Source organism: Vibrio splendidus, assembly GCF_001557875.1.
GTDB classification, from domain to species: Bacteria; Pseudomonadota; Gammaproteobacteria; order Enterobacterales; family Vibrionaceae; genus Vibrio; species Vibrio splendidus_F.
Genome location: NZ_LNRF01000001.1, coordinates 1038087 through 1095757, shown reverse-complemented (window position 1 = coordinate 1095757; position 57671 = coordinate 1038087). Strand labels below are relative to the sequence as shown.

General features: G+C 43.0%; 53 protein-coding genes (2 of these 53 cut by a window edge). 28 read left to right on the top strand and 25 right to left on the bottom strand.

Annotated elements, in window-relative coordinates; genetic code table 11:
• The 4 genes from ATB74_RS04650 to ATB74_RS04630 all read left to right on the top strand — a co-directional run.
• Positions 1–1441: the 3' portion of a fimbria/pilus outer membrane usher protein gene (locus ATB74_RS04650; RefSeq protein WP_244270902.1), read on the top strand. 1052 nt of this gene lie to the left of the window's left edge; only the last 1441 of its 2493 coding nucleotides appear in the window; its start codon lies off the left edge, out of view; its stop codon occupies positions 1439–1441.
• On the top strand, positions 1431–2312 hold the full coding sequence (locus tag ATB74_RS04645; protein WP_061016871.1) for a hypothetical protein: 882 nt from the start codon (positions 1431–1433) through the stop codon (positions 2310–2312). Before ATB74_RS04650 ends, ATB74_RS04645 begins: the two co-directional genes overlap by 11 nt.
• A gap of 95 nt (positions 2313–2407) precedes the next feature.
• Complete coding sequence (locus ATB74_RS04640) at positions 2408–3097, top strand: helix-turn-helix domain-containing protein (protein ID WP_061016869.1); 690 nt, start codon at positions 2408–2410, stop codon at positions 3095–3097.
• A gap of 536 nt (positions 3098–3633) precedes the next feature.
• Complete coding sequence (locus ATB74_RS04630; RefSeq protein WP_060981246.1) at positions 3634–3954, top strand: c-type cytochrome; 321 nt, start codon at positions 3634–3636, stop codon at positions 3952–3954.
• 36 nt (positions 3955–3990) lie between these two features.
• Here the strand turns inward: ATB74_RS04630 and ATB74_RS04625 are convergent, their stop codons facing one another.
• The 4 genes from ATB74_RS04625 to ATB74_RS04610 form a co-directional block, all read right to left on the bottom strand.
• On the bottom strand, positions 3991–4554 hold the full coding sequence (locus ATB74_RS04625; RefSeq protein ID WP_061016865.1) for a hypothetical protein: 564 nt from the start codon (positions 4552–4554) through the stop codon (positions 3991–3993).
• A gap of 120 nt (positions 4555–4674) precedes the next feature.
• Positions 4675–6120 carry a pyridoxal phosphate-dependent decarboxylase family protein gene (locus ATB74_RS04620; RefSeq protein ID WP_061016861.1) on the bottom strand — a complete coding sequence of 482 codons (1446 nt, stop codon included), beginning with the start codon at positions 6118–6120 and terminating at the stop codon, positions 4675–4677.
• A 188-nt stretch (positions 6121–6308) separates the two neighbouring features.
• Positions 6309–7313, bottom strand: a complete 1005-nt coding sequence (locus tag ATB74_RS04615; protein WP_061016859.1) for a helix-turn-helix domain-containing protein — start codon at positions 7311–7313, stop codon at positions 6309–6311.
• A 209-nt stretch (positions 7314–7522) separates the two neighbouring features.
• Positions 7523–7735, bottom strand: coding sequence for a hypothetical protein (locus ATB74_RS04610; protein ID WP_244270901.1), 213 nt, complete (start codon positions 7733–7735; stop codon positions 7523–7525).
• A gap of 357 nt (positions 7736–8092) precedes the next feature.
• Between ATB74_RS04610 and ATB74_RS04605 the strand changes: the two genes are divergently transcribed.
• From ATB74_RS04605 to ATB74_RS04590, 4 genes are all read left to right on the top strand, one after another.
• Positions 8093–9199 (top strand): HlyD family secretion protein, encoded by a 1107-nt coding sequence (locus ATB74_RS04605; RefSeq protein WP_061016858.1) that lies wholly within the window; start codon positions 8093–8095, stop codon positions 9197–9199.
• On the top strand, positions 9189–10184 hold the full coding sequence (locus tag ATB74_RS04600) for a DUF2955 domain-containing protein (RefSeq protein ID WP_061016856.1): 996 nt from the start codon (positions 9189–9191) through the stop codon (positions 10182–10184). Before ATB74_RS04605 ends, ATB74_RS04600 begins: the two co-directional genes overlap by 11 nt.
• A gap of 216 nt (positions 10185–10400) precedes the next feature.
• Positions 10401–11336, top strand: coding sequence for a ribosome biogenesis GTPase YlqF (gene ylqF, locus ATB74_RS04595; RefSeq protein WP_029405588.1), 936 nt, complete (start codon positions 10401–10403; stop codon positions 11334–11336).
• Between the two features lie 284 nt (positions 11337–11620).
• Positions 11621–12646 (top strand): GGDEF domain-containing protein, encoded by a 1026-nt coding sequence (locus ATB74_RS04590; protein ID WP_081090084.1) that lies wholly within the window; start codon positions 11621–11623, stop codon positions 12644–12646.
• Between the two features lie 169 nt (positions 12647–12815).
• Here ATB74_RS04590 and ATB74_RS04585 read toward each other — a convergent pair whose 3' ends face one another.
• The gene (locus ATB74_RS04585; protein ID WP_060981238.1) at positions 12816–13361 is read right to left on the bottom strand and encodes a GNAT family N-acetyltransferase; all 546 of its coding nucleotides are present in this window, start codon (positions 13359–13361) and stop codon (positions 12816–12818) included.
• 166 nt (positions 13362–13527) lie between these two features.
• Between ATB74_RS04585 and ATB74_RS04580 the strand changes: the two genes are divergently transcribed.
• From ATB74_RS04580 to ATB74_RS04565, 5 genes are all read left to right on the top strand, one after another.
• Positions 13528–14670, top strand: a complete 1143-nt coding sequence (locus ATB74_RS04580; RefSeq protein WP_061016851.1) for an acyl-CoA desaturase — start codon at positions 13528–13530, stop codon at positions 14668–14670.
• A 279-nt stretch (positions 14671–14949) separates the two neighbouring features.
• Positions 14950–16320 (top strand): endonuclease/exonuclease/phosphatase family protein, encoded by a 1371-nt coding sequence (locus ATB74_RS04575; RefSeq protein ID WP_061016849.1) that lies wholly within the window; start codon positions 14950–14952, stop codon positions 16318–16320.
• Between the two features lie 203 nt (positions 16321–16523).
• A complete protein-coding gene (locus ATB74_RS04570; RefSeq protein WP_061016848.1) occupies positions 16524–16814 on the top strand; it encodes a putative quinol monooxygenase in 291 nt (96 codons plus the stop codon).
• Between the two features lie 269 nt (positions 16815–17083).
• On the top strand, positions 17084–17248 hold the full coding sequence (locus ATB74_RS24060; RefSeq protein ID WP_155645121.1) for a hypothetical protein: 165 nt from the start codon (positions 17084–17086) through the stop codon (positions 17246–17248).
• A 162-nt stretch (positions 17249–17410) separates the two neighbouring features.
• Positions 17411–18163, top strand: a complete 753-nt coding sequence (locus tag ATB74_RS04565) for a DUF481 domain-containing protein (protein ID WP_061017738.1) — start codon at positions 17411–17413, stop codon at positions 18161–18163.
• A 97-nt stretch (positions 18164–18260) separates the two neighbouring features.
• Here the strand turns inward: ATB74_RS04565 and ATB74_RS04560 are convergent, their stop codons facing one another.
• The 4 genes from ATB74_RS04560 to ATB74_RS04545 all read right to left on the bottom strand — a co-directional run bounded on the left by ATB74_RS04560 (position 18261) and on the right by ATB74_RS04545 (position 26292).
• Positions 18261–21338 carry an efflux RND transporter permease subunit gene (locus ATB74_RS04560; RefSeq protein WP_061016846.1) on the bottom strand — a complete coding sequence of 1026 codons (3078 nt, stop codon included), beginning with the start codon at positions 21336–21338 and terminating at the stop codon, positions 18261–18263.
• Positions 21325–22662, bottom strand: coding sequence for an efflux RND transporter periplasmic adaptor subunit (locus ATB74_RS04555; protein ID WP_061016844.1), 1338 nt, complete (start codon positions 22660–22662; stop codon positions 21325–21327). Before ATB74_RS04555 ends, ATB74_RS04560 begins: the two co-directional genes overlap by 14 nt.
• Positions 22663–22862: 200 nt before the next feature.
• Entirely contained in the window at positions 22863–24056 is a 1194-nt protein-coding gene (locus tag ATB74_RS04550) for an outer membrane protein transport protein (protein WP_061016842.1), read from the bottom strand.
• A complete protein-coding gene (locus ATB74_RS04545) occupies positions 24046–26292 on the bottom strand; it encodes a lipase (protein WP_061016840.1) in 2247 nt (748 codons plus the stop codon). The genes ATB74_RS04550 and ATB74_RS04545 overlap by 11 nt, the downstream gene beginning before the upstream one ends.
• Before the next feature lie 357 nt (positions 26293–26649).
• Here ATB74_RS04545 and ATB74_RS04540 point away from each other — a divergent pair, with 357 nt between their 5' ends.
• The 3 genes from ATB74_RS04540 (at position 26650) to dcuC (ending at position 29683) form a co-directional block, all read left to right on the top strand.
• Positions 26650–27354, top strand: a complete 705-nt coding sequence (locus ATB74_RS04540) for a winged helix-turn-helix domain-containing protein (RefSeq protein WP_061016838.1) — start codon at positions 26650–26652, stop codon at positions 27352–27354.
• Positions 27347–27853 carry a hypothetical protein gene (locus tag ATB74_RS04535; protein WP_061016837.1) on the top strand — a complete coding sequence of 169 codons (507 nt, stop codon included), beginning with the start codon at positions 27347–27349 and terminating at the stop codon, positions 27851–27853. Before ATB74_RS04540 ends, ATB74_RS04535 begins: the two co-directional genes overlap by 8 nt.
• A 462-nt stretch (positions 27854–28315) precedes the next feature.
• Positions 28316–29683, top strand: a complete 1368-nt coding sequence (dcuC, locus tag ATB74_RS04530; protein ID WP_009845449.1) for an anaerobic C4-dicarboxylate transporter DcuC — start codon at positions 28316–28318, stop codon at positions 29681–29683.
• Between the two features lie 182 nt (positions 29684–29865).
• On the opposite strand, the gene ATB74_RS04525 is transcribed toward dcuC, so the two are convergent.
• Complete coding sequence (locus ATB74_RS04525; protein ID WP_008219279.1) at positions 29866–30498, bottom strand: response regulator; 633 nt, start codon at positions 30496–30498, stop codon at positions 29866–29868.
• Complete coding sequence (gene narQ, locus ATB74_RS04520) at positions 30485–32215, bottom strand: nitrate/nitrite two-component system sensor histidine kinase NarQ (protein ID WP_061016834.1); 1731 nt, start codon at positions 32213–32215, stop codon at positions 30485–30487. The genes ATB74_RS04525 and narQ overlap by 14 nt, the downstream gene beginning before the upstream one ends.
• Positions 32216–32468: 253 nt before the next feature.
• On the opposite strand from narQ, the gene napF reads away from it, so the two are divergent.
• The 6 genes from napF to ATB74_RS23665 all read left to right on the top strand — a co-directional run bounded on the left by napF (position 32469) and on the right by ATB74_RS23665 (position 37104).
• A complete protein-coding gene (napF, locus tag ATB74_RS04515; RefSeq protein ID WP_060981228.1) occupies positions 32469–32948 on the top strand; it encodes a ferredoxin-type protein NapF in 480 nt (159 codons plus the stop codon).
• A 23-nt stretch (positions 32949–32971) separates the two neighbouring features.
• Positions 32972–33277: a chaperone NapD gene (locus ATB74_RS04510; protein ID WP_060981227.1), complete on the top strand. Its 306-nt coding sequence runs from the start codon at positions 32972–32974 to the stop codon at positions 33275–33277.
• A complete protein-coding gene (gene napA, locus ATB74_RS04505; RefSeq protein ID WP_061016831.1) occupies positions 33274–35763 on the top strand; it encodes a periplasmic nitrate reductase subunit alpha in 2490 nt (829 codons plus the stop codon). The genes ATB74_RS04510 and napA overlap by 4 nt, the downstream gene beginning before the upstream one ends.
• A 125-nt stretch (positions 35764–35888) precedes the next feature.
• On the top strand, positions 35889–36344 hold the full coding sequence (locus tag ATB74_RS04500; RefSeq protein WP_010430099.1) for a nitrate reductase cytochrome c-type subunit: 456 nt from the start codon (positions 35889–35891) through the stop codon (positions 36342–36344).
• Between the two features lie 29 nt (positions 36345–36373).
• On the top strand, positions 36374–36955 hold the full coding sequence (locus tag ATB74_RS04495; protein WP_179946890.1) for a NapC/NirT family cytochrome c: 582 nt from the start codon (positions 36374–36376) through the stop codon (positions 36953–36955).
• 11 nt (positions 36956–36966) lie between these two features.
• Positions 36967–37104: a TIGR02808 family protein gene (locus tag ATB74_RS23665; protein WP_081090057.1), complete on the top strand. Its 138-nt coding sequence runs from the start codon at positions 36967–36969 to the stop codon at positions 37102–37104.
• Between the two features lie 127 nt (positions 37105–37231).
• Here ATB74_RS23665 and phaC read toward each other — a convergent pair whose 3' ends face one another.
• The 5 genes from phaC to ATB74_RS04470 all read right to left on the bottom strand — a co-directional run bounded on the left by phaC (position 37232) and on the right by ATB74_RS04470 (position 42804).
• On the bottom strand, positions 37232–39058 hold the full coding sequence (phaC, locus tag ATB74_RS04490; RefSeq protein WP_061016829.1) for a class I poly(R)-hydroxyalkanoic acid synthase: 1827 nt from the start codon (positions 39056–39058) through the stop codon (positions 37232–37234).
• Between the two features lie 75 nt (positions 39059–39133).
• On the bottom strand, positions 39134–39481 hold the full coding sequence (locus tag ATB74_RS04485) for a phasin family protein (RefSeq protein ID WP_048660075.1): 348 nt from the start codon (positions 39479–39481) through the stop codon (positions 39134–39136).
• Positions 39482–39613: 132 nt separating this feature from the next.
• The gene (locus ATB74_RS04480; protein ID WP_061016827.1) at positions 39614–40825 is read right to left on the bottom strand and encodes an acetyl-CoA C-acetyltransferase; all 1212 of its coding nucleotides are present in this window, start codon (positions 40823–40825) and stop codon (positions 39614–39616) included.
• A 26-nt stretch (positions 40826–40851) separates the two neighbouring features.
• On the bottom strand, positions 40852–41592 hold the full coding sequence (locus tag ATB74_RS04475; RefSeq protein ID WP_061016825.1) for an SDR family oxidoreductase: 741 nt from the start codon (positions 41590–41592) through the stop codon (positions 40852–40854).
• A gap of 531 nt (positions 41593–42123) precedes the next feature.
• Positions 42124–42804 (bottom strand): SH3 domain-containing protein, encoded by a 681-nt coding sequence (locus tag ATB74_RS04470; RefSeq protein WP_061016823.1) that lies wholly within the window; start codon positions 42802–42804, stop codon positions 42124–42126.
• 96 nt (positions 42805–42900) lie between these two features.
• Here ATB74_RS04470 and ATB74_RS04465 point away from each other — a divergent pair, with 96 nt between their 5' ends.
• Both ATB74_RS04465 and ATB74_RS04460 read left to right on the top strand, forming a co-directional pair.
• Positions 42901–43476: a hypothetical protein gene (locus tag ATB74_RS04465; protein WP_061016821.1), complete on the top strand. Its 576-nt coding sequence runs from the start codon at positions 42901–42903 to the stop codon at positions 43474–43476.
• A 268-nt stretch (positions 43477–43744) separates the two neighbouring features.
• Positions 43745–43987 (top strand): hypothetical protein, encoded by a 243-nt coding sequence (locus tag ATB74_RS04460; protein WP_061016819.1) that lies wholly within the window; start codon positions 43745–43747, stop codon positions 43985–43987.
• A 169-nt stretch (positions 43988–44156) separates the two neighbouring features.
• Here ATB74_RS04460 and ATB74_RS04455 read toward each other — a convergent pair whose 3' ends face one another.
• A complete protein-coding gene (locus ATB74_RS04455) occupies positions 44157–44615 on the bottom strand; it encodes an Lrp/AsnC family transcriptional regulator (RefSeq protein ID WP_048660071.1) in 459 nt (152 codons plus the stop codon).
• Positions 44616–44764: 149 nt separating this feature from the next.
• Between ATB74_RS04455 and ATB74_RS04450 the strand changes: the two genes are divergently transcribed.
• Both ATB74_RS04450 and ATB74_RS04445 read left to right on the top strand, forming a co-directional pair.
• Positions 44765–45694 carry a DMT family transporter gene (locus ATB74_RS04450; protein WP_061016817.1) on the top strand — a complete coding sequence of 310 codons (930 nt, stop codon included), beginning with the start codon at positions 44765–44767 and terminating at the stop codon, positions 45692–45694.
• Between the two features lie 157 nt (positions 45695–45851).
• Positions 45852–46316 (top strand): hypothetical protein, encoded by a 465-nt coding sequence (locus ATB74_RS04445; RefSeq protein ID WP_061016815.1) that lies wholly within the window; start codon positions 45852–45854, stop codon positions 46314–46316.
• A gap of 49 nt (positions 46317–46365) precedes the next feature.
• On the opposite strand, the gene ATB74_RS04440 is transcribed toward ATB74_RS04445, so the two are convergent.
• From ATB74_RS04440 to ATB74_RS04420, 5 genes are all read right to left on the bottom strand, one after another.
• Positions 46366–47739 (bottom strand): sensor histidine kinase, encoded by a 1374-nt coding sequence (locus tag ATB74_RS04440; protein ID WP_061016813.1) that lies wholly within the window; start codon positions 47737–47739, stop codon positions 46366–46368.
• Between the two features lie 68 nt (positions 47740–47807).
• Positions 47808–48539, bottom strand: coding sequence for a response regulator transcription factor (locus ATB74_RS04435; protein WP_061016812.1), 732 nt, complete (start codon positions 48537–48539; stop codon positions 47808–47810).
• Between the two features lie 81 nt (positions 48540–48620).
• Entirely contained in the window at positions 48621–49301 is a 681-nt protein-coding gene (locus ATB74_RS04430; protein WP_061016809.1) for a spondin domain-containing protein, read from the bottom strand.
• 9 nt (positions 49302–49310) lie between these two features.
• On the bottom strand, positions 49311–49991 hold the full coding sequence (locus tag ATB74_RS04425) for a spondin domain-containing protein (protein WP_061016807.1): 681 nt from the start codon (positions 49989–49991) through the stop codon (positions 49311–49313).
• Positions 49992–50391: 400 nt separating this feature from the next.
• Positions 50392–50733, bottom strand: a complete 342-nt coding sequence (locus ATB74_RS04420) for a YggL family protein (protein ID WP_048606344.1) — start codon at positions 50731–50733, stop codon at positions 50392–50394.
• 254 nt (positions 50734–50987) lie between these two features.
• Here ATB74_RS04420 and ATB74_RS04415 point away from each other — a divergent pair, with 254 nt between their 5' ends.
• A complete protein-coding gene (locus ATB74_RS04415) occupies positions 50988–53015 on the top strand; it encodes a PhoX family protein (RefSeq protein ID WP_061016805.1) in 2028 nt (675 codons plus the stop codon).
• Positions 53016–53270: 255 nt separating this feature from the next.
• Here ATB74_RS04415 and ATB74_RS04410 read toward each other — a convergent pair whose 3' ends face one another.
• The 3 genes from ATB74_RS04410 to ATB74_RS04400 form a co-directional block, all read right to left on the bottom strand.
• Positions 53271–53891 (bottom strand): LysE family translocator, encoded by a 621-nt coding sequence (locus tag ATB74_RS04410; protein ID WP_019821954.1) that lies wholly within the window; start codon positions 53889–53891, stop codon positions 53271–53273.
• Between the two features lie 136 nt (positions 53892–54027).
• Positions 54028–55314, bottom strand: coding sequence for a DEAD/DEAH box helicase (locus tag ATB74_RS04405; RefSeq protein ID WP_019821956.1), 1287 nt, complete (start codon positions 55312–55314; stop codon positions 54028–54030).
• A 182-nt stretch (positions 55315–55496) separates the two neighbouring features.
• Positions 55497–56480, bottom strand: a complete 984-nt coding sequence (locus tag ATB74_RS04400) for a CobW family GTP-binding protein (protein ID WP_061016803.1) — start codon at positions 56478–56480, stop codon at positions 55497–55499.
• Between the two features lie 541 nt (positions 56481–57021).
• On the opposite strand from ATB74_RS04400, the gene clcA reads away from it, so the two are divergent.
• Positions 57022–57671, top strand: the 5' end (the start) of a protein-coding gene (gene clcA / locus ATB74_RS04395; RefSeq protein WP_060981214.1) for a H(+)/Cl(-) exchange transporter ClcA. 757 nt of this gene lie beyond the right edge of the window; 650 of the gene's 1407 nt are visible here — the first part of the coding sequence; its start codon is at positions 57022–57024; its stop codon lies beyond the right edge, outside the window.

The following is a 57671-nucleotide window of genomic DNA, read 5'->3' as shown; positions in this document are numbered from 1 at the left end:
TGGAGCGCCTTCTGAATTACAAAATGGACAACTAGAGTACCTAACCGACGAACGTATTCTCCATGGTTATATCGCTGTGGGTATTAGCCCCTGGTTAACGTTGGGCACTAACCTTCAAAGCCGTGAAGATCTTTATCAATATGGTGCCACCGCGTTATTCGCTTCTACATGGGGCGTCACTGAACTCACTGCCTCTCGTAGCGAACACCCTACATTTGGAACTGGCGACGCTTACAAATTTGCGTTCGATGCGGAGTTTTCCAATACGAACACGCTGTCCCCACAACTGAGTTTCAGTTATGAATATCTGGCCAACAATTTTACTGGGGTTTCAGGGTTTGATGCTTCCGATATCGATATCAACTTAACCACTCATTATGTCTCCGCATTCAGCTCCATTTATCTTGGTCAGTCCTTACGTGCCGCCATTACGCTCAATTATCGTTCAGGAGTAGACAAAGAGAACGATTATTGGGTGATTAGCCCGAGTTTATCGGACGGACTGTTTGATACACCCGCCACCTGGAGCGCACGCGTTAACTATCGGAACAACGCAACCGAAGACGATGATATCAGCACGACAGTCACCGTTAGCTGGCCTCTTAGTCGACAAACTCGTGTCGTCGGTCGATACACCACAGAACTCAATGAAGCCGCCTTAGATTACAGCTATCAAAATAATATTGGTAACACAGGAGGGGTGTCGGCGTTTGCGAGTGTCATTAATAACGAAGAAACGGATGCTGATATGGATGCCGGAATTAACTACACGGCAAACCACTATGAGTTGAATGCGACCCACGCTTCACGGCTTGAAGATATTAGTGGTGAAACACGAAACCACAGTACCGACGTGACTATTAATAGTTCACTTGCTTTTGCTGGTTCATCTGTGGCAATCGGCAGACCAGTACGCGAAGCATTTGCGATTGTCACCAAACATAAGAGCCTTAAAGAGAATGACGTGGCTATCGATCCCACAAAAGATGGTCAGTACGCACGCGTTTATCTTAAAGGAGATGCAAGTGCTTTGGTCCCAGACCTTGTTGCTTATAATGGCCAATTAGTCAGTTACGAGGTCGATAACTTGCCGCCAGGGTATGACTTAGGCGACGGCGCTTTTTGGATTAAGCCGGGTTATAAACGGGGCTTCCAACTCCAGATTGGATCTGATGCTGTATTAACCGTTATTGGTAAGCTATTCGATCGTCAAAGTAGCAACCCTATTTCACTTGTCGCTGGTGTAGCACATTACCTTGGTGAGGCAAAACAGTTGCCAATTGACTTCTTTACCAACCGTAACGGCATATTTGCTATCTCTGGATTAAAGCCAGGTAAATATCAATTGGTACTAGACACTAAAGAGCAAGAGTCAGCCATCATTTCCCTGAGTGAACGCAGTGACAATTTGATAAGACTAGGAGATGTGTATGTTGAATAAGCAAGTACGTTGGGGATCCTTGTTCCTCTTCGCCATAAACCACCTGCCTTATGCATTTGCGTGTGAAGCTAATGCGTTGACTATTCAACCCGTCTCATCGAAATCACAATATGATGTTTTCAGCGCAGGCACATTCGCAACAATAAACACTTACCGAATAGATGCGAACATAATTGGCGAACCATGCGAGTTAACCTTAATTTTGCAGCTTAACGATACAAGTCGCTCGTTAAAAGGGGCAAACCAAGACAAACTCAACTTTGAGTGGAGTGGACAGATTGGCATGCCGGTGGCTAATCAATGGCACTTATCATTAACCGATAGCCGCCCTTCGGCAACGATACAAATGCGCTTCCCAAGTAAACAATGGTTAGCATCAGGAACCTATCGGGGGTTATTGGAAGTCTCGCCTTCTTATACCTCTGATAGTAAACAAGTAGAAATTAGCCCTAGCTCCATCCCGGTATCGGTTAACGTTCCGCCTGCTGCGAAAATTCATTTTTATGGATTAACCCAACAACATTATGACCTTGATCTAGGGACATTATATTCAAACAAGATTATTCGCTCTGCACCTAACCTATGGGTTCAAAGCAATACAACTTATACCATCGTATTCGAATCATCCCATCAAGGAATGCTACGTCATGAATCTAATGAGACTAAGTGGGATATTCCATACCAACTTTCCCTCGATAGCGACAGAATAAATCTTGAGCAACTGGATGCGCGAATTCAACGTCTTTCCGCAACGATTGGTCAACCTATTCCTTTGAATTTTGTCATTGGTGAAACAGAGAACAAACCAGGAGGGAAATATGACGATACATTACAAATTTCTATTGAACCTCGACTTTCACAGCAACCATAATTATGCAATTATGTAAAAACTAAGCCGCAGAGCTCAATTTTATAAAACACAACGTCATAGAATCAAAACTTGATTTACCAGGCTCGGGATAAGTTATGCATAGAAATAATTTAAAGCACATGCTCCTAATTGGTGACAACGGTATTAACAACCAGTTTATTCAGCGCGAAATAGAAAAATACAGTGGCTTTTCTTTTAGCAGAGAATGTTTGGCAAGCATTGGGCGCTCGAGTAACCATAAAACTTTCGATGTCGTCCTTATTAGCTACTTACTCTTGGCAAATATCGAAGATATCAACATCATCTTATCAAGAATAGAATCCAATAAATGGGTAGTCTATGATGTTCCTGCAGACATTACCGGACAGAGTATTACCGTAGTACAGCTATTCAACTTGTTTAATATAAAGGGGATCATCTATCAGGACGCACCTATTGATCATCTTACCCGTTGTTTAAAAACAGTGTGTGATGACGATTTGTGGTTACCGAGAAAGTTAATGTCACATATTTTATCTAATAGACACGATTACACTTTTAAGTCGAAAGTAATACTATCTAGCCTTACAAAAAGAGAAGTTCAAATATTCAAACGGGTGATTAGAGGAGATTCAAATTTAGAAATATCAAACGAACTGTTTATTTCAGAAAGTACGGTAAAAACACACGTATACAACATATATAAAAAAATAAACGTCAGTAACCGAAAAGAAGCAATAAGAAAAGCAAATTTTATCAATAGTTTAGAGAACATTATACAACCAGACATGAAATTCAAAATATGAATATTCATTTCAATACACCTTTTCACGCTATAGGTTTATTTTAGAGTTAGTAGGTATGGATTACTAATTTGCGTTAAGAATATTGATAATGCGGCGGTTTTTGTTCTGAGAGATTTACGTGCTATTCGTTGCTGTGGCTCGTTCTATTGGCCACGACAATCCTGCCCCTAAAATGGCTTTTAGAGTGGCTCGTAGGCACGATGGAGTAGCTGACGCACCTCACCGTCAAAGGCTCAATAAGAACTGGAAACAAATTACAGTACAACTTCATTTCAAAGCTTGGTCCCCGCTCCCCTTAGTAGTTTTCTATACTAAAACTCAACAATAGCCGATCTCAGAAAACCTAGACCTCCCTGCACTCTTCTCGTCGGCGAAAAACTGTTTTCAAAAAGTTTAGGTGCTCCGATTGACTCACGACTTGCCTAAGAAATCACCAATAGCACCATAAACCATATTAAGTGTTCATCTAGAACAAATAATCCTTGAGCTTCCCCTAAGGGGAAGCTTTATTGTCATGCTTTTACTGGAGTAAAACCGTGACTTACCATCCCTTCGCTTTGATCTTGCTTACCCTTTCGCCTAGCCTTCATGCTGCTGATTTTGGCAACTCTGCTCTAGGTAAAATGAAATCTCCAAGCTGTGTGTTTTGCCATAACCCCACCAGCCCATCAACTAATAGCACCTACCCAAACCTTTCAGGTCAAGATCCCCTCTATCTCTTTAATGCAATGAAAGCGTATCAAAACGGAGACAGACAAGGCGACTACGCAGATATGATGCAAGCACAACTAAGTAAGCTCAATGATCAAGATTTGAAAGACATAACCGCATTTTATTCATCTCAAGATAGTGAATAGCTGATGCGTTTAGCATTGCTTAAATGAGACGTCACATCATATTACTTTGATGTGTTTCATTGATATTGTCGAGACAGGAATATCACAAGACTCGAGCTTTCCGACTTTAACATTGCTTCTTCTTTGAGGAAGCTCATAATAGTCAAAACAATAGTTATTAATGTTATCGACTTGTTCTCCCACCGGTAGCAACTTATTTAATTTGGAAATATAACTAGGATGTAGCTTGTATAAATCACTAATGTTTTTTCTGTTAACCATCAACGTATTTCGATTTGTATTCGCGTAGCTTAATATTTTGTTGCCTTTACGGTTTAAATCAAAATCACAGTTACTACAATTCGAAATCTGTGTAAGTATAGTCTCACCACTGTTACTTAAAAACACTTTAACCTTTGTATGATTTGTACTTAACACGCTGTTATTATTACTATTAACCTTAGTATAATCAAAATAGCCAACGGACTCGAAACCTCTATCAATTTCAAATAATCGATGTTCACCATCGGTAGAGATAACGTGCTCATCAACGATCAATGAACCAGAACAACCCACTAATATGAATGAAAACAATAGGTAAACCGTAGCTTTAAATTTCATAATTAACTCCATAATTATTTTTCAAAACCCTATAAGCAGAGGATTCCATAACTCATGTATTAGATGAAAATTAATAAAAAGCCCCAATATTCAATTGGGACTTACTCTCTGAAGGATGAATTAAGATGCTGCATTATCCATCAATTCTTTCTCCGTCAGGTATGCTTCAATGATCTTTTCAGCAGAAAGGTCAATATCTTCCATCGAAGTATGGCAACTCAAAACCGAGAACAGCATCGTCTTTAAGCCTTTGTAGCCCGAAGTTGATGGATATAGTGTTCCTTCTTCCTGCAAACGGTGAACAACTCGATCCGTGAGTTCATTGCGGTAGATATCATCACCTTGACCAAATTGAGCTGAGAAACGATTGGATACAACATCGTTCAGAATCGTGATGCCTTCTACTGCAGAAAGTTTTTTCGCCATACGCTGTGCTAGTTCAGTACAACGATCAATGTGCTCAACAATCCCTTCTTTACCTAATGATTTGAACGCTGCATACACCGGAACGCCACGTGCTCTTCTTGATGCAGAAATACCAAAGTTAATTGCGTTTCGATCTGGTTTTTCCATTGCATCGTTAAGGTAGTCACCCATATTACTTCCACCCATTGCCTTAGATAGCGCAGCGGCGTCTTTTACGATGATCATTCCACTGTCATACGGCATGTTGAACCATTTATGGCCATCCGTATCAATAGAATCTGCTCTCTCAATCCCTTTCAACAGGTATTTTTGTTTATCACTAGCTGCTGCCCATAAACCAATTGCACCATCTACGTGTAGCCATGCATTACCATGCGCTTCTACGGCATCAGCCAGTTCATTAAATGGGTCGAATGCACCTGAATCAATACAGCCAGCCTGTGCGCAAACGAGAGTTGGACCTTCTAGCGCAGAAATAGTCGCTTTGAGGTTGTCTGGAATTATGCGTAAGTTATCGTCTGTTGGCACTTTGACGATTGTTTCTAGACCGATACCAATCATTGACAGTGCGCGCTTTATCGTTGAGTGGATTTGGTCACTGACAACAACGTTAATACGAGGAGCTCCAAACAAGCCTTTGGTGACTACATCCCAACCAGCACGTTCAAGCAGTGTATTGCGGGCGGTTATCAAACCGGTGTATATAGCTTCTTGCGCACCAGAAGTGAAACCTACCGCCGTACCTTGATTTAAACCTAATAGCTCAACCATCCACTCTGCCGCTGTTTCTTCAACAACAGACATAGCAGGGCTAGAAACGTAATAAGGCACATTTTGGTCCCAAGCACTCACTAGCCAATCTGCTGCTAGTGAAGCAGGAAATGAACTGCCAATCGCGTACCCAAAGAAACGTGCACCACCAGAAGCCATTAAACCAGCATCGACATTCTTTACCATTTCATCAATCACTTGTGATGGGTCTGTTGGTCGCAATGGTAAGTCTCCGCCGATAGATTCACGTAAAGCTTGTGAGGTTGTACCTTTCTCTACCGGTCTATCTGCTAAAGATTCTAGGTAAGACACTGCATGTTTCAGAGAGCTTTCAAGTGGTAAGCGATATTCATTAAAACGGTGTGACATGATGATTCCTCTATTTGTTGTCTACCCAATAATGTTATTGGATCTGGGCTTTGAGGAATTGTCATATCACGCCACGCGAATACGATTTACTAAAGTTCTTATGGCAAGAAAAAGAAAGCAAAGTGTCACTTCTAAAAATAAGATATCGAGTATTGAATCAAATATAACGCTTCCCCATAAACACCAACCTATAAGCACTGATGTCTACTGCGGAACTGTGAGGGAGTAAAACCGGTTTTGCGTTTAAAGAAACGAGTGAAGTTAGCAGACTCACCATAGCCGATATTGGTAGCTATTGACGTTATTGAGTCGTCCGAGTGCTTCAGTCGAACCTGAGCCTCATTTAAAATAAGATCATCTAACACTTCGCGATAAGTTAAACTTGCGCCGAGTAAGCGCCTCTGGATAGTCCTAGGACTCATTCCCAATATGTTCGCAGCCGTTGATATAGGTAACTTTCCCATCGACAAGTATGGTTGCATGGCATATTTGAATGAGCACAAAAAATCACTAGGGATACCTTCTCGATCTGTGAGTACTCTTCGTTCTGACTTTTTTAGTGAGTTAACTTTCTGATTCAAAAGTTCGTTATTTAGGCGAATACCTGTGACTGAACGGAGTGTGAAAAACTGAACATGTGCTAACTTTGAACATTCAAAAAAGCACTCCGTATGTGGGCTAACAATTGTCACATACTTTTCTTTGCTGTTTTGTTTTGTCAAAGCTGTTACCAACTCATCCAGAAAAATGATCGAAAATATCTCGGCGTACTTAAACCAGTCTTGTGTAGCGCCCTCTTTTTCACGAACTAACCAGTAACAATCATTATGGAGCTTTAAAGATATTCTAACTCCGCTTGAGTAATATCGAATGATTTCACAGAATTCTTCTAGTGCTTCTTTTACAGTGCCCTCCCTTGCTTTAACCAAATGAGCAATCACGCCAGGTATATAGGTGTTCTTACACATTAACCAAACACGAGTCACAAATGTATCCAGCGAAACACTTTCACCAAACATTCTGATGATGTTCAGTAAAACAGTCTCAGGTATAAACGGGAATTCACATGTTTGTATGTCAACAGGTGCTTTAACACCAGTAATCAAAGAATGGACATTAATATCTTTTTCACTAAAGAGTTCAGCTAGATCATGAATACAATCTGTGCGAACAAGTGGTACTCCTCTATTCATATGCTTTCACCTTCCGACCTTATTCACTTCACGTTGATATGTTGAAAATCCTGCCTAAGAATTAGAAAGCCCCTTATTAGTAAATTGAATAAGGGGCTAAATGCATACTATTTAGTTGTACTGAATATAAAGCATCTTTCTTAGGCTATTGCATCGATTCTTATCCAGAGGATCCCCTAAATACTCGCCTTCTTCTGCTGCCGTTTTCATTAATAACGCTCGTCACTAGGTAGATCTCGATACTTGTCATAGGTTTTGATTTTTAGAATTTTGTATTTCGAATTTTGGCTAGGGTCAGAAAAGTTATCGTAGCAGTAATTCATAGCACCTGAGTTTGCGCCAATCTTACTGGCATCTGTGATTGCATACGCGTTGGCAGTCAACACAATCATAGATAACGCGAGAGTCTTTATCAGTTTCATATCCAGTTCCATTTAACGTTGGTCTTATATTAATTGCAGTTATCAAGCCATTAAATTGACAGCAAATAATATTCAAAAATTGATGCTAATCATTCATCTGACGCCATGCTAGCCATTTGGCGACACATCAAAAATAACTACTTTAATTTATACCGATTGGACTCTGCCCGAGGATACATTTCAATTTCATCACGCCAATAAAAATTTCAATGTCACGATATGGCCATTAAATCAAGATATTTGATCTTATGTTCATCTTAAAAACAGTTCACTATCTCATTAATAACCTGATGGTTCATTGATGGGAGTAGAACACCTAAATCCCTACATATCAGAACCTTAAGTTGAGAGCCTCGCATGTCAGAAATAAAACAAATCGACACCGAAACGCAAAAAAAGAAACCAATCAATAAAGTAAAAATAACAACAAACAGCTTATTGGCATTCACCATCCTTTCCATCGGCATCGCTGTAGTTTCAGACAGAATTATTCCAACTACCGACAACGTTAGGGTTGAAGGCAACGTCATTTCCTTAAAACCACAAGTATCAGGACAAATAGAGAGAATTAATATTACTGCAAACACTAAAGTTGAGAAAAATGACGTGTTACTCAAAATTGTCTCTACCGACTATGAGATAGCCGTTAAACAAGCAGAAGCAAAATTGAAGATAGCCGGACAGCAAGTTGGGGCGCAAATGGCCAGTATTATTTCCGCTCAAGCACAACTCACAACATCGTTAGTTGCACAACAAAATGCTCGGCGTCAGGGTCAACGAGTATTGGCTATGGCAGACAAAGGGGTCGTATCAAAGTCTGATGCCGATACAACACGTGCCACGATTGATAAAGCTAATGCTGAAGTCATGAACGCTCACGCTAATCTAGAAAAAGCCAAAGCTCAAGTGGGTTCTGAGGGAGAGGAAAATGCACAAATACAATCAGCACTACTTGAGTTACAAAAAGCCCAATTGGACTTATCACGCACAACCCTAGCAGCGCCTTCAGATGGTGCGGTAACCAACTTGAGCTTATCAGAAGGTTCTTACGCTTCTTCAGGCTCTCCATTGGTCACCTTCGTCGAAAGCGACAATTTATGGCTTGAAGCTTATTTTAGAGAAAATAGTCTCGGTAACATAAAACCAGGCGATGACGTTGAAATTGCATTAGATCTTGCTCCAGGCACGACATTCAAAGGCACAGTTTCTTCAATCGACTTGGGGGTCACATGGGGTAAAAACGAACAACTTGGCGACCTTGCGAATGTACAAAACCAAAATGGATGGTTAAGAGACACACAACGTATTCCAGTTACGATTAAAATAAACGAGCCATCGGCGATCCATTCAATGCGAATTGGAGGCCAAGCAGATGTCATCGTTTATACTGGCGAAAACACTCTATTTAACCTGCTTGGAAAAACCTGGATTAATGTAGTGAGCTTGTTCTCTTATGTTCGATAAAATAGATCAAGCACAAGAACGTAGGATTTTTCGCTACGTCACGACAGTCGGCTTAGCAACATTCCTTGCACTATGGTTTAGCTGGCCATTAGCTTTTTGTACGCCACTTCTGACCGCAAAATTTATCGCTGATAAGCCTCAATTTCATATTCTCCATGTCAAACAGTTGGCCTACGCGCTTCTATCCACCGCTGCTATTGGATTCGCAGTATCAACAGGGCTACCTGAGTATAAAATTGCCTTTCTTTCTACACTCACACTCGGGATGCTTTGGGCATACTATTTGTTTACCGACCCTAAATGGGTCATGTTCGCAACATTCTTAATGATCGAACTGATATTACTTCCATCTATAACGATAATCGATCAAGCATCCGCGCTTAATGTAGGAATCGGTTTTGCGTTTTCAGGCACTTTGGCCGTCGCTTTGTACGCCCTTTCGCACGTTTATTTTCCAGAAGAAGAGAAGACGGACTTTGAAGGGTTTCCCGCATCCCCACTGACCAAAGAAATGCGGTGGACAGCCGCTGTGCGCGCATGGGTGATTTCGTTTCCGCTCGTATGCTTTTACTTCTATTTTCAACTTTCTCAGATACTACTTACCGTTGCATTTGTAATGTTATTATCGTTAATGGCAAGCAGTGAAACGTCCGGTAAGACCGCGTTATTTTTCACAGCAAGTAACATCCTCGCAGGCCTAATTACATTCGTCGCTTTTCTCATCATATCTTTAGCACCGAATATGTATGTATATATGATGGTTGTACTCAGTATCATTACGCTTTTCGGAATAAAGATTTATACCGAACCACAAAAGGCGCCTATATATATTACGGCCTTTACCGGGTTCAATGTACTTATGGGAACATCAATAAGCAGCGGCGCATTGGATGACAAATTCTACGTTCGTATTTTCCAGCTATTTTTAGTCTTACTATACATGGTATTTATGACCTATTTCTTAGAGTCTCGATCTAGGAAATAACCCGTCAAACCAGAACTGTCAGTCGTTCGTACAATCTCATCCATTGTTACTAAGAGTTGTTAAATGGCAGGGAAACTCCTGCCATATCTAGTCAGGCGACATCCATAGCTCCGAGGTAACACTGTAAAGACATGGCTTCAGGTACAACATAGCGCTTTACACGCCCTAGCGAACCCTTACAATGTGCAGCAAATATATTTATCAAGGTTTGTCTCTATGTCTATTCAATGGTTTCCGGGTCACATGCATAAAGCCCGCAAAGAAATCGAAGAAGTTATCCCACAAGTTGATGTGATCATCGAAGTATTGGACGCTCGTATCCCGTTCAGTAGCGAAAACCCAATGATCTCTTCACTGCGCGGCGATAAGCCTTGTGTAAAAGTGTTGAACAAGCGTGACCTTGCAGACCCTGAACTGACTCAACGTTGGATTGAGCACTTCGAGAAAGAGCAAGGCGTTAAAGCGATTGCGATTACTACTAGCGTAAAAGAAGAAGTTAACCACGTTATGGAGCTAGTACGCAAGCTGGCGCCACACCGTGAACAGATGGGCAAGAACATTCGTACAATGATCATGGGTATCCCTAACGTAGGCAAATCGACGATCATCAACTGCTTGGCTGGACGTACGATTGCGGTTACAGGTAACCAACCTGCGGTAACTCGTCGCCAACAACGTATCAACCTACAAAATGGCGTGATTCTTTCTGACACTCCTGGAATCCTTTGGCCTAAAGTAGAAAACCCACACAGTGGCTTCCGCTTGGCTGCAACAGGTGCTGTAAAAGATACGGCAATGGAATACGATGAAGTGGCATTCTACACAGTAGAATACCTAGCAAAGCAGTACCCTAACCTTTTGCAAGAACGTTACCAAATTGAAGAGCTGCCAGAGTCTGACATCGAATTGATGGAAGCAATTGGTCGTAAGCGTGGTGCACTACGTGCCGGTGGTCATATCGACATTCACAAATGTTCGGAAATCCTACTTCACGAATTGCGTAACGGCACTTTAGGTAAGGTAACACTTGAGCTACCTGAAATGATCACACAAGAGCTGATCGAAGTTGAAGAAGCGGCTGCGCTGAAAGCCGAACAACAGATTAAGAAAAAAGAAGAGCGTCGTAAGCGCTACTTGAAGAACAAGCGTTAATCGCTATTAGTTTTTATTAATCTACTTTAGTTTCTGTTTACCACTCTTACACCAGCCTCTAAGATATTCACGTTCTATCGATAATAGAGCGTGAGTATTGCGTGTTACCGTTTGTTGATCTAGCTAACATACTGACAAATCTATAGAAACGGCCGTTTACAATCCCAAAGACTGTGACATACTACGCAAATTATTGTGTATCAATCTCGGCTAATTTCTCAATGCGCTCTTATTCTGGGTTCAAGAATCAAAGATTTAAAACCTATTTCGATAATGAAATTTATTTGCCGTACATAAATTTCATCTACATCCCAATCTCAATATTCTGTGCTTTCATCATCACCGACTACATCCACTTTGGTAGCGAGTGCATTACACCTATCATATTCCGAGTCATACTTTTTCTATTGATGATGGCTGTTGCCAGATACTGCATTACAAACAAACCCAACGTTTTGGAACTCGTAGAAAGCACTTTCCTTGTAATTAGCTCACTTTTCTTGGTCTATGTCGGTCGACTTGCTATTGAGCTGAACAACTTCGATTACCAAGGCGGTATCATTTTAGTGATGATCTACATTGGTACGTTTTCAAGGTTGTCAGCCAAGTACAGTATCTCTACCCTGTCGTTTATCTTTTTGGCTTATCTCATCGGCCTTGCACCACTGCTTTATGAAGCCGAGCCAAAGCATGAGATCGAAACAATTTCTGTTTATATTTCGGCTTACATCCTAATCTCAGCGGCCTGTATAAGACGTGATTTAGAAGTACACAAACGTTTCGCTCAATCCGAGCAACTGCGTAAACAAGCGATTCAGCTTCGCAAACAATCCAATATGTTTGAGGCGCTTTCTTATCAAGACGCGCTAACGGGCTGCTACAACCGCCTTTATCTTCATCAGGTGATAGAACCGAGCATAAACCGTCAGCTATCCATTACATCGATCATGATAGATATTGATCATTTCAAACTGATTAACGACACCTACGGCCACCAAATGGGCGATATGGTGATCAAAGAATTGGCCGATGAAATTCAAAAACGACTACCGACCAGTAGTAACTGCTTTCGATACGGTGGTGAAGAGTTTTTGGTGATGGTTCAAGGAGAAACCGAGGCTTCAATTAAATCGCTAGTTAATTCCCTTTTAGAATCCCCTTCTCGCCTTAGGTTAGAAGTAACGATTTCAATCGGTGTGAAACATGCACCGCAGGCCCTTGGTTCTGTAGAGCAACTTATCGACGACGCCGACCAAGCACTCTACATTTCGAAGAAAGGCGGTAGGAATAAGATCACATGGTGTGATTAATCGCCCAGTATTTCACGCGTCTTAGCGAATCATTAAAACGGCCACGAATCCAATCAAAAAAGCCCCGAACAATTTAATGCTCGGGGCTTTTGTCTTTGTTCTTCGACTTTAAAGTAACTTCGGTCAGAAGTTGTTAATTAGCAAAAAACCAGTATTAAACAAGAATCAACTAAGAATACACGACGCTTGCTGTTTTCTGTTCAAGTTCAACAGGAGAGTTCCAAGAAATCACTTTCTCGTTCACTTGGCTACCGCATGGTGCGTTCCAAACTTGCTCAAGTTCTTCTTTGCCGCCAATCGCCTCATAAAAAGCTATCGCTTGGTGGTTCTCAGACATCACCTCTAGGTAAAGCCCTGAGTCCGAATAGTATTGCTGCAACCATTTCGATAATTCAGACAGTAGACGCTTACCAATACCTCTACCGCGATAATTATTGTCTACATGTAACGCATCAATGAACGTGCCACGCTCAAAGTTGTGATTACCAAACGCGCAGACGAAACCAACCAGTAAACCGCCTTCTTCAAGCAATAAAACATGTTGGTTGAAAGGAGGATTAATCAAACGAGTCTGCCAAATAACAGATCTGTCCTCCAAAACATCATTCTCTAAGTAATCATCAGCAAGAATGCCGCGGTAATATAGCTTCCAGCTATCCGCATGTAATTGGGCAATCCGCTCATAATCTTTATATTCAGCTACCTTAATTTCCATTTATTAGCCCTTAGTACTTCCATTTATGACTTGCTACTACATTTCACACTACCTTTATACAATATTTAAGTAAAACATACTAATACACGTTTACACTTTCAATCTTGACTTACACGTGTACGCTGATATTCTAGCGCACAGATGTAAGCCCAATGGAAATTTGCTAATGAATAGTGCCGATAACCCATCAACAAAAAAGCCGCCATTAATCTGGCTCAATATTTTTATATTCTCTTTTAGTATGCTGCTTGCTGTTGTTGCGGCCCCTGTTTATGGCTACTTTTTTGGCTATGGTATGGAGCACTGGATATGGCTAGCGATCTGTTTTACGTTCTGTAACCTTTCAATCACGACAGGTTATCACCGTTTATGGTCACACAAAGCTTTTGAAGCGCATTCAAGCCTAAGATTCTTATTTGCATTAGGTGGTGCATTTGCCCTGCAGAACAGCGCGCTACACTGGTCTTCTGATCATCGAGTACACCACAAGCATGTCGATAACAATGACAAAGACCCATACTCTGCAAAACGAGGGTTTTGGTACTCACACATAGGCTGGATGATTCGTAATTACAGTACCTCAATGTATGAAAACTATGAAAACTGCCGTGATCTTAAAAAAGACAAGATTGTTATGTGGCAGCACAAGCACTATGTTCTGTTGGCATTGCTGATGAACTTCGGTGTTCCTATCGCTTTAGGTGTTATTTACGGTGACGTGCTTGGCATGTTGTTAATCGTAGGTGCTGTTCGTTTGGTACTTAACCACCACACGACATTCTTCATCAACTCCCTTGCTCACATCTGGGGTAGCCAACCTTTTACTGACAAAAACACAGCCCGTGATAACGGTGTGTTAGCAGTTCTTACTTTTGGCGAAGGCTACCATAACTTCCACCACATCTTTGAGAACGACTACCGTAACGGAATTTACTGGTGGCAATACGATCCAACAAAGTGGTTGATCAAGAGTGCTTCGCTGATGGGACTGGCAAGTAAGCTAAAGAAAACCCCTCAAGCTCGTATCGAGAAAGCCGAAGCGTCTATGCTACTTAAACGCACGCAGCAAAAAATTATGCACCGTGCCGACAAGCAACAAATCGCAGACAAGCTTCAGCAAGAGTTCGATGCTCTAGTATCAAACATGAACGAGTACTACGAAGTCAAAAAGCAGCTACTTGAAAGTAAACGTGAAGATGTTGTGAAGAAGTACGAACACTCAGTTCTTAAAGTTCGTTACCAGCAAATCAAAATGAATTTCGAACAACAGAAGAAAAATTGGGCGATGACAGTGGAACAATATGCTTAAGGTGGTGTAGTACGCCTAACACACCAATAACAAGTCTGTTTATTTCTCATTCAGAAGCCCTCATCTTGCCATGAGGGCTTTTTTATTTCACAGATCTAATTAAATTCATGAAATTTAAGTATTTATTCTAATAACAGATACTAGTTCCAAATGTCACACTTTTAATGCAACAAGGTGTCAACATATATAATTAGCTGTGACAAATATCACTTACAGAACGATATCCATCCCATAATATGCGCGTCCCAAAATTCTTTCAGCAATTAGCGGACCCATTTTATGAAATTGTTAAAAACATCTATCGCTTTCGCCATCTCTTCTGCACTTTTAATTGGTTGCAGCAACGACACGGATTACGTTCAACCTGAAGAAGTTAAGATCGCTACCTATAACTTGTCATTTGACCGCGCAACCTTTCAAGATCTCGTCACTGAAATGCAAATCGAACCTAGCGTTCAAGCGACGTTGGTGTCCGATTATTTGGACAATACAATTAGCGCCGCTGACAAAGAAAAGGCAGCAAAAGTTATTCAGATCCGCAACGTCGCTGCTGTGATTCAAAAGAATCGTCCTGATGTGCTTATGATGGCTGAGTTTAACAATGACGGAACAGGTGCTGATAAATCAGCGCTTGAAGGTTTTCAAAAAAACTACCTTTCTGTTGCTCAAAGTATTGAAGGTGCAGGTGGCGACACGAACCTAGAGCCAATTTCATACCCATACTTTGAAAGCTATTCTACCAATACAGGTTTACTGAACGAGTTTGGTTTTGATTTAGATAATGATGGTAACGCTGGAACACTGCCAGGAGATGCATGGGGCTTCGGTTTCTACCATGGTCAATACGCGTTTGCTCTGATGTCTAAATATGAGATAGACACTGCCAATACTCGTACATTTCAAGAGTTCAAATGGAAAGATCTTGAAGGAGCAACTATCCCAACAATCACTGTTTGTGATGGTTCAAATACGATCCCTGCAGGCATGAACTGCGGCGATGAATGGTACTCAGCTGAAGAGTGGAAAGAAGTTCGTTTGTCTTCAAAGAACCACGTTGATGCACCAATCCTAATCCCTACCAAAGATGGTACAGAAACCGTTCACTTATTAATGTCACACCCTACTCCACCCGCTTTCGATGTAGGTAAAAACATCCAACAAAACGCAGCAGAAGTCGACTTCTGGCACCAGTACATCCAAAACAAATCATTCATCTATGACGACTCAGGAAAAACTGGCGGCTTAGAGCAAGGTAAACACTTTGTCATGATGGGCGATCAAAACCTAGACCCAGTAGATGGCGACGGTATTAGTTCTGTAATGCAGGACTTGCACAATGATGCATTAGTTAACCAAGATGTCACCAATGGCAGCTTGTACCCAACAAGTTACGGTGCCGCTGAACATGCGGTAGATAAATCATCGTCTCACCCACAGCCGAACCGTATCACTTCGACATTTGGACTTGCTGTAGATTACGCACTACCTTCAGCAACACTTAACATCGTTGATTCTGGTGTTTACTGGGCCGCTTCTTATGAAGAAGGACGTAAGCTATTCAATGACTCACGAATTGGTGATTATGGTAATGGAAAGGATGTTTCTTCAGATCACCGTATGGTTTGGGTCAAGGCTGATTTCAGTAACTAATCCATTCAATTGAGACCTAAGAGGCCCTCATATTACTATGAGGGCTTTTTTAATAAGCTTAACCGATTGTCACCAGCGTTATGCTCTCGAATTTGTATTGTGGATACCAAGAACCATAGTTATTGGATTTCAGAACTCTTTCTTCAATCTGAATTTATACTTATATTACTTGCACTTATTGAGTTAAAAACCAAGGAATTAGAATGAGTAAGCTAACCATTATTGCAACAATCGTCTCTAAAGGAAGTAAGATTGAGTTAGTTAAATCCGAGATGATTAAATTGGTCGATAAAACCCGTGTTGAAGATGGCTGTATTAACTACGATCTACACCAAGATAACGATAATCCGGCTCACTTCGTTTTTCATGAAAACTGGGAGTCTGAAGCTCATCTAGAGAAACACTTAGCGAGCCAACACATCGCTGACTACATGGCTGCGACCGAAGGTAGTATTGAAACCTTTGTGCTTAACAAAATGACGCACATTGCTTAACCAGTCACTCAGTACTGATTCAATAAAAACCCTGCTCTGATCGCAGGGTTTCGCTTTTCTTGCCTGTCATGCTTTTTCGAGTTCATTTTGCACCCGCCTCGATGTGCCACTTCCTCCCTCATAAACAGAGCCTAACCTATCCACAATCGAAATATTCCTAAACGAATATCAAGCAACCTCACGAAAGATCATTCACATTCATTTAAATACTGTTCGCGCGCTTTGACCATAAACTAAGCGACAAAGAACAACAGCCGACAGGAATGTAGATGAATAACAAACAACTTGAGGGCGCTGTAAGTGAAGTAAGCTTATTCAATCAGCACCTACACTTAATCCAATCCGTGCATACCATTCCGACTCCAAAAATGAATTGGGAGTCGATAACGATGAAAGCTGCACCGGCAATACCAACGGTTCGATTCGATCACTGACTACTCATCACGACTAACACTTAGTTCGTCGTGTTCAATCACTTTATGTACCAAACCATTATGTCGACACACGCTATCTCACAAACAACGCGCCCATTAACAAGCACAGTTTCATCCACACGATCCCTAGCAAAGCTACCTTTAGTTCTAATCGTTTTCTCTGTGCCCTTATTCTCAGAAGAGGTTGAAGAAGTGGAACTCAAGGATGAAATCGTATTAAGCGAGGGCTCTGAGTTACAAGAAGAAGCTGAAGAATCCCCCTTCACAACCTTGACCAAGCTCGGTTTTATATACTCACAAAACACCAGCTCATCTTTGTCGATCAACTCTGGAATCTCTGTTGGATACAAAAAAGAGAACTGGGGCCAACGAGTTCAGTTTGACACCTACTATACTGATGCTGAAAACGATGAAGACGGCACCAATCGCTATACCACCAACTATGGCATAAGCTATGACTTAAACGAAGTCACCTATTTGGTCGCGACAACACGTTTTGAACACGACCACTTTGGTACTTATCGTAAACAATTCATAACGGCTACAGGATTGGGGCGCCACTTTTATGATACTGAAAGAATTAAACTTCAAGGCTCTGCTGGCCCGGGTTACCGAATCAGTCAACGCCAATCCTCCGATGAAGAGTTTTCGAACAAAGAGAACTATGAACTGATCGTCAATGCCAGTATTGATGGTTCTCTGACGCTTACAGATACATTTTCCATGGGCACTACAGTAAATATGGCTTACGGTGAAGAGAACACCAATTACAACCTCAAAGGCTATCTAAAGAATATCTTGATGGGCAATTTGGCTCTTACTTTTGATACCGAATATATCTACAACACCACTGTTGCATCTGACCAAAGTAACGCCGAAATCTACAGCTCAATGAATCTAAACTACGACTTCTAACCGCCCTCACCGCTTTCCTCACTTAATATAGCCCACAATAGCAAAAGGCCCTCACAATGAGGGCCTTGAAGTATCTAGTTAAATCTAAAGCATCTCGCTACGCTGTTTTGGTTCTTAACCGAGTCAGCACATCCATTTGCTTTAAATTCGCCATACCAACGTAAGCCACTGGCACTAAGAACAGTGAGAAGAAGGTTCCGGCAGTCAAACCTCCAACTAACACCAAACCAATATTGATTCGACCTAAGGAACCCGGGCCATCCGCCAATGCCAATGGCAATGAACCGAGGATCATCGTCAGTGAGGTCATCAGGATTGGGCGTAACCTTGAACGCGCACTGCTGATCGCCGCTTCTTTGGCACTCGCGCCAGATTTGCGTTTCTCGTTGGCAAACTCCACCAGCAAAATACCGTGTTTGGTCACGAGGCCAACCAGTGTCAGCAATCCTATCTTCGAGTAGATGTTGAGGCTTTGACCAAATACCGAAAGCGTCAATGTAGCGCCCACAATACACAGTGGAACGGTCAGCAAGATGATCATCGGGTCGACAAAGCTTTCAAACTGCGCCGCCAAGATCAAGAAGATAAAAATCAACGCCAATACGAACAGAACTTGTGCGCCCGCGGTTGAATCAATCAGGTCTTTAACGATGCCATTGAACTCGTAGCTCTGAGCAGGTTTCAACAGGCTTGGTACCGTATCATCAATGTATGCCTTCACGTCGCTCGCCGTATATCCGGGCATCAAGTCCGCGGTGATTTCAGCGCTGTCTTTACCCATGAACGTCTTGAAGTTAGATTCCGATGTCACTTGTTTGATGGATACAAACTGAGACAAAGGCAGCCTTTGACCTGACTGTGAATCCACATACAGCTTATCGAGCACCTTGAAATCACCAAGGTCACTTCGGTTCACTTGAACTTGAATTGGGTATGTATAACCGTCGTCCGCTTGCAAATCTGCCGCTTTAACAGAACCAAGGAACGTCGATAACGCATTGGTTACGTTACCGTAATCAACACCAGACAATACAATCGCATTTCGGTCAATCGACAAGTCGTAACGTAATTGGTCACGCAACATTGAGTTCTTAATGTTGGTCATGCCCTCGTAATCCTCAAGCAACTTAACGACTTCGCTCGCAGTTTCAGACAGCACAGTGGTATCACGGTTAACCGTGGTCAGTTCTAGGATCATGTTGGTAGCGATGTTCAAGTTATCTGCAGAGCGAACCTTGAAAGACATACCGTAAGCAGAGACCGAACTTTGTGCTTTAGCGATAAACTCGTTAACTAATTCATCCGCTGACTGGTCACGTTCACCCCACGGTTTCAATAAAACGTGATTGGTCGGTGTACCTTCAATGTAAGATAAGTTCGCTTCTACTGAACTATCTCCTTTGAACACGCTGTTAAGTTGTTCGTTGTTATCTAGATGGTACTGACGACCAACACCTGTTGGTGGCGTAGAAGTCACTTCAACAAAACCGGTATCTTCCGTTGGAAGTAACACTTTAGGCATTTTCCAAACCGCTAAGGCAGATAAAGCGATCAGCACTAAAGCTATACCACTCATCAGAGCCTTACGATCAAACCATTTGCCTAGCTCTTTGGTGTATAAATCCGATAACACATTCAGTTTCGCATCAACCTTTTGATACCACTTCGCCGGAGTTGATACTGGCTTCATTAAGTAAGCACTCATCATTGGTGAGAGTGTTAACGCCACAAACCCAGAGATGATCACCGCTGCTGCAAGCGTGAACGCGAACTGCCTGAATAGATCGGCGGTTAGGCCTGCCATCAAGCCAATTGGTAAGTAAACAACCGCCAAAGTCAGCGTCATCGCAATCACTGGAAAGACTATCTCTCGACACCCTTTAATTGCAGCATTGAACGGCGTTTCACCCTCTTCGATATGACGGTAGCAGTTTTCAGCCACAACAATCGCATCATCAACCACCAAACCAATGGCGAGAATGATAGCCAGAATCGTCAGTACGTTGATGCTAAATCCAAGTAAATGCATGACTGCAAATACGCCTATCACACACACCGGGATGGTGATGATCGGAATTGAAGCAACTCGAAAAGAGCCAAGGAACAGAACCACAACCGCTGAAACCAGCACAATCGCTTCAACTAAAGTCATGAAGCCTTCGTCAATTGCCGTTTTAATGAAATCCGCTTGGTTATAAACCATCTTCATCTCAATGCCTTCTGGCAACTGAGGCTGAATCAGATCAATTTGTTTCTTAACTTTATTCGCAACTGTGACTGGGTTTTCACTTTTCAGTGGCAACACCTGAATCGACATTGCTAGGTTGTCATCAACACGAAGAATACTCGGCGTAAGGCTCTCCTCACCCATTTTGACTTCAGCAATATCACCTATACGAATGATCTTGCTGTTATCAACACGAACCACCAAGTCTCGTACATCATCAACGCTGGTTACTTGGTTTACTGGGTTGATGGAGAAATCTCGGACCTGCCCCTTGATTGTACCTGCGGTAAACGTTGCGTTGTATGAGCTTAATGTTCCAACCACGTCTGATGCACTCATATTGAGCGCCATCATGCGATCCGGTTGCAACCAAACACGCACCGCCTTCTCACTACCACCATACGGCCCCCAAATGCCACCCACACCTTGGATGTGCTTAAATTGAGGCACGACTTGTTGGCTAATGTAGTCGTACATGTCTTGCTTAGACATCTTGCCAGTATTCACAAACGTGATGATGTTACTCGGCATACTGGTGTCAGAAGAGTCATCCGTTACCGTTGGCTTATCCGTCATGCTCGGCGGGAAATCACCAATCGCTTCGACGCTGCTGCGCAGGTTGTTCATCAAGCTGGTGTATTCGACGTCATTAATGTCATCTTCAAAGATGATTTTTAGATTACACGTGCCTTCCTGACAGTCCGTCGTCATGGTTTTCACGCTGTCGAGGCCCGTTGCAGCGGTGATGAGCTTATCTGCCACATTGCGCGACATGAACTCAGCACTAGCGCCATTGATAGCAGCGGTCACCGTTGCTGAAGGTGTTTTGTGTTCTGGAAAGTACTGAATTGAGAGTTTTTGAAACGACAAAAGCCCAAGCAAAACAATGGTGATGCTCAGAACGGACGCAAACACAGGGTGCTTGATACAAATCTCAGGAAGCTTCATTCAGATTCTCCTTCGTTGCAGCTTCCTTGCTTAATGTTTCTTTGCTGTGAGTTTCCTTGCTTTGTCTTTCGCTCGATGATTGCTCAACAGTCGCACTCGTCTCTGCTTGCTCGCTGTTTGCGTTGACCGCTTCGTCTACACCTTTCGATGCCTCCGTCCAATCAACCGAAAGCTCAATCGGATGTGGTTCGCCCACGTATGTTGCGGTCTTTTCTACTTTAGGCTCAGCGGTCTGCTGAATGTTCTCTTTGCTTGCCGGTTCCGTTATTAGCTCAACGGTTTTCTGTTCAGCATTTGGGTTCATGACCTTAACTAACGACGCTTTCTTAAGGCTCTGTTGTCCCGTCACAACGACGTTATCACCCAGCTTCAAGCCTTTCTCGACAACAACGTAACCATCGTTAGTATTCACGCCTAATTCGACAACGCGTTGCTCGATTTTTTCACCATTCACGACCCAAACAAAGCGCTCTGCATCTTTTGCTTGAACGGAGTTTTGAGAAACCACCATCTGTGTTGAATCTTCGCTTGTCATCTGACTTACTTTGGCAAACATACCCGGAACTAAGCGATGTTCTGGGTTAGTCACGTGCGCGTGCACTTCTACACGGCCTGAGCTCTCGTCCACCGCTGGCGCAATGTAATCCACTACGCCAGAAAACGCTTCATCGACAAATGCATCAACTTGGATGGAAACATTCTGCCCAAGCTTTGCGTTTCCTAAATCCGACTGGCCAATCGAATACTGAACTTCGACAGGATCGAGTTTGATTAAGCTCACCAACGCAGTTGCGCTATCAATCTTACTGCCCACAGAGTGGGTAAAATTAGTTAACTGTCCATCAAATGGCGCAACCAATAAATAGTCATTCATCAGCGCTTCTTTCTGACGGAAATCAGCTGCGGCTAGATTCGCCTGTTCTCCCAGTTCTTCTACATCTTGCTGAGACATAGAGTCGGGCTGTTTCTTTAGTAATTCTTGTACTCGCTTTAATTTTGACTTTGCTAACGCTAGAGAGCTTCTTGCTTTGTCTAAATCGGCTTTCGCTTTGGTATTGTCCAGCTGAGCGATCAGTTCGCCTTTTTTAACTGAATCTCCATCTTTGAAATGGATGTTGAGAATTTTGTCGGAAGCACTAAATGTCAATGCAGCAGAATCCGTTGCCCTGATTTTACCTACCTCGTTGATTGAAGAAGTGAATGCTTGTTTGTGAGCTTTTTCGATAGTCACAGGAATCAAGTTTGAGTCTTGGGCAAACGATGGAGAGATATGTAAGGCGAACAGTGCCAAACAGATTGTTTTACTAAGCTTTGTAAATTTCATTTTTAATAACCATAACCGTTGAATTCGTCTGAATTAAAACGTTTTTCTAAGCAGCTATTTCTTACTTAATGAGCTTCCAGCTATTTAAATAATGCTAAAACAGCTAATAATGAGAAAAGGGCTCAACTCACTGTCGAGCCCTGCAATTTTTATATGATTCCTAAATTTTTACGTTCTGAACTCCAAAGTAAAAGTTAAAGTTAAAAACGATGCTGATACTGAACACCGAGTAAGAGAGCATCGGCAGTCACATCAGCAGTTATATTGGAACTCGTTCCTGGGATCGTCGTCAGGCTTTCGTCAATATCTTGTGATTCTCCGACGATAAATCCGACACCAATGTCCACAGAACTGGCGGCCGTGAAGTTATATGTCCCTCCGACTGTGAACCAATGACGGTTAACATCAGGAATTGATAACGATGTGAGTTCGTCAGTTGGGGAAATGTCGTACATGTAACCCGCTCGTAGAACGATGTCTTTGGACATGATGTATGTACCACCGACAGAAACATGTCCTGCATCTTTCCACTGGTACTCTTTGATCGAATCGTCATATGAGTTAGATGTTAGCGAGTCAAATTCAGACCAGTTCACCCACTGCAGGCTGTAGTGGAAAGCCCACTGTTCGTTGAGTTGGTGCCATCCGGAAAACTCTAGAGTGTCTGGTAACGGAACATTCATCTTGTCGGCAGGGACACCACCTTTGGTAATGTCACCTTCCACTTCAATATCTGGGCTGTAACGGTAAGTAATACCAAACTTGTTATGTTCATTAACTTGGTAGGTCGCACCAACGTTAGCCCCCAAACCGAAACCATCGGCATCTACGTTTAACAAGTTTTGGCGGTATATTTCACCCTCACCGTAAATAACATCTAGCCCTGCGCCCAAATTGATTTTTTCAGACAACTCATAAGCCACAGCGAAGCCAACATTGATACTGGAAAGCGCCGTTTTTCCTCCAAACTCATCCGCTTCGAACGACTCGTCAAACTCAACATCAGTACCGAAATTGGAATGGACTGTTGCGCCCAGAGTGAACTTAGAACCTTCGATAGGATGCACATAATGAATGTTCGGAACTAATGTCCCTGCGTCTAATGATTGGTCATCTAACATTTCAGTATCACCAATCATTGGTGTGTAGCTAACACTAGACACATCAATACCACTCTCGATATAGATAGCGCCGACAGAGAGTGTTGGTTGCTCGATGTAAGCCATCGCAGCACTGTTCTTAGCAACAATCACAGCGCTATCTGCCATCACTGCATCACCGGCAAATGCACGACCTAACCCCGTTGCTGACTGCGCGTTAAGTTGAAATCCAGCCGCATTAGTTAAGCAAGGAACAAGAGCAGCGGCAGTGCCCAATAAAAGTTTATTCTTCATCTTGAGGCACCTCTGTTTCGATATGATCTTCGTTATTAATAACGACTACAGCTCCGTCACTCATTACCATTGAAGCAACAGCAACTTGCTGTGTGTCGACAGCTTCACGTACATCAGACATGTTTTCACCTGGCATACCCGGCAGTCCATCTTCATCAACAGGACCTTCGTACGGGAACAAATACGTACCATGCCCGCCGGTAGTTGTTCTCACGGCTCCGCGCTTTTCATCAATATCTTCTGATGTACCTGTAATTGGGTCTAAGCCAAGCGCAGTAATCAGTGGTTCAGTACCAGTACGAATGTTATCTGGCGCGGTGTTTGGAATTACGCTATCTGGGACATAGTCAACGCCAACGTCACAGGTTTCCCCGCAATCTCCCACGGCAGCCAACAAAAGAGTTGGTTGCTCAGCAGCTACTTGGCGAGAGATAAAGCTAGCAGGGTCTGCACTATCTATTGTGGCTTGGACCCCTTGTTTAAGGTCGGTAACAACTAAATCAAAGATGTCATTCTCTAGCTGACTAACAAGTAGCGCGTTATCAGATGAAAGCTCTACAAACTCTCTAAGTGCCTCAATACATTGTTGATTCGTTGCTTCTGTTGTACATGTATCTGGTATGACAGTTTCAGCAATGCCACGCTGCACATCTGGGGATTTCTTAACCCCTTCAGACATCTCAGGGCCTAAAGTTTGAGAAGACAGAACCAAATTAGTGAGCCCCTGGCCTGGGACAACAAAGTTCACCGTGTTGAATCCAAAAGCAGTATTAGTTGGGAATCCATCTTTAACTTGGCTGAATTCGCTGACCATTACCGACATGATTCCACCCAAGGATTGTCCAATTAAGTGAACGTCATCTTTTTTAACCCACGCTTCTTTACTCAAGGCATAGCGAAGACCTAAAAAGTCAGACACTGATTGCTGAAGGTTAGAACGCAGTGCTAAAGGGGAATCAATATTGATGAAGAACGCCTTGTCTGCTCTAGCACTAATCTCTACCCCTTTCTCTGGCCCCTCACCGTCTGGATCGGTATTGTCATAGCGCATTCTTTCCCCGTGATATGGCATATCGATCGCCACCACGGCATAGCCTTTAGTGGTGTAATCTTTAGCCATCAAAGAAGCTGTGCCGCGCTCAGCTGTAACACCATGGATAAAGATCGTGGTCGGCAATTGTTCACCTTTATTCCAATCCCAGTTATTTGGAACATAGATATCAGCGGTTATTTCAAGGTCCTCAGTTATTTGAGGCGTAGGGTTATCCGCAGTAGGAAATCCCCCCGAAGTGTTCGTAATCCATTCATACAGCGGTGGACAATTTTCTTTCGGGTCAAATTCGTCGACGGTACACTCGGCTTCTCTCTCTTTTGTAAATGGTAAATAAAATGGTATTTTCAGCGTCTTATGGTACAAGTCATAATCTGGTTTTAAACCCGTAACTTCACTTCGAGTACCAATAAACGAACTCCCATACAGCACGTGGTTATTTCTCATCGTATCCAGAGGAGAATAAGCACTCTGAGTTTTAAATTGAGCAGCGTATACAGGAAGACCGTTACCCGGATATAACGCTTGATATGAGCTAATGGCATTAATTATCTGAGTATGAAGAACTTCTTCTTTTTCACTATTTAATGGAACGTCTGAATAAATCAATTCATCAAAACTAGCGTCTGCTTTTAACGGTTCATTAAATTCAGTTTTTACCCCATCCGTTACTACAATCGAATAAGTACGATTTTCAACTAAACCTGATTCACATTGAATTTTAATATTGGAACCATCAGCGGATATTTGAGTGATAACTTCCTCACCTGTTACGTCATCAATTAATACAACATTCCCGGCTAAGGTTTCGTTATTTAGTGGATAACGTTTGTCAGAATTAACACTTTGTAGAGGAATTAAAATCGGTTCTGCACAAAGTCCCCAACCGTCTAGGGCTGCGTATGAATTGTTGTAGTCCTGATAATAGGCGTCATTCTTAGATGACATCGTCACAGCGTGTTCACCAACACCGGATATTGTTCCATCCTCGTCATACCCATACCCATCGTTCGGTTTTGGTAGTTCATTAATGTTGTAGGGAACCAATACCGATACGGCATCTTGAGTCGAGTCTTCAGACTGACAGCCGAGTAAGACAAGCGTAATTAGTCCACATATATATGGCTTACTGAAATCTTTCAAAACAGCTCCTTCGTAGCTTTCGCATTTAACTGGTGTGGTCATGCGATTTATCGTTATTTGAATTGCCGATTGAGTCGGAGGTAAGCTCGACTTTTATTCGTAGAGAGCAAGGCAACACAGAGTTGGAATGACACGTTGATAAAACTACGTAAGAAATTTGAGCAATTAACCCACACCCACTAAATCAGCGTCACCCGTTAATGATCTAATAGCTACTAACGGCAAGCACCTGAAACCACATTAAACAACCTCAAAAAGGTATATCAGGAAATCTAATTAGGTTGATAATTAACATAAATTCATACACTTAAATATCAAAGACGATGGAATCAGTAAGTTTATGTTTGTTGTAAGATTTGTTATATTTAGGTTAGAACGCTTATAACAATGAGAACCCAGATGTCTGCTGAATTTATTATCAATGATGATATACAGGTCAATTTAGAAGAGAGTGAAATCCATCACTTTAAGACGGGCCGTACCTACCCAATAGGTTCTAATGAATCAGAGCTGCTTAAGTTTTTTATCTCGAGACCTAATGAGGTGATCACTCGCCAAGTTCTTATTGAGCAGGTGTGGGTGTCTAAAGGTATTTACGTAGAAGATGGCAGCCTAATGCAAACCATCTCGATTTGCCGAAAAGCGTTAGAAGATAAGAGCGGAATGATCATTGTCACTGAGCGTGGTAAAGGCTACCGATTTGCAGGACAAGTGACACAAGACAAAGAACGCGCGCTGCGTAAAATTCAATCGCAACCAAAACAAGAAACGAAACATCCTCAAAACAACACAGCGACAAAAAGCTCAACAACCGAGACAACGGTCGCTACGAAAAAAACAAACAGTCTATTAGCACTGGTTGCATTATTTGTAGTGACTGCAGGTTTATCCCATTATTTGTTTTCTTATTTAGATAGAAATAGCCTAGGCGAAGATCTCGTGGGTCAGCATTTTATCTCATGTAAAATTGAATCCGACGAATTCACTTTTAATGAATTATTCAACGTGACGCTTTATGAATATATGGAACGAAAAATCATCATCGATAATTCAGGAAAATCTCTGAGCTTCCCTGCCGGATTTAAAGGAGTGGCTTGTGAATAACAAAACGAATACAGCAATTTTTGTGGTACTGCTTGGCGTATTAGTCGGCTGGCTTTCTACTTTTATTCCTAAATCACATCTTGAAGGGCATTATTTAGCAAATACAGCATCGATTATTAACCCGTCCAATAATATGATTCATAACCAGTCTTCTATTAACATCGAATTTAAGAAGAATGACAGTTATGACCTATTGTACGTATCGACTAAGCAAGTCGGCTTTACGTCATCGGGATCTTACTCTGTCACTCAACACGACATCTCACTGGATGAGAACCACCACCAGCAAATCATCCCGAATCGCGAGTTGTCGTTTTACGAAAAGGTCATGATAAGTGAAGGGTCTACCCTATCTTCTGACGCGATGCCTTACATTCCATTGAATAGAGAAGAGCTTTTGCTCGTTACTCGCTATGGGATGATTCATTTTTGTAAGAAGGTCGTCTGTTCTGAACTGCCAACGTATTCAAATGACACCCCTAACGTTGATATCAACTAAACTCGATCGCTATTTTTAAGCTTAATTATATTTTGGTGACTGCTTGTGTTTTAACGCTTACTTAAATGAAATAAGTAGGCGTTACACATAAGTAAGCTTTAAACATAAGTAAGCTTCAAAGCTAAGATTCTCATCTCTTTACCCCGATAAATACCCACTTCGTTACACGTTTCCTTCCAAAGTACAAAAAACACTCACGATTTATAAAACAACACCTCCATATGCAACTAGAACAATCAAAGGTGATCCAAGTTATATTCTAACGAGCCACAAAATTTGTTTATTAACATCTAAACAACAGTAGTTAATCACGATTTATAACCACAATTAACATCGAAAAAAATGTTTGTCTTAGATCATATCAACCTCAACTATGCCTCGTGCCACAGTGCAGTTTTCTGTACATTCATTGTCATATTCTGAAACACTTTCTTATATTTTTTAAACTTTGTGGAGATTTCTATGTTAGAGCTCTTGATCGGATTAGTGATTACTATTGCTGTTGGTTACTTTATTGTGAAAGGCTATAAAGCGGCAGGTGTATTACTAACTGCTGGCCTTGCCCTACTTCTTATTACTGGCCTTATTGGTCACACAGTCTTACCAGCTAAGGTCGCTTCAACAGGTAACATGGTTACCGACTCACTAGAATTTGTTAAGTACATGCTTCAGTACCGCGGGGGCGGCCTAGGCATGCAAATCATGCTACTTTGTGGCTTTGCTTCTTACATGACGCACATTGGTGCTAACAACGTGGTAGTGAAACAATTCTCTAAACCGCTTGCTGCTATCAAATCTCCATATGTACTTCTTGTTGCGGCTTACATCGTAGCGTGTCTAATGTCTCTAGCAGTAAGTTCTGCAACGGGTCTTGGTGTGCTATTGATGGCAACCCTATTCCCAATGATGACGGCAATGGGTATTTCTCGCCCAGCAGCAGTTGCGGTTTGTGCATCACCTGCAGCCATCATTCTTTCACCGACCTCTGGCGATGTGGTTATCGCGGCAGAAAAATCAGGCATGTCTCTTGATGTGTTTGCGGTTCAAACAGTACTGCCTGTTTCTATCTGTGCGATCATCGTGATGGCAGGTGCGGCTTTCTTCTGGAACAAATACCTAGATAAGAAAGAAAACACACCAATGGAAAAAGTTGACGTTTCAGAAATCGAAACAACGGCACCAGCTTTCTACGCTGCGCTTCCATTCCTACCTATCATCGGCGTTTTCCTATTCAACGGCCGTACGATTCCAGGGCTTTCACTTGATATCTACACCATTGTGGTAGGTTCTATCTTCGTGGGTGCAGTTATCGATTACGTTGTTAAGAAGTTTGACGGCGAGAAAACACTAGAAGATTTAGACTCTTGCTACCAAGGCATGGCTGACGCGTTCAAAGGCGTGGTAATGCTGTTGGTTGCGGCGGGCGTATTTGCTCAAGGTCTAATGTCTATCGGTGCAATTGATAACTTAATTGGTCTTGCTGAATCTGCAGGCGCAGGCGGTATCGCATTGATGCTTATTCTAACAGGTCTAACAGTTGCTGCAGCTATCGCGACAGGTTCTGGTAATGCGCCTTTCTATGCATTCGTAGAACTGGCTCCATCATTAGCGGCGAAAATGGGCTTGAACCCAGCGTTCCTAATCATCCCAATGCTTCAAGCGTCTAACTTAGGCCGCACAATTTCTCCAGTATCTGGCGTAATCGTAGCGACTTCTGGTATGGGTAAAATCAGCCCATTTGAAGTCGTTAAACGTACGTCTGTACCGGTAATCTGTGGTCTTATTACCGTTATCTTCGGTACGCTTGTATTGGTTCCTATGGCAGCGTAAGCCAACGTTAGTAAGCACAGCTACTTAGTAACACCAATATCGATATAAAATGCTTAAACAAAAGGCGCTGAACTTAATAAATTCAGCGCCTTTTTTAATATCACTGTCTCAACATCGTTAAGACTATCGAGACACATATAAGCAGTCAGGCTTGAAATAGTTTTATTTCAAAGGAACAAGCCCTACTTCATTTCACCATAGCGTTCTAGATACAGAACCGTGGCAGCAGTACGTGAAGGCACTTGCAGCTTTTTCAACAAGCTTTTCATATGTACCTTAACTGTCGATTCAGAAATAAACAGGTGATCAGCGATCTGTTTGTTGCGGTAACCTTTCGCAACTTCTTGAAGGATTTGCATTTCGCGTTCAGTCAGTTGGTCGAAGATATCGTTGCGGCTACCGGCGTCGTTCAGGTAACGAGCAACCACACTGCTGTATGCCTTGTCACCGCTGTGTGCTTGCTTAAGCAGTTCGATTAACTCATCGGGTTCTGTGTCTTTCAACAAGTAACCGTCAGCGCCCGCTTTTACGATCGCTTCAATGTCTGCAGGGCTATCAGAAACCGTTAGAATAACGATGTTAGCACTTGAGCCATCAGTACGAAGTGCTTTCAGCGTATCAAGTCCAGACATACCTTTCATATTAAGATCCAATAAGATCAAATCAGGTTCTTCTTCATGGGCAAGAGCGACTGCTTCAGTACCGTTACTTGCTTCTGCAATCACTTCGAATTCATCTTCAAAGCTCAGTAATTGGCTTATACCTCTACGCATCAATGGATGATCATCAACCAGCATTACTTTACAAATCGTCAACTTTAACTTCCTTCAAACTTTTATATTTCAATATGACTGTACAGCCTTCACCTTGAGCTGCTTCAATCGTTAAGTCGCCATTCAGTCTTGCCGCACGCTCCTGCATAATGCTCATCCCGTAGTGGTTCGTCTTGGAACTACTTGAGTCAAAGCCATCTCCATTATCTTTAATCACGACTAATACTTCACCGTCCTCATCGATACAGCATACATCTATCAAGTCGGCATTGGCGTGTTTTATTGCATTTATTGTTGCCTCACGAATCAACTGAAGCAAGTGAACCTGACTATGTGCATCAAGCTCTAAGGATGAAAGATTATTGGTTAGGTTAATCTTTGCATCTGTTCTTTCGCTGAGTTCTTCAAGCATGGTGCTCAAAGCATCTCCGAAGTTGCCCTCTTTTATCGTCAACCTAAAGGTTGTGAGCAACTCTCGTAATTGAGTATAGGCATCAGCTAAACCGTTGCCGATTTCCGACGCTATTTGTTCAGATTGCTCTCGATGCTGTTGTTCTGGCAATTTACCAATCACGCGCTTCAACAGCGTCACTTGAATTTTCAAGTACGACAGTGATTGAGCCAACGAGTCATGCAGCTCACGGGCAATCGTCGCGCGCTCTTCCATAATAATAAGCTGTTCGGCTTTCTTCTGCGCGCGATTATAATAGATAGCTCGCGATAAGAGTTGAATAAAACTCTCAATTAATGTCTTAGTTGAATGACCATGATGATATGAACAATATAAATAGCCCAAGATAAGCTCGTTATCATCCAACTTCATTTCAAATTTTTCATAATCCAAGTTCGAATCATACCCTTCATCCATAATCAATGAACGACCCGAGTTATCAGCTATCTCAAGCCTTAACGACTCTATTCCTTCTAGACTGACTAGGTGCTGCAGAATAGCTCGGAAGTTTTCTGGGGCGATACGTGTAACCGTAAGTTCTTGTGAAGAATGATAAAGCGCCTGCAAAGATTGGTTGGCGTTTTGCAACTCGACGGTCTTAGCGTCTACAACTGACTCAAGGTTTCGATACAGCACGCCCAAATCTTTAGCCATCGAGTTAAACGTCTTAGTCAGAATGCCCAGTTCATTATTGTTGGTGACCTTTAATTCCACCTCAAAGTCACTGTTTTTGATCCGCTGACTGGCTCCAACGAGCGCGTGCAGTGGCTTAACAACTTGTTTACGTACAAAGTGAACAACAAAAAGAGATATGACCAGAATTCCACCGAGGCCTATACCACCAGCCCATGCTAACTTTATTAACTTGTCTTCAGAGAACTCTTGCAGCTTATAAACGAAGCCATCGATTTCAGCCACGAAGTTTTCAACCAACACGAGGTAGTGATCGCGATCTTCACTATTCAAGACCTGTTTCAATTCATGCCAACGGCCAATAATCAGATAGTAGTCTTGTGTAATGTCAGCTGGCACATTCCAACTGACTAAGTTGGTCATGGATGGCGAGTAAAGAGAGCTTTCGAATTCATGAATATGAGATTCGTAATCGACAGATTCTATTTGAATATCATGGGCTAAACGATAGCTTTGCATGCGCATTGAACCAGCCACGTTAACAGCCTCTGCGTCGTTTAGACTTGACGCCAATGTGAAGATCGCAAAACCAGTGGTAGCAACCGATAGAAGAAGTATGGATAGCAGTGATTTAGCTATTGTACTCGTTACAGATGAAACAGGTTTAATAAGCAAAATCAATATCCTGAATGTAAATAAGTGGCTGTCCGAAACCTATTGTCACACATCAAAAAACAGAGCTCCATTCAATATGTGACCAAACGCTTCGTAATTTATTGATCTAAGACAATATAGAATCCCATTTAGCCCTTAAGGGGTATTTATACAAATATTTCTAAAACTACACTACTTGTGAGGATAAATGACAAGATATTAACGAAACAATGATCTACAATTACAACATCTTAGCAACACAAGTAGGCATTTAGTGGTAGACCTATCAAGACGACGCCTATTTTCTAGGCAAAAAGTAGATTCAAGCCAAATTAGATTGCCTTGGATTAACAACCTAGAAAGCTTTACAGATGATTGTACACGTTGCGGCAAATGCATCGAAAGTTGCGAGACGCACATCATCATTGTTGGCGACGGTGGTTTTCCTACTGTCGACTTTTCAAAAGACGAATGCACGTTTTGCTACCAATGTGCTGACGTTTGTCCCGAACCTATTTTTAAGCCAAAGCAAGGAGAGCCCTGGCAAGCAAAAGCAAGTATCTCTGATAAGTGCTTAGCGCAACAAAATGTTGAATGCCGAAGCTGTGGTGACATGTGTGAACCTATGGCCATTCAATTTCAACTTAGAGCAGGCGGTGTTGCTCTACCAAAAATCGAGTTAGATGAGTGTAGCGGTTGTGGAGCCTGCGTAGCAGTTTGTCCTACTTCAGCTATTCTTGTGAGTAATGCATAAAACAAAAATAACGAGAGCAATTTATGGCACTAAATGAAGTGCATATATCAAGTTTAGTCGTTCATGTGAGCCCAGAGCATCTAGACGAGATCAAAGCACAAATCGAGAAATTCGATAATGCAGAGATTTACGGCAGCAGTCCTGAAGGCAAAATCATAGTGGTTCTAGAAACCGAAAACCAAGGTTTTGTAACGGACACCATCGAAGAAATTAATAATATTACGAACGTTTTAGGGACAGCTTTGGTTTACCACCAAATCGAGACTGGACTAGACGAAACGGATTTAGAAACTGGAAGCAACAATTCTCAACTTGAGGGTGAAGTATGAAAATGACAAGACGTGCGTTTGTGAAAGCAAACGCAGCTGCATCAGCGGCAGCCGTTGCAGGTGTATCTCTACCAGCAACAGCAACCAACCTGATTGCTAGCTCTGATCAAACAAAAATCACGTGGGATAAAGCGCCTTGTCGTTTTTGTGGTACGGGCTGTTCGGTACTAGTAGGTACTCAAAACGGTAAAGTGGTTGCTACTCAAGGCGACCCAGAAGCACCTGTAAACAAGGGCCTTAACTGTATTAAAGGCTACTTCCTTTCAAAAATCATGTACGGTAAAGACCGTCTTGAGACTCCTCTTCTTCGTATGAAAGATGGTGAGTTCCATAAAGATGGTGATTTTGCGCCTGTATCTTGGGATAAAGCTTTCGACGTAATGGCAGAGAAATGGAAAGCTTCACTGAAAAAGAACGGTCCAACTGGTGTTGGTATGTTCGGTTCAGGCCAGTGGACAGTAATGGAAGGTTACGCAGCAGTTAAGTTGATGAAAGCGGGTTTCCGTTCAAACAACATCGATCCAAACGCTCGTCACTGTATGGCTTCAGCGGTAGGCGCATTCATGCGTACTTTCGGTATTGATGAACCAATGGGTTGTTACGATGACTTTGAACACGCAGACGCATTCGTACTGTGGGGTTCAAACATGGCAGAGATGCACCCAGTACTATGGACTCGTATTACAGACCGTCGTCTAAGCCACCCACACGTTAAAGTAAACGTACTGTCTACTTACTACCACCGTTCTTTCGAGCTTGCTGACACTGGTTACATCTTCAACCCTCAGTCTGACCTTGCAATTGCGAACTTCGTAGCAAACTACATCATTCAAAACGATGCAGTTAACTGGGACTTCGTAAATAAGCACACACACTTCAAACAAGCAACGACTGATATCGGTTACGGCCTGCGTGACGATGATCCGCTACAGAAAGCAGCTGCGAACCCTAACTCAGGTAAAATGACTGATATTAGCTTCGAGGACTACAAAGCTTCTGTTGCTGAATACACAGTTGAAAAAGCGTCTGAAATGTCAGGTGTATCTCAAGATGACCTTATTAAGCTGGCTAAGCAATACGCGGATCCAAACATCAAAGTAATGTCACTTTGGACTATGGGTATGAACCAACATACTCGTGGCGTGTGGATGAACAGCCTTGTATACAACATCCACCTTCTAACAGGTAAAATTTCTACTCCTGGTAATAGCCCATTCTCACTAACTGGCCAACCATCTGCGTGTGGTACAGCTCGTGAAGTTGGTACGTTCTCTCACCGTCTACCTGCAGATATGGTTGTTGCTAACCCTAAACACCGTAAGATTGCTGAAGACATCTGGAAACTTCCAGAAGGCACTATCCCACCTAAACCTGGTAAACACGCTGTTGCGCAAGACCGTGCGTTAAAAGACGGTACTATCAACGCGTACTGGGTAATGTGTAACAACAACATGCAAGCTGGTCCAAACATCAACACTGAACGTCTGCCAGGTTACCGCAACCCAGACAACTTCATTGTATGTTCTGACCCGTACCCAACCGCAACAGCTCAAGCGGCTGACCTTATCCTTCCTACTGCAATGTGGATTGAGAAAGAAGGTGCTTACGGTAACGCAGAACGTCGTACTCAAGCTTGGTACCAACAAGTTAAAACGGTAGGTGAAGCGAAATCTGACCTATGGCAAATCATGGAATTCTCTAAACGCTTCACTGTTGAAGAAGTTTGGGGCGAAGAGCTTCTTGCTAAAGCACCTGAGTACCGTGGTAAAACGATGTACGACGTGCTTTACAAAAACGGCAATGTTGATGCATTCCCACTGTCAGAAGCTCAAGAGCTTAACGACGATGCACAAGCACAAGGTTTCTACGTTCAAAAAGGTCTATTCGAAGAGTACGCTGCATTTGGTCGCGACCACGGTCACGACTTAGCACCTTACGATACTTACCACAAAGTACGTGGCTTACGTTGGCCTGTAGTTGATGGTAAAGAGACACTATGGCGCTTTAAAGAAGGTTCAGATCCATACGCTAAGAAAGGCTCTGGCTGGGACTTCTACGGAAAACCAGATGGCAAAGCGCTGATCATCAATGCTCCATATGAAGCTCCACCAGAAGTACCAAACGAAGAATACGATATGTGGCTATGTACAGGCCGTGTTCTTGAGCACTGGCATACAGGTACTATGACTCGTCGTGTACCAGAGCTTTACAAAGCAGTACCGGATGCACTTTGTTACATCCACCCTGCCGACGCTAAAGCTCGTGGCCTTCGCCGTGGTGATGAAGTTCTTATCGAAAACAAACGTGGTGAAGTACGCGTTCGTGTTGAAACTCGTGGTCGTAACCGTCCACCACAAGGCTTGGTATTCGTACCATTCTTTGATGCAAGAATTCTGATCAACAAGTTGATCTTGGATGCAACGGATCCTCTGTCTAAACAGACGGACTACAAGAAGTGTCCAGTTAAGATCACTAAAGTTTCTTAAGAGCCACATGCTTTTAGAAACTAGATACAAGATCTAACGTATTTAATATTGCGACTACTTTTTTCGTGATTTTTTGGAAAAAGTAGTCCATTCAAAGAATTAGCCTTTAGGCGGAGAAATTAACCATGAAAAAACTGATTACTGCCCTACTATCAGCTGGTCTTTTGCTAGCTGGTGCAGCTCAAGCAGAGCTAGATAACCCAGGCGGCATTGGTGGCGTAGAATCTCTACGTGGTGCAAGTGAACTTGAAGCAACTCGTGCAGCAGATGACTTCAAAAAGTTCCCTCGTGACCAAGTACTTGAAAGTGACTACGTATACCAACCACCTCTAGTACCTCATACTATCCGTAGCTATGAAGTTTCTCTTAACGCTAACAAGTGTCTTTCTTGCCACAGCTGGAAAAACGCAAAAGAAATGGGTGCGACTAAAGTGAGTGTAACTCACTACATGAACCGTGAAGATGCGGTACTTGCAGACGTATCACCTCGTCGTTACTTCTGTCTACAGTGTCACGTACCTCAAGCTAATGCCAAGCCACTAGTTGAGAACGAGTTCAAACCTGTAGATTCACTGCGTTAATCGTAGCCGGACTGTAAGAGAGGCTATATATGATAAAATTACTTAAAGCGTTTTGGAAAAGACTCGCGACACCAAGCAAAGCAGCGGTAGGCGTTGTTTTATTCTTGGGTTTCTCGGGCGGTCTTTTGTTCTGGGGTGCATTCAACACGGGTATGGAAGCAACCAATACAGAAGAATTCTGTTCTGGCTGTCACGCACCTATCGTTGCTGAAATCCAAGAGACCATTCACTACTCTAACCGTTCAGGCGTTCGTGCAATCTGTTCAGACTGTCACGTACCTCATGAATGGTCAGATAAAATCGTTCGTAAAGTACAGGCATCAAAAGAACTGTTCGCTTACTTCGTTTTGGATACCATCGGTACTGAAGAGAAATTTAAAGAGCGTCGTGCCCACCTTGCTGAACGTGAGTGGCACCGTCTAAAAAATAACGATTCACTTGAATGTCGTAACTGTCACCAGTTTGACTACATGGATTTCTCTGAACAAAGCCCACGTAGTGCGAAACAGCACTCGACTGCATTGGCTTCTGGTGAAAAAACGTGTGTAGATTGCCACAAAGGTATCGCACATAAACTACCAGACATGCATGGCGTTGAAGGCTGGCAATAAGGAGCTATTAAATGAGTACTTTAGAAAATGTCATTTGGCATATCCTAGGTTACAGCGCTATGCCAGTTATCGTACTTGGCGGTTTCGCAGGTGTTGCAGCCGTATCTCTTTGGATTTTATCTATGGGTAAAGACAAAGAAGTCGATTAAGAGTCGACATTACGTCTACTTATGTCAGTTATTTTTTAGATAAGTTGATGCGAAAAAGCCACTGAATTTAGTGGCTTTTTTATTATCTGACGCTCTGTACTTTTACTTTCAAATACGTATACGTACTCTAAGCTTCACTTTCCGGTACGTCTTTCTTAGCAACTTCTGTATCAACGTTCTCTTTATCGACGATAGGAAGTACCTGTTTTACGTAGTTACCCGGCGCCTTGCCAATCACAGGATGTAGCTCAGAACCTTGATTAAACGGTTCGATTTTCTCGTCTGCTTCAAAACCCTGAAGCCATTGATTCCAGTGAGTCCACCATGAACCTTCGTTGTGAGTAGCGTTCGATAGCCACTCATCTGCAGAATCGTCTAGGTTATCGTTGAGCCAAAAGCCGTACTTCTTCTTGTCTGGATGATTAACAATACCTGCGATATGACCTGATTCACCAAGCACAAACGTCTTGTTACCACCGGTATTCAGTGCACCGCGGTAAGTCCCCTGCCACAAGGCAATATGGTCTTCTTTCGCAGAGATGAAATAGCTTGGTATCTTGATCTTATTCAAATCGATCCAAACACCGCCTACTTTCACACCTTTGTCTTTAACCAGTTTGTTTTCAAGATAAAGCTCTCGCAGCAAGAAATTATGGCATTTAGAGGCAACGTTAGTGCTATCACTGTTCCAATACAGCAGGTCAAACTCCATTGGACTGCTGCCCTTGAGATAGTTATCGATGTAGTAGTTCCAGTACAAGCTGTTTTCACGAAGCAAGCTGAATGTCACGCTTAATGAGCGACCATCCATGAAACCTTTAGCGTCGTTCTGTTTCTCTATAGCGTTGATGATCGTTTCATTGATATAGGCACCCACCTCTCCCGGCTGAGAGAAGTCTAACAAGGTCGTAAAGAAAGTCGCGGTTTTAATGCGTTTCTTCATACGCTTTGCGGCGTAATAAGCGACAGTTGAAGCGAGCACAGTGCCACCAATGCAGTAACCTGCGGCGTTGATTTGCTCTTTACCTGTGATGTCTTCAATTGCCGTCACGGCTTTCGCTACGCCTTCAGTGACATAGTCGCCAAATTCTAAGTCTTTCTGCGCTTCACCTGGGTTGCGCCAAGACATCATGAATACGCTATGTCCTTGCTCTAGCAGCCAGCGCACCATCGAGTTCTTCTCACGAAGGTCAAGAATGTAGTACTTGTTGATGAATGGCGGGACGATCAGCAAAGGCGTCGCATTGACCTGCGGTGTCTTAGGATAGTATTGAATCAGTTCAAACAATTCGTTTTGAAAGACAACATCACCTTCGGTGTTAGCAACATCAACACCTAATCGGAAAGCGTTATTGTTAGTCATACGGATCTTGAGGATATCGGCGCTCGCTTCAACGTCTGCTTGTAACTGCTCTAATCCATCAAGCAGGTTTTCACCATTTCTTTCAAGCGTCAGTTTCATCAACTCTGGGTTAGTTGCAATAAAATTGCTTGGCGACAGTGCATTGATTGCCTGACGCGAAAAGAACGCAACACGTTCTTTAGTTTTATCGTCAATACCTTCGATAGAGTTGATGGTATCAATATAGCTTTTACTGAATAACAAATAGGATTGCTTGATAAAGCTGTAGAACGGGTCGTTTTTCCAAGCTTCATCAATAAAGCGCTTATCGCTGCGATCTTCAGAAATAACACTTTCGGTGTTGCCCATCAGCGCGGCATTCTGCCAGATCTTAAGTTGCTGTTCCCACCATTGAGATTGTAGCTGAAGTAGAACTGCGGGCTGGTTGGCGGCTTGTTCGAAGATTTTTGATGCATCATCAAAGTTCAATTCTTGCATCGCTTGATTGAGGGGAGATTGCGCGGCTTCCTTGTTTTGTTCAAAGCTTTCCCACCATTGCTGGTTTGTTTGTTGAAGTTTAACAAGGTAGTCCGAAAAGAAGTGTTGAAACATAACATGACTCCAATAATCGGAAAATCGCCACCGAGCCTCACAGTAAACACATTGCTAACTCGATGGCGATTTTATTTATGCAGGTGTAACTGTTTTCAAGTTTTCAGTCGTTAGTGTTTCAACATCTTCTTTGAACTCTTTTGCCGCAGCTTGAAGCTTAGCACTGTCACTCATCATCTGTTGAGACAGCTGAGTTAGCGCTGCTAGTTGCTGGCTGTTGAAAGCCGTTAGGCTAGTCACGTCTTTGATTTCAGTCACTGCCTTCATTTGCGCAAGACCCATGTCCGTGTAAGTCTGCATCGCATTCATTTGCAGCTCTGTCATCGTTTGGACGTTCTTTGCAACCAACTTGTTGAACTTTAAGTACGGTTCAAATTGCTTTTCAGTTTGGTCAGTAATTGTTTTGAAAATATCCGTGTACATAAATAACTCCTGATGAATACATAGTTTAATAAATTTGTGTCACTATCAATTCAGCCGACGCTCATCGACTAACTCACGATGCTTTGCAAAGCTGAATCGATCTTTTTAAGCTTGCCACCGATATGTCAGGTTCTAACCTTCCATACCTTTTAGCAAAACAGCGGTTCCCATTCCTCCACCCACACAGAGCGAAGCAACGCCATAAGTCGTTTTCTGTTCAAGCATTTCATGGATGAGTGAAACAATAATTCGATTGCCTGAAGCACCTAAAGGATGGCCAAGCGCGATTGCACCACCATTGACGTTGACCTTTGGCTTGAACGCATCAAGCGGTAAATCATGCTGCTCTGACAATTGGTACATCACGCCAAGAGCTTGAGCTGCAAACGCTTCATTCAATTCAAACAAATCTACTTCTTCTAGAGTTAGATTCGCCTTATCAAGCGTTTTCGAAACAGCTTCTACGGGTCCTAAACCCATGATCTTTGGGTCCAGACCAGACTGTGCGTAACTGGTCAGTTCCACTAAAGGTGTTAGACCATGTTTCGCTACCGCCGATTCAGACGCTAAGATGATTGCACTCGCGCCATCATTGATGCCCGAAGCGTTACCAGCCGTGACTGTTCCTTCACGGTCAAAGGCAGGACGAAGCTTTTGTAGACCTTCGAAGGTTGCATCTGACTTCGGGTACTCATCGGTATCAAAAGTGACAGTTTGTCGACGCTGCTTAACTTCTACAGGCACGATTTGCTTGTTAAACTTACCGGCTTCAATCGCCGCGACTGCTTTCTGTTGGCTTTCAAGGGCATAGTTATCTTGAGCAAGGCGAGAAATATTCAACGTATTCGCGATATTTTCAGCGGTCATGCCCATGTGGTAGTGATTAAACGCATCGGTTAAGCCATCACCAACCAGTAAGTCTTTCATTGAGATGTCACCCATTTTGTGACCATTACGAACGCTCGCTGGAACCACAAAAGGAATTTGGGACATCACTTCAACGCCAGCAGCAATAACCACTTCAGCATCTTGTGCTTTGATGTGCGCCGCTGCGTCCATCACTGATTTCATGCCGCTACCGCAAATCATGTTCACGCCATATGCAGGCGTTTCCTCAGGAAGCCCCGCATAGATGGAAGCCTGACGCGCAATCCCCATGCCTTGGCCTGCCGAAATCACGTTGCCGACAATCACTTCATCAATCGCATCCAACGAAAGATCGACAGACTCAAGTGCACCTTTGATCGCAACGCCAGCCAGCTCGCCAGCGGATATGTTTTTTAGCGACCCGGTAAATGCACCAATAGGAGTGCGCTTAGCCGCAACAATAAATACTTTTTCCATCATTCCAATCCCTTCAGTTTTGCCAATTAGTGCATGTACAAGCCGCCATTCACAGACAATGTCTCGCCTGTAATGTACGCGCCAGATTCACCCGCTAAGAAGCCCACTGCGGCTGCAATTTCAACAGGTGTCGCTAAGCGTTTCATCGGGATTTGGTTCTTGATCGAATCCAGTACTTCAGGCTTCATTTGCTCAACCATAGGGGTTGCTGTGTAGCCAGGGGCAATCACGTTCACGGTTACGCCGCTACGAGCGCCTTCCGCAGCCAAAGCTTTAGAGAAACCAATCATTCCAGCTTTCGCTGCCGAGTAGTTAGTTTGTCCGAATTGACCTTTAAGACCATTGACGGAAGAGATATTAATGACTCGGCAGTTACCCTTTTCACACATAGGAGCGAACAAAGGTTGAGTCACGTTGAACAAACTGTTTAAGTTCGTTTCGATAACCTCTTTCCACGCTTCTGCATCCATCTTTTTAAAGACGCTATCACGTGTAATACCCGCGTTGTTGACCAGCACATCCACAGTGCCTTCTTCTTCTAACAACTTGCTTAAGCTCAGCGCACATTCCGCAGTATTGGTAACATCTAATTCAAACAATCTCACTTGATCTTCGGTGAATTGTTTTTCGTTAAACCAATCCAATGCACATTGGTAGTTTCCAGTAAAATAAGTCGCGATGACACGATAACCGTCTGCAACTAATTTAGAGGAAATTGCTGAGCCGATACCGCCTTTTGACCCTGTAATTAAAGCAAGCTTTTTCATTAATGGTTCCATCCCTTACAAGCAATTAAATAACAATGATGTTAATAAGATAATGTCTTAGTTGATAATTAAACTTTACGTTTTGCTTTAATTAAACCCTACAACTCAAAATCAAAAAATATTATTACAAATGGGAAATATTTATATCTTATGATTAAAAACTTGACTTCTCTCTCAAAATCAATGAAATGTTGCGAACATGTAAATCAACGCAAGATACTGATAACAATAGGGTTTATTTACTTTTAACTTTATCATCAAGTAGATAAGTCATTGTTAATAGGAGATAAACCTATATTTTTTAGCTTGTTTCAAGAAGAATGCAAAGTGAGAATTTGAAACGATTGATCATGGAAATAATAATAAAACTCTTATTATCCATTAATAAATGGTTCCTTATCATTCTATATAAACTTCAATATGATTAACGTTCTGGATTGGAAAACTGAACATTATGGATAGGCAAAAAAAAGCCCACTCAATCTATGAGTGGGCTTAAGTAAAAATTATTAATAAATAGAGCGTGGGGTGCTACTTCGTAAATATTTCATTTGTATTTACATCAAGATAAATTTTGTTTTCAAGGGACAACCCGCCACAATAAATAAAATAAACATCTCGATTGCTATACTTAACCGATTTCACCCATCCGCCGAGTTCTTCAAAATCACTTGGGGCACACTCCCCTTCAGAGATCAGTTTAGCCACTGAATTACGGAATTTCTCTTGATAGATCTTGAGGTCATCAGACTTAACCAAATAGGAATCTAATATCTCTTTGCTTTCTTTTTCTGAGATAATCACTTCATCATTAGATAGACCTGACATAGACACCCATTCAGCGGTCTGCGGGCCACCTTCTTTGAGAACAATATAATCAGAGATACGAGCCCATTCGCCTTGTTTCTCTAACACTTCGACCTTTTCACCTTTGTAGAGATAATCTGTTATCAACCCATCAATTTCAGGCTGCTCTACCACTTCAAGCTTTCTATCCAAAACGTAAAATTCCGTCTGCTCTGGTTCAGGCTGAAGATCCATGATGGGTACAAGGTCAGATTCTGGCTGCTGAGTAACTTCTACAGCTGGCTCTTCCATTTTCTCCGGTGGAATCGGGGCTTTATTCATGACCAAGAAGTAATACGCAGCTCCTCCTCCGCCCAATATTAACAACACAAGTAAAGCGATCAGCGCTTTTTTCATCAAATCCACCAGCTCTTCCGTTTCAGGTATGCCTCAAGTGTACATCAACTCATGCTGCTGCTCATCTATACTCTATATAGAGAACGCGGTAAGTAGAGGAAAGTCATGAGTTTTTGGGTGAAAGTTATCATTGTGTGTGTACCTTTGAGTACTAATATCGTGCTAGCAAACCAATGTAGCAGTGAAAACTGGCAAATACTGTTGGATCGCCAGCTCTCATTTGAAGGACGTTACAACCAATACACCAAAGAATTCAACCAAGTTCTCTCAACCTACAAGTCACAAACGCTGTTATCCAAACATTTCACCAAAAAGCAGATCATTGAACTTTGGGCAAAGTACGAACAAAGGTTTAATGTACAGCTCAATAGTCATATGAATACCGCTTACGATGTTTCTGAGGTTCTATTAAAACAGGCATACGTTGTGTCTACCGAGTTAGATGGGGCTGAGTCTCTCACACATTCTTGGCAAGCCGTCGCTAAACATTGTGCTAGAGCAAAACTACCGAGACAAACAGAAAGTGCGCAGGTGCACGTACAAAGCTCACAATCACTTTCCCGAGATCTCCATACACTCAGTGAAAAATTCCGGCAGCTGTCTTCAATATACCGCAGAGAAGCTACGATGATTGATGAAGCACGCCACACAAACCAACCGGTAAGCGATGTATCAAACTGAAGAAGCCATTAGATCACCTCACTGTTCGACTGGACTTTCCCGATAAATATGCTCTACCCGATTCATAATATTCTAAGAGCTCGCTAATCAAAGCTTTATCAATAAGTTGTAAAACTAATGTGCTAACTATCAACAATGAAGTTCAATTTCCGACCAATGCAAGCGAGTATGTGAGATATTCATCACAAAATAGATTTACAAACGCCAGAAAATTGTTATCATGAATCTTCATATAACTTAATAACAAGAAACATTTTGGCTAGGTAATATGCAAAAGACTATGGCTTTCAACTGCTTGAGTAACACGGAATGGACTGCAGAGATAAGAGGTAAACTTTTATCTGTAGCTAAACACATGGAAGAGTTCGGTTCAGTAAGTGAGCTAGAGCTATGTAGGATATTTGGAGAGACAATTTGGAATGACGGTGTGGATTATCATTCACATGCTTTTTCATTCAGAATTAATGCACAAACAGGGGATTGTTCAATCTCTAACTTTAAGTATCACTAAGTTTTGCACCTATCATATACGGAGTACCTTTCATGAGGTGCTCCGTTTTTTATTGCCGTGAGTTTGTCATCCTGTGAGAGATTTTTGGTAACTTTCGCGCTCTTCTTTAAAGATCAAACCATTTCGTTTTCAGCTCATTCAGCCGTCGTGTCGCTTCTCTAATTTTGGCTTAATCGGTATAAATTGGCAGTGGCGCATTGCCTTTTACTTGTCTTATCGCAAGGTGAGTATGAATGTCTTTCACGTTAGAGAGCCTTTGAAGTTTTCTTGTAAACGCCTCGTAGGCCATCAAGTTTGGGCTAACCACTTCCAAGAGGTAATCATATGCCCCAGATACAACGTGGCAACTGATAACCTCTTCCATCTCTACAACAGCCCCTTCAAACTTATCAATCGACACTTCTTGGTGATTATTTAGGCTCACCTCAACAAACACACTCATTGCGATGCCAACCTGTTCTCGTGACAAGCTCACACGATAACCATCAATAATGCCCTTTTCTTCTAGCCTTTTGACTCGCCTTGCACAAGGAGAAGGTGATAAACCCACTTCATCAGCAAGTTCAGCCGTGGTTAACCTGCCATCTTTTTGTAGCAGTTCAAGAAGATGTCTATCAATTCTATCCATAGCAAATACCAAATATTAGTTAAATCCGTTAATTATTTTATACATGTTAGCAGAAATCATTAATAACAACTCAAGTTAGACCAAACTTTGCCAACCTGTGGCACACCAACTACCCCATAATAAGTCATTACCCACTTTCCTTTTATATTATGAATCTTGGCTACTTATCTATTACAGTCACCCTACTCATTTGGGCGAGCTTTTTTCTTTCTCTTAAAGGCGGCGCAAATTCAGATTTAACACCTGCAGATATCGCTCTCACAAGATTTATCATACCGGCTTTGGTGCTATTACCTTTGATGTGGAAAGCACGCAGCGCCATTGCAGTCATCCCTAAACGATATCTAACGGGTATGTTTGTGGGTAGCGGATTGCCCTATCTACTTGTTGCCGGAACGGCGATGCAGTTTGTTCCCGTATCACATGGCAGTGCGTTAGTTCCGGGGACACTTCCGCTGTTCGTCACAGGAATTGCAGTACTCTTTTTTAAGCAGCCACTCAGCCGACACCGTGTTGTAGGTTTAGGTCTGGTTTTGCTCGGCATACTGTTGTTTTTGGGGAGTAGCTTAAGCAGCTTCAACTTTGAATATACCAAAGGCCATTTGTTGTTTTTATGCGGAAGCTTAATGTGGGCGACTTTTACCATCTCAGCCCGTGTCGCTAATCTTAATGCGTTAGTCAGTGCCGGTTTTATTTCTCTCTGTTCTACTTTGCTGTTACTCGCCCTAATCCTGACTGGCGCCCTCCCTAGCCACCTAATGGACACACCGATCGCTAATTGGCCCTACACAGAGCTTGCCGTTCATTCAGCAGTGCAAGGCGTTGGGGCGGGTTTAATAGCGGCGTTCACTTACCTTTATGCGGTTAATACCTTAGGGGCTGAGCGTTCTGCCGCTTTTGGCAGTGCAACACCCGCCGTTGCGACTTTGTTGGCGATCCCACTGTTTAACGAGATTCCCGATGCGATGACTTGGCTCGCCCTTGGTTCGATTTGTATTGGCAGTTTGGTCGCGAGTAACATTTTCATGAAAAACGACCAGTCGATGCAGTACCAACCGCCAAGCCATAGCAAAACCTGATACTGCGTTCAAACCTAAATACAGTTCCCCTAAGCATCGATTTAGGGCTTGTAGTACACAGATAAGCCTGCCAACGTAGGCTTATCCAAAATCTGCTTTTTCTAAGCTCGCTTCTCCATTAAACTATCCGACCTTTTTGCAGATCCAAGAGAACACCATGCAACGCGACTACACCTTAAATTGCTTAATCACCATGCCTCGCCATGAACTAGAAGAATTTAGTTTAAGAATGATTCATCGCCTTGTTCCTGAAGATGCAATGACGGAATTGTTTACGTTCGAGCAAGAAGAAGTCACCAGCGAAGAACGCATGCAATCGGCGAAATTTGACGCCATGCTTCGAATGACCGCTATCGCGCTTGGTGAAGTGAACTTAGCCTTCTCTGAGTCGGATAACTCGCAACAGAACATCGAGCGTATGACTCGCCTACTGCTTTGGCACTTCTACTCAATTTCTTTCAACCTTGAAGAAGCAATCGCAATCGAAGTGCACTGTGAGAAAGTTGAGAAAATCTTAAAAAACGCACCTAAAGATGCGTTTGGCTGGGTTAAAGAATTAACTGAGCTGCTTCACTTCTACGCGAAAGTGAACGAAGGCAACGAAGGCACTAAAGACGCTTAACGTTCCTTCTACGTAAGTACACATCAAGCTAAACCGAAGGCAGACTGGGCTATACAGAAGGCAAGTAAAAGCTTTGCTGAAAAGAGTTCTCTGCCTTTGTTGTTTCTAGCACGCTGTGATGTAACATCAGTATCGACTGCGCGATTTTAGTGCCAATGCCTAACGAACCGTTCGGTGCTTCCTGTTCGACCTCATTATGAATCACCACCTTCACCCGTTTGGAATCCGCTTCAAAACCAACATCTAACGACACCACGGTTCCACTTGGGCTATGCCTCAATGCATTATCTAATAGATTCAAAATCAGCCTCTCAAGCAGATCACCATCACCCACAGCCTTAACTCCATTAGGCATATTAACGTTCAACTCAACATTTTTATGGCGATACTGGCTTTGTATCGTTTCTAAACATTCGCTCATCAGCCCATTAAAATCGATTGAAGCGTATTGATATGTAGGTACCGGGTTATCATTCTTGGCGCTATCTAGCAGCGAATGGAGCTGTTCAGACAACTTATTGCCATTACGGTAAGCCACGTCAATTAGCGGGTCTGATTGCGGGTTTTGAATCTTCCATGTTTCTAGATAACCCAACACACTCGACAATGGCGTTTTCAAATCATGGCTGAGCTGCAATAAGCTTTGTCTGCGATGTGACGACTGATATTCAAGTTGCAAAAATTGCTGTTGAATGTGCTTCGCCATCAGTTGATACGAGCGCGCAATCGGCACCAATTCTGGTACTTGATGAATGAAGTTCGGATCCAATCGAAAATCTTGCTCTGCTTGCTGTTGCAGCTTGTTGGTTACTGCTTCTATTGGGTTTAACAGGCTACGTTTGACCAACAGATAAGCCCCAACCGCAAAACCTAAGATCGAGATCAGCATGAGCCCCGCTAGCGCGATGTATGGCGTGTCGACCTGAGAATTGGCAATCACGGTGTGACGATTACTGCCAATTAACACGTATAGATACCCAACGGTAGAACCTAGCTCTTCTATCGCTGCCACGGAAAACACCTTGCGAGATCCCGGATTGATCGGATCGTCCCCAAGAATGGGATAAGGTTCGTCGTTTAAAAACTGTTGAATGGGGGCTAAGTCTATCTGGTTGGCTAACACAGTGCCTTCTGGCGCAGCATGAGTCGTAATTTTGCCCTGACTGTCGAGGAAATAGATATCGAAATCTGGCCCTATTAACATCAAGGTGTGGAATATGGATTTGAGCGCTTTAGGGTTGTAGTCAGTACCAATCATCAGAGGATTATCATCGCGCATATGAACCGCGAGCTCTTTGTGTAAGCTCTGCTTAGTTCTTTGTTCTATGGTCTCTTTTTGCCAATGATAGGTGTAAGCAATCACCACACTCACGAGCAGAAACCACAAACTGGTGAACAGCACTAAACGCGATTTGAAACTCATGTTCTCTCCTCAATGGCTCGTATAGGTCTTACTGGCCTTTAAGTAAGCTTAGGACGCGACACATAGACCTAGGCTTTTGACTCAAACTTATAGCCAACACCCCAAACGGTTTTAATGAAATCATCATCACTATTCGGCATCGCAAGCTTGGTTCTTAGACGGTTGACTGTGCTACACACGGTATGGTGATAGCCAGAGTGATGAGTATTCCAAACATGATCGAGCAGCTCGTCTTTGCTATACACACGTCCCGGACGGGTTGCTAAGAAATGAAGTAAGGTAAACTCGGTAGCAGTCAGCGGTACGTCTTGGTTATTGAGTGACACCTGATGACGCTCAGGTTGGATAGTAAGCCCGCCAAAACTCATTATGGACTCTGTTGATAGTGTATCTTTCACTGCTGATTCAGAATGACTTAAACGACGCAGCACGTTCCTCACGCGGGCTTGAAACTCGAGCACGCTGAAAGGCTTCGTTATGTAGTCATCAACGCCTGCTTCTAAGCCTGACACCTTGTCGAGCTCAGTATCCCTTGCCGTGAGCATGAGTACTGGCGTCCAATCTTCTTGCTGACGTAACATTCGACAAAAATCGAGTCCGTCACCGTCTGGTAAGCCACGATCCAGTACGATCAAATCAAAATGACCATCTTTATAGAACGCCTGAGCTTTTTCAATCACATTGGTTCTGATTACGTTATGGCCTTGGAACTTAAGATGCATCTGCACCAGCTCAGCCAAGTCATCATCGTCTTCAACCAACAATATGTTTGCCATCAAATTTACCGCAGCACTATTCATGATCCCTGCTCTGTTCTGAGTCTGCCCACCTTTCAATTGACCGGAACAGAGCAGGAATTATTTCATCTTGCTTTCAACCTGTTACTCAGTTCGAGTAATGGTGATTCTTGCACCGGGGTTAAGGAAACGATGATTTGCACTTAAAGTAGAAGTCGTAAGGCCGTCATCTTGGCTGATTACGCCAGAGTGGAAACTCACTACATCGGTGTCGTCTCGTGTGGTATTAAAACCCTCCCCACCGCCTGCTGGTCCCGGAATGGTTGCAGCAAGCTCATCGTTCAGCTCAGTTCCCGAATCCCAAACATTCATGTTCATCACGAAGGTATCACCCACCGCTAATGACTTGAGTGATAAACCGGATTCGCCGACAAACGCATCATTGGTGTTCACCAACATGGAAGCAACAGAAATATACCCTTCTTGATTTGGGTCGACACGAATAGACACCGTGTCTTGCTCACCTGAAAGAATCAGCCCATTGCCTGAGATGCCTTGATAAACATTGGCGTCACTGTCACTGAGCGCAAGCAATTGTGCATTACTGCCACCTTCCGCCAAGTATTCAAGATCGACAGAAGCACTTTGCCCAACTTCAAACAGGTCAAAATTCGTATTATGAGTTAACACCGCGAGTGGTGACATTGGTTGATTAGGTGTTAGATTAGTAACACTCACATCATATCGATAGTAATCATCGTCATCGTCCGGACAACCGGCCAAAACAGCTACCGATGCAGCGATAAATAGAATTCTAGCTTTCATACATCCCCCTTACTTCACAACAATGGTGATAGTTGCAACAGGGTTTAACCAACGATGGCTGCTATCGAGGTCACTGATACCGCCCGCTGCGTCACTATCACCAATGTTACCCGGATGAATATGAACCTTAGTATTGGATACCGCAGTTTCTACACCTGTACCGCCAACGCCAAAGGTAATGAATGGAGGGTTCGGCATGCTGCCCGCCAACTCATCATTGGCTTCTGTACCCGCGTCATAACCATTTAGAGTCGCTTTGTAGGTGCCCGCTTGAGTTGGGATTTTCCAGCTATCTAGACCAACAAAACCGTCGTTTGTCGGCAGCAACATGGCACCCAATGATAGGTACTCTAAATCTCCAGTACTGATATCAAACGTAGTTGCGACGCCCGGATTGAGGATTCCGGCCGCTGGATTCTCAACCACCACGCCTCCCGCGTTAGCAATGACACCAGATAAACCTGAAATATCGCCACCTTCGGCCATGGACTCTAGTTCCGTAGAAGCAGCTTCCCCCGTTCTAAACATGAACAAGCTTGAGTCATGAGCCGCCGCTAAGATAGGCGTAAAGTAGATCCCTTTAGTTGCATTAGTGACAGTGACTTCAAGCTCAGTAGCCTGAACTTGAGCCGCTCCGAAGGCCAGCATAGCCGAGCTGATCACTAAGCTGATTTGAGTACGTTTATTCATTTTGATTCCATCCTTTATCGAGTCCTTTCGTGACCGGCAAATCAATAACATCGAAATACGTGTTATCTATGTCAGCCACGAACTGTGGTGTTGTTGACTCTAAGAATGGCGATCAAATCTATCAGCAACTTCATTGAATTCTCATAAAACTCTCACAAGTTTATCCAAACTTCTTACTGCCAATAAAAGTAGCGATAAGGTACTTATATTTAAACGAAAACTATCAATTCATCATTTGCGTAGGAAGGAGGACAAAAGAAGGTAATAAATAGAAGTAGAGCGAATTAAACGCAAAAAAGCCGAATCGACTTACCGATTCGGCCTTTATTCTGGCGTCCTGTTGTTGCTCTTTCCTAAGCCGTATTTGGCCTTCAAATTAAGCTAACAACACAACATCAAATTAAAACGCGTAGTTTGCGTCAATCAGTTCGCTAACTTCCACTTTGCTTACTTCAGCACGAGCTTCAAGCCATTGAGCAACTTGCAGTTGTTCTGCTTCTGTTACTGAACGGTAGCGCTCAATTGAGCATAAGAAACCTTCAAACAGCTCAAGGCCGCCGCCACCAAAGCATAAGCCGATGCTGTCGATGAAATCAATGAACTCATCAATGAACACATCGTATTGGTCAAAATCAGCAATCGAAGTCTTGCAGCTTACTTCAAAACCCAGAATCGCGAATTCACCTAGGTATAACTTTTTGCGTAGGCGGCGATTTTTGTTTTCGATTTTATCTAATTTCATAACTGTCTCTCTTTTCGTTTGATAAAGCATTTATACACAGTTCCACATCAATCCCCAAGAGTTTTGTATTGCACGAGGGTGTTAATGGCAAAAATCGTGCTACAGAAACAAAAGCTTAATGAAAACTATAAAAATCTGTCACTTAACTGCTTCACGATTGGTCACACATTTACCCAACTTGTTAACCAATTAGTTAGTAACTGGGTTAGTCATGAATAACGAATAATAAAATCAGCTAATAGGAAGCAGTCGCGATGAGCAAGGAAACATTTGATAGCACTCGTTTTAACAAGAGTAATAACAAGCCCTTCGAAGAAGTTCTAGATGCAAAACTTTCAAGAAGAAATGTATTGAAAGGCGGTCTTGGCATCAGTGCAATGACGGCGTTTGGCGCGTTTGGTTTAGCGGGCCACAGCACAGCTAACGCTTCGACAATGCAAGCAACAGGCGCACAGAAAAGCACCGCAACACTTGCATTCGAATCGGTTAAAGGCTCATTGACAGACAGTGTCGTTGTGCCAAAAGGCTACACCGCACAAGTATTGGTTCCTTGGGGTACGCCACTTAACAAGCAAGGCAAGGCTTGGTTAAAAGACGGCACCAACAACGCACAAGATCAAGCAAACTCACTGGGCATGCACCACGACGGTATGCACTTCTTCCCGCTTGATGGCAACAGCAATGACGGCTTGTTGGTGATCAACCACGAATACATCGACCAAAAAGCACTCCACGCTAATGGCCCTACATACGATGAAGGCAACCGCCCTAGCATTGATGAAGTTCGCAAAGAGATCAACGCTCACGGCGTCAGTGTGGTTCGTGTAAAACTTGATGGCAACCAATGGGTGATGGTCGATAACGATCCTCTGAACCGCCGCTACACGGGCGCGACAGTAATGGATCTGTCTGGCCCTGTCGCTCACAGTGAATTTACCAAAACCAAATTCTCGCAAGACGGCAGCCAAGCTCGTGGCACATTAAATAACTGCGGCAACGGCTACACACCTTGGGGCACTTACCTAACTTGTGAAGAGAACTGGCCGGGTTACTTCGTCAATAAAGGTACAACTACACCAGCTCAAGAGCGTATCGGTATCGCGACAGATAAAACACGTTACGGTTGGGACACGCTTTCAGGTAACAAACAAGAACGCTTAGACGAATTTGCACGCTTTGACGTAACACCAACAGGTGAGTCAGCGATGGACGATTATCGTAACGAAGCACATGGTCACGGCTACATTGTTGAAATCGACCCATACACAGCAAACTCTCGCGCCAAGAAACGCTCTGCATTGGGTTGTTTCCGCCATGAAGGCTGTACTTTTGGTAAGTTGACCGAAGGCGAGCCAATCGTATTCTACTCTGGTCACGATTCTCGCTTTGAATACCTGTACAAATTCGTTTCTGAAGAGAAATGGGACCCACGTGACGCAGATCCAAGCAATCGCCTAAGTGCGGGTGACAAGTACATGGACAAAGGCACGCTGTATGTAGCTAAGTTCAATGATGACGGTTCAGGTACATGGTTACCATTAACACTGAGCAGCAAAACCACAAACGGTGGCAAGCTAGGTGATACGTTTGACTCTCAAGCAGCACTTATCGTTAATACCGCAGGTGCAGCCGACCTTGTAGGCGCAACGCCAATGGATCGCCCTGAATGGTGCTCTGTTGACCCAATGACAGGTACGGCTTACCTAACGCTAACTAATAACAACAAGCGTAAAGAAGCGAACTCTGCGAATCCTCGCGTAGACAACAAGTTCGGTCATGTTATCCGTTGGGATGAAGGCAAAACAGCAGGCGAGTTCGATTGGGATATCTTCGTATTTGGCTCTCCAGCAGTGGAAGATAAATCTATCAACCGCTCAGGACTAACAGACATGAACCAATTCGCGAGCCCTGACGGCTTAGCGTTTGATGCTCGTGGTATCTTGTGGATTCAGACGGATAACGGCGCAGACGAAGTAACTGGCTACACCAATGACCAAATGCTGGCAGTAGTTCCATCTCAGTTAACGGATGACAACGGCAACAGCGCGGTGATTGATGCAAATAACCAAGCACAGCTTAAACGCTTCTTTGTTGGTCCAAACGGGTGTGAAGTAACTGGCTTTACCATTAGTCCTGATTTCAAATCACTGTTCGTGAACATTCAACACCCAGCAAACTGGCCATCGTCTGAAGATGCAACGGCTCAGACTCAGGGCAACGTTCGCCCAAGAGCATCTACGGTCGTGATTCGTCGTGAAGACGGCGGTGAAATCGCAGTTTAATACACAAATATAGCTAAGATCAGCAATCTTACTGTTATCTAGTTTCTGTTCGCTAGCTAAGTAAAATCAAAAAGAGCGATAAGGCCAAATGCCCTATCGCTCTTTTTATATTCTATGCATTCTTCGGTTTAAGTAAGAATCCGAGCCTTCAAGCTCATCGTCATACCAAGAGCTCGTTATCCCAAGCTCTCGTCATCCTCGAGAAGGAGGAACGACTGAGTCGGGGATCTCTATACCCGTTATCGTTAATCACAGTTAACTCACGAACAACCAAACACCAACGCCCATCATCAACGTACCTGCAATACGGTTCATCAACTTAACGTTATCGGCTTTGCCCAGCATATGTTTTAAGCTCTTTCCACCTGTCGCGTACAGAGTCATGCAAACAAATTCAGAAGCTAAGATAATAGAAACCAGAATCATCAACTGAGGCGCTAAATCTTTACTGCTGTTGATAAAAGGAGGCAGCAGAGAAATCATAAACGCCCAGCCTTTCGGGTTTGCAATCGCAGTAACAAAGCCTTGAACCACCAAGTCCCAATCATTGCTGACTTTGGTTGTTTGATTATCAGTACTGATCGCCAGTTTTCCTCTTGAACGCCACATCTGTACACCCAAGTAGAACAAGTACCCTGCGCCCACAAACTTGAAGCCTGTAAACAGCCATGGGTAGTTCAGCATGATAGATGCGATACCCAATACCGCGGCAATAGAAACCACAGCGACACCAGCCAGTTCACCGATCATCATCCATAATGTACGCTTGTATCCAACACTCATTCCTAGCGTCAACGCCAAAGTCATACACATACCGGGCGTGATTGAAACAAAGAAAAACGTGGGAATAAAAGCCCAAAGTAGCGCGCTATCCATATTATTACCTTATCGACTTATTGTTATTTGAGTATTCAGCTTGTTGAGTTGTCTTTGTAAGGAGCGACCTTATATTTAGCGACACAACGAAAAAGAGCCACAATACAGTGGCTCTTTTTCAGTACCAACCGTAATTTTACTTACGACGGTTTTTAATTCGCTTCATCATAGTCAAACGACGTTCAGCGCTTGCTTGATCTTGTGGCTCTTCGTTCGCGTTGTTCTTACGACCCTGGCGGTTTTTGTAAGCCGATTTAGTGTTCAGCTTCTCGATGTAAGCATCACGTTTCTTCGGTTCATAACCCGGTTGTTCAACACGGCGAATACGCTGTTGAATCAATTTTTCAACTTGAACAACAGTCAGCTCTTCTTCGCGATTAACGAAAGAGATTGCGTGACCTTGTTTACCAGCACGACCTGTACGGCCAATACGGTGAACGTAATCTTCCGCTAGGAAAGGCATGTCGTAGTTAATTACATGTGGTAAGTCTTCGATATCAAGACCACGAGCCGCAACGTCTGTTGCTACCATTACACGAGCTCTGCCTTCTTTGAAGTCATCCAACGCACGACGACGAGCACTTTGCGCTTTATCACCGTGGCACAGTACTGCTTTAATGCCGTCTAGCTTAAGCTCTTTAACCACATCGTTCGCTGTTTCTTTGTAGTTCACGAACACAAGCACTTGGCGCCAGTTTTTACGGCCAATAAGCTCAGAAAGCAGTTCAGTTTTACGTTCTTGATCGACTGGGTAAACCACGTGACCGACAGTAGCAGCCGTTGAGTTTTCGCGCTCAACACTGATACGTTTTGGTTTACGCAGAATATCAACAGACAGTTGGTTTAACTGAGTCGATGTTGTCGCAGAGAACATCATGATTTGCGGTGATGTTTCTACATCCAACATGATCTTGCGAACTGCATTGATAAAGCCCATATCAAGGATACGGTCAGCTTCATCAAATACTAGAAATTCTAGGTTTGCGATAGACACGTTACCCGCTTCTAAGTGCTCTTCTAAACGGCCTGGAGTCGCAACCAAAATATCAACACCCAGTTCTAATTGACGAACTTGTGAAGACATCTTGTTACCACCGTAAACCGCAGAAACGCTTAGATCCGTGTATTTAACATAGTCTTTAATGTTTTGAGCGATCTGCGCAGCAAGCTCTCGAGTTGGAGCAAGAATAAGGCCGCGAGCCGTTCCTCTAGACGCCTTTTTACCGCTGTTCAAAAGGTGTTGGATAACAGGCAATGAAAATGCCGCTGTTTTACCCGTACCGGTTTGAGCAGTAGCAAAAATATCATGGCCTTTACGAGCCATTGGAATCGCTTTTTGTTGAATTGGAGTGAGTTTTTCATAACCACACTCAGTCAACGCTTTGACTAATTCAGGAGCAAAACCTTGAGAGGAAAATGACATTGTTACGGGTTCCTTAAGCAGACAGCCTACATTCTTATTTCAGCCGAGCACTATAAAGTAATTAGAGTGATTTATCTCACATTTATCGTGATATAACGCAAACTTTCTCATTTAATCTGGTGTTTACCCCTCCTTAAACGAAGTAAACACCGAGATCCTTAGTTCAAACAGCAAAAATAGCGCTATTTGATACCAGACAGCTTGAGAAGAATCTGCTCGAGATCGCCCCATGGCATGAGCTGCGAGTCGATCACTTCCAGTCGAGATTCAAAACCATCAAGCGAAATTTCGTTCACAGACACAACTTGATTCGCCACATTAAATGCGTAGCAACCTTGGTCGGTATTCACCACGGCTTTTACACGTTCAGCCGTTAGATCCGACAACATTGAGAATAGCGCATCGAAGTCAAATTTATGTTCTGCGCCAAACAGCCAACCGCAACTAAAGTAGCCCTGACCTTTATTCTCTTTTCGGATAAAGGCTTCACCGGGAGGAAGTTGGAATTGAGGCTCTTGTTCAGCGTGATCGTGGTGGTGAGCTTCAATATGAGATGAAGCACTGCCGTATACTCTTTCAATGTCCAACACTTCTAATGGCACTTCACCATCATGAATTAGCTTATGGAACACTTTGGCTGGCGTTTGATCCGTCACCCAATCATTAAACACATCGATATCTTCAGAATGAACAAGGTCAACCTTAGTACCAAGAATCACATCTGCACTGTCTAGTTGATCATTGAAATTCTGATTAGACGTGTATTTTTCATTGGATAAATTGCGTGGGTCAACCAAACCTAGTGTCGCTTTTAGATCAACATACGGCGTGTACTGCTCAGAAGTCAGTGTTGCAATCACTTGTTTAGGGTGACCAAGACCTGTTGGCTCAATCAATAAACGATCTGGCTTTTGGCGAAGTAAGGCATTAATACCTACCGACATAGGCACACCCGCAGTACAACACATGCAGCCACCCGGAACTTCTTTAATCAAAGCACCTTGGTCTGTCATCAATGCGCCGTCAATGCCGATTTCCCCGAACTCATTAACCAGAACAGCCCAGTTTTCATTTTCAGGTTTGTTTTTTAGCAGGTTCAAGATGGCTGTCGTTTTACCAACACCCAAGAAACCCGTAATGATGTTTGTAGGAACTTTTTTGGTCATATCAGTTCTCCTTTTTTAAGGAGTATATACACAATCACGGAGAAATTGACCCCAATCGCTTGTTTATACGGAGAATGATTTAAGCCAGAAGTTGTATGAGTGTCACTAGAAAGGGGGTAACGATGAAAAATGAATGCTCCAGACGGACTAAAGGCGTACTTACTCAGTACGCCTCACCCTCGTTACTCAATCGTGAGTTCGCGAATCAGGAAGCCTTAAATATCGACCTGAACATTTAACGAGGAACTAAAACTTTGTTTCTGAATCCATCCAAATTGTGTGTAAAACCTCACTTCTCCTTGCGGTTCGTTATGTTGCTTTACGATTTAACTATGGTTCATTTTTGGGGATATTCAAGCCACCACCAGAGAATCGATCAAAATTGTGACGGCGATTCCACAATTGCCCATAGATTCCATTTATGTAACACGTACATTCCATAAATGAAATTCAACTTTTCATCTTTGTTGCTATAGGATATGCAGAGGACGCGTATAATTTATGACAACCCCACCTTAACCCATTCAGGAGCCTTATCTCAATGACCAGAAGAGAGAAAATTAAGCAATCCTTATTAGCCAAAATGCCAAGGGATGCTATTAATCAATTTCTCTCAAGAGATAAGACCCCCGCTTCCGTTCTCTTTCTTTCTTGCATTGTTGGCGTACTTGCTGGCGTTGTTGGCACTTATTTCGAAGTTGCGGTTCATTTCATCACAGAAACTCGAACCGATTGGCTGAAAGATGAAATCGGTAGCCATTTACCACTTTGGCTTGCTGCTTTCCTTATTAGTGCTGCATTTGCCTTTATCGGTTATTTCCTCGTACACCGCTTTGCTCCAGAGGCTGCTGGCTCGGGCATCCCTGAAATTGAAGGCGCGATGGACGGCATGCGCCCTGTTCGGTGGTGGAGAGTATTACCCGTAAAATTCTTTGGCGGCATGGGCGCATTAGGTTCTGGAATGGTGTTAGGCCGTGAAGGACCAACAGTTCAAATGGGTGGCAGTATTGGTCGTATGGTCACAGATATCTTTCGAGTCAAAGATGATGACACTCGTCACTCGCTGTTAGCGTCAGGTGCTGCCGGTGGGTTAGCCGCCGCATTCAACGCACCACTGGCTGGCATCATGTTTGTAGTCGAAGAGATGAGACCACAGTTTCGCTACTCACTCATATCGATCAAAGCCGTCAT

What these genes read in the sequence shown, in the direction of transcription:
- ATB74_RS04645 (WP_061016871.1), top strand. Translation starts at nt 1,431, where the DNA reads ATGTTGAATAAGCAAGTACGTTGGGGATCCTTGTTCCTCTTCGCCATA.
- ATB74_RS04640 (WP_061016869.1), top strand. Translation starts at nt 2,408, where the DNA reads ATGCATAGAAATAATTTAAAGCACATGCTCCTAATTGGTGACAACGGT.
- ATB74_RS04625 (WP_061016865.1), bottom strand. Translation starts at nt 4,554, where the DNA reads ATGAAATTTAAAGCTACGGTTTACCTATTGTTTTCATTCATATTAGTG.
- ATB74_RS04620 (WP_061016861.1), bottom strand. Translation starts at nt 6,120, where the DNA reads ATGTCACACCGTTTTAATGAATATCGCTTACCACTTGAAAGCTCTCTG.
- ATB74_RS04615 (WP_061016859.1), bottom strand. Translation starts at nt 7,313, where the DNA reads ATGAATAGAGGAGTACCACTTGTTCGCACAGATTGTATTCATGATCTA.
- ATB74_RS04610 (WP_244270901.1), bottom strand. Translation starts at nt 7,735, where the DNA reads ATGAAACTGATAAAGACTCTCGCGTTATCTATGATTGTGTTGACTGCC.
- ATB74_RS04605 (WP_061016858.1), top strand. Translation starts at nt 8,093, where the DNA reads ATGTCAGAAATAAAACAAATCGACACCGAAACGCAAAAAAAGAAACCA.
- ATB74_RS04600 (WP_061016856.1), top strand. Translation starts at nt 9,189, where the DNA reads ATGTTCGATAAAATAGATCAAGCACAAGAACGTAGGATTTTTCGCTAC.
- ylqF (WP_029405588.1), top strand. Translation starts at nt 10,401, where the DNA reads ATGTCTATTCAATGGTTTCCGGGTCACATGCATAAAGCCCGCAAAGAA.
- ATB74_RS04585 (WP_060981238.1), bottom strand. Translation starts at nt 13,361, where the DNA reads ATGGAAATTAAGGTAGCTGAATATAAAGATTATGAGCGGATTGCCCAA.
- ATB74_RS04580 (WP_061016851.1), top strand. Translation starts at nt 13,528, where the DNA reads ATGAATAGTGCCGATAACCCATCAACAAAAAAGCCGCCATTAATCTGG.
- ATB74_RS04575 (WP_061016849.1), top strand. Translation starts at nt 14,950, where the DNA reads ATGAAATTGTTAAAAACATCTATCGCTTTCGCCATCTCTTCTGCACTT.
- ATB74_RS04570 (WP_061016848.1), top strand. Translation starts at nt 16,524, where the DNA reads ATGAGTAAGCTAACCATTATTGCAACAATCGTCTCTAAAGGAAGTAAG.
- ATB74_RS24060 (WP_155645121.1), top strand. Translation starts at nt 17,084, where the DNA reads ATGAATAACAAACAACTTGAGGGCGCTGTAAGTGAAGTAAGCTTATTC.
- ATB74_RS04560 (WP_061016846.1), bottom strand. Translation starts at nt 21,338, where the DNA reads ATGAAGCTTCCTGAGATTTGTATCAAGCACCCTGTGTTTGCGTCCGTT.
- ATB74_RS04555 (WP_061016844.1), bottom strand. Translation starts at nt 22,662, where the DNA reads ATGAAATTTACAAAGCTTAGTAAAACAATCTGTTTGGCACTGTTCGCC.
- ATB74_RS04550 (WP_061016842.1), bottom strand. Translation starts at nt 24,056, where the DNA reads ATGAAGAATAAACTTTTATTGGGCACTGCCGCTGCTCTTGTTCCTTGC.
- ATB74_RS04545 (WP_061016840.1), bottom strand. Translation starts at nt 26,292, where the DNA reads ATGACCACACCAGTTAAATGCGAAAGCTACGAAGGAGCTGTTTTGAAA.
- ATB74_RS04540 (WP_061016838.1), top strand. Translation starts at nt 26,650, where the DNA reads ATGTCTGCTGAATTTATTATCAATGATGATATACAGGTCAATTTAGAA.
- dcuC (WP_009845449.1), top strand. Translation starts at nt 28,316, where the DNA reads ATGTTAGAGCTCTTGATCGGATTAGTGATTACTATTGCTGTTGGTTAC.
- ATB74_RS04510 (WP_060981227.1), top strand. Translation starts at nt 32,972, where the DNA reads ATGGCACTAAATGAAGTGCATATATCAAGTTTAGTCGTTCATGTGAGC.
- napA (WP_061016831.1), top strand. Translation starts at nt 33,274, where the DNA reads ATGAAAATGACAAGACGTGCGTTTGTGAAAGCAAACGCAGCTGCATCA.
- ATB74_RS04500 (WP_010430099.1), top strand. Translation starts at nt 35,889, where the DNA reads ATGAAAAAACTGATTACTGCCCTACTATCAGCTGGTCTTTTGCTAGCT.
- ATB74_RS04495 (WP_179946890.1), top strand. Translation starts at nt 36,374, where the DNA reads ATGATAAAATTACTTAAAGCGTTTTGGAAAAGACTCGCGACACCAAGC.
- ATB74_RS23665 (WP_081090057.1), top strand. Translation starts at nt 36,967, where the DNA reads ATGAGTACTTTAGAAAATGTCATTTGGCATATCCTAGGTTACAGCGCT.
- phaC (WP_061016829.1), bottom strand. Translation starts at nt 39,058, where the DNA reads ATGTTTCAACACTTCTTTTCGGACTACCTTGTTAAACTTCAACAAACA.
- ATB74_RS04485 (WP_048660075.1), bottom strand. Translation starts at nt 39,481, where the DNA reads ATGTACACGGATATTTTCAAAACAATTACTGACCAAACTGAAAAGCAA.
- ATB74_RS04480 (WP_061016827.1), bottom strand. Translation starts at nt 40,825, where the DNA reads ATGGAAAAAGTATTTATTGTTGCGGCTAAGCGCACTCCTATTGGTGCA.
- ATB74_RS04475 (WP_061016825.1), bottom strand. Translation starts at nt 41,592, where the DNA reads ATGAAAAAGCTTGCTTTAATTACAGGGTCAAAAGGCGGTATCGGCTCA.
- ATB74_RS04465 (WP_061016821.1), top strand. Translation starts at nt 42,901, where the DNA reads ATGAGTTTTTGGGTGAAAGTTATCATTGTGTGTGTACCTTTGAGTACT.
- ATB74_RS04460 (WP_061016819.1), top strand. Translation starts at nt 43,745, where the DNA reads ATGCAAAAGACTATGGCTTTCAACTGCTTGAGTAACACGGAATGGACT.
- ATB74_RS04455 (WP_048660071.1), bottom strand. Translation starts at nt 44,615, where the DNA reads ATGGATAGAATTGATAGACATCTTCTTGAACTGCTACAAAAAGATGGC.
- ATB74_RS04450 (WP_061016817.1), top strand. Translation starts at nt 44,765, where the DNA reads ATGAATCTTGGCTACTTATCTATTACAGTCACCCTACTCATTTGGGCG.
- ATB74_RS04445 (WP_061016815.1), top strand. Translation starts at nt 45,852, where the DNA reads ATGCAACGCGACTACACCTTAAATTGCTTAATCACCATGCCTCGCCAT.
- ATB74_RS04440 (WP_061016813.1), bottom strand. Translation starts at nt 47,739, where the DNA reads ATGAGTTTCAAATCGCGTTTAGTGCTGTTCACCAGTTTGTGGTTTCTG.
- ATB74_RS04435 (WP_061016812.1), bottom strand. Translation starts at nt 48,539, where the DNA reads ATGAATAGTGCTGCGGTAAATTTGATGGCAAACATATTGTTGGTTGAA.
- ATB74_RS04430 (WP_061016809.1), bottom strand. Translation starts at nt 49,301, where the DNA reads ATGAAAGCTAGAATTCTATTTATCGCTGCATCGGTAGCTGTTTTGGCC.
- ATB74_RS04425 (WP_061016807.1), bottom strand. Translation starts at nt 49,991, where the DNA reads ATGAATAAACGTACTCAAATCAGCTTAGTGATCAGCTCGGCTATGCTG.
- ATB74_RS04420 (WP_048606344.1), bottom strand. Translation starts at nt 50,733, where the DNA reads ATGAAATTAGATAAAATCGAAAACAAAAATCGCCGCCTACGCAAAAAG.
- ATB74_RS04415 (WP_061016805.1), top strand. Translation starts at nt 50,988, where the DNA reads ATGAGCAAGGAAACATTTGATAGCACTCGTTTTAACAAGAGTAATAAC.
- ATB74_RS04410 (WP_019821954.1), bottom strand. Translation starts at nt 53,891, where the DNA reads ATGGATAGCGCGCTACTTTGGGCTTTTATTCCCACGTTTTTCTTTGTT.
- ATB74_RS04405 (WP_019821956.1), bottom strand. Translation starts at nt 55,314, where the DNA reads ATGTCATTTTCCTCTCAAGGTTTTGCTCCTGAATTAGTCAAAGCGTTG.
- ATB74_RS04400 (WP_061016803.1), bottom strand. Translation starts at nt 56,480, where the DNA reads ATGACCAAAAAAGTTCCTACAAACATCATTACGGGTTTCTTGGGTGTT.